This window comes from Sphingomonas larreae, from assembly GCF_051400595.1.
In the GTDB taxonomy this organism is placed as follows: domain Bacteria; phylum Pseudomonadota; class Alphaproteobacteria; order Sphingomonadales; family Sphingomonadaceae; genus Sphingomonas.
The window spans coordinates 109509-166548 of record NZ_JBLFFI010000005.1 but is presented as its reverse complement, the minus strand read 5'-3'; the positions used below and the strand labels follow the sequence as shown (position 1 = coordinate 166548).

Below are 57040 nucleotides of genomic sequence, written 5' to 3'. Positions count from 1 at the left end.
GTTCGGGTGATCGCTCCTGAAGTCTGAAGGGCAGGTTCGATGCAGATGGTTTCGCAGCAGGGCGCTTCGGCCCAGAGGTCGGCTTCGTGGCTGGCCGTGGGATCGCTGGCGGTGGGCGCGTTCGCGCTCGTCACCAGCGAGTTCCTTCCCGTAGGGCTGCTGCCCCAGATCGCGGAGGACCTGGGCGTGACCACCGGTCAGGCCGGACTGATGGTGACGATGCCCGGCTTCCTCGCCGCCGTGGCGGCGCCGCTCAGCATCGTCCTGGCGGGCAGCGTCGACCGACGCCGGGTACTGATCGGGCTTCTCGCCCTGCTTCTCGCCTCCAATCTGGTCGTCGCGACCGCAGGGGGTCTCCCGCAGTTGATCTTCGGACGCGTGCTGCTCGGCGTGGCGGTGGGTAGCTTCTGGACGATAGCCGGCTCGCTCGGACCTCGACTGAGGCCGGGGGCGGAGGGGATCAGGGCGAGCGCCCTGATCCTGTCCGGCGTGTCGATCGGCACCGTTGCGGGAGTTCCCGCCGGAGCGCTTCTCGGCAACCTGTTCGGATGGAGGGTGGCGTTCGAGGCGGGCGGGGCACTCGCCGCCGCCGCGATGCTTGCTGTCCTGATCAACCTCCCTTCGGTCGCTCCGGGAGCGCCGGGCAAACTTTCCGACTTTCCGACGATACTGCGCAGGCCGGCCTCCAGAATCGGGCTGTGCGCCGCCGTGCTCGTGTTCGTGGGTCAGTTCGCTGCCTATACGTACGTCGCGCCATTCCTGAAGGACCGGACGGGCATCGAGGGCACGCTGCTCAGCGCCGTGCTGCTCGCGAACGGAGCTGCGGGCTTCTTCGGCAACGTGATCGGTGGCTGGCTTGCGGCGCGCAGCCCGAGGGTCGCGGTCATCTGGATGGGCGTGATTCTGGGAGGATCGGTGCTCGCGCTAGCGCTCTTCGGTAGCTCGCCGGTCGCAGCCGCCGGCGCGGTCATCGTCTGGGGGTTCGGCTTCGGCCTGCTCCCGATCTCGATGCAGAGCTACCTCTTCGCGACTGCCGAGGACAGGGTCGAGGGAATGCAGGCGCTCTTCACCACTGTAGCCCAGGCCGCTATCGGAGCGGGAGCGCTCGTCGGCGGCGCATTGGTCGATCACGTGGGGATTGATGGCGCGCTCCTGGTCGGAGCGGTAGCGGCATTATCGACGGCGATGCTCATGGCATTGTGGCGGACCGGTTCGGGGCCGCAGCCGATCTGACGGGTGCTGCAGCTTCATGGACAGTAGATGCTCCGGCGGGGGGCGGGGCACCAAGATCGACCGTCGTCCACCGGCTTCTGCGGCAGATCAGCAACAGAAGTCGGGTCATCATCTGATCTGGGTGAGTTCCCACTGTGCGATGTCGCGGGGCATGAGCGTTCTATGCATCACGCGCCTGCGGGTGAAATACTGACGGCACGCGGCGGGGCGGCTTGCCCGCCCCGCCCGAACCGGCGAGGATCGCACGATTGAACTCACCCACCGCGTCGCAACGCTCGACGATCTTGACGCCATCCGCGTCGTCGTGCGCCGCGCGATCGAGCAGCTGCAGTCCGACTTCCTCACGCCCGAGCAGATCGCGGCCAGCCACCAGGTGATTGGCGTGGACACGCAGCTGCTGCGTGACGGCACCTACATCCTTCTCCTCGCGGGTGACCGGATAACCGGCTGCGGCGGGCGGAGCTACCGTCGGACGCTGTTCGGCGGCGACGCCAGCGTGTTCGCGCGCGAGCCGGGGGAGCTGGATCCATCGATCGATGCGGCGCGCATCCGGGCGATGTACACCGACCCTGATTTTATCCGTCGCGGCATCGGCCGACGCGTGCTGGAGCTGTGCGAGCGTGCAGCCTGCGATGCTGGGTTCCGGCGAACGGAGATGATGGCAACGATGGCGGGCGAGCCGCTTTACCGCTCGTGCGGCTATGTCCGGCTGGACGAGCCGATCGCGGCAGAGGCTGGCGACGCGGCCGTTCCACTCGTCAGGATGGGCAAGGCGCTCCACGGCTGACGCGAGAACTCTGGTCGCTCGCAGCCCCGCCACGGTCCCGCCGCTCACGTCCTCGAAGGTGCGTGGCCATAACGTCAACCGGTGGCAGAACCAGCTGGACGTTTCCGAATATGGCGGCGAGGTCGGTATCCTCTGCACGGATCAGTCAGAAGCCGCCTACGCCGCGTTCAGAACCTGAAGTTGGCGGCAGCGCCAGCCATGCGGATTACCCTCGCAGGCCCCGTCTCCCGGATGAACCCACCTGGCACGAAGGCGCTGAGCTGGGCCGAGAGGTTCAGTTCCGGCGTTGCCTGCCAGGCGATCCCGAACTCGGCCTGCTTGCCGATGAAGCGCGCTGACGCGTCCTGTCCGCTCCTCACGAGAAAACCCGGAATGTTGTAGATCCCGTCCCGGCGGCTCTCCCTCCAGTAGGCGACGCCGGTCAGCGACACCGCCACCGCTCGCATGGGATGAATCGCGACGGAGGGCCGCAGGTGGATCAGATTGCGGGGACCGACCGGAGTGAGAGCGCCGAAGTACTTGCCTCGCGGGAAGAGGGGATTGAGCGTCTGTAGCGAACCGTCGTCCGGATCGTGATCGCCCGATGCGACGTCTGTCGTAAGCGTCAGCTCCGGCATGAGGGGTGCATGCGGGAAGCGCCGGCCGATCTCGCCGCCGATGCCCCACGCGCGCACCGGCCTTCGGACAAACCTGCCGCGCTGGATCACTCCCTCGAGGTTCCAGAACCATGCTCCCGTGTCTCCGAACACGCGCGTGCCGAAGGTATGTGCGATTTCGCGGCCCGTGCCCTGGTCGAAGACGGCGCGGCGATCCCTGTAGCCGAGATAGAACAGGTCGAAGCCGACGCGGTGGCCATCGTCGAGCCACCGCGTTCCGTACGCCCCCCATGTCGCCCGCTGCCGCGACGTGTGGTCGTTGAAGTCGCCAGGGATAGTGTCGACGGGTCTGAGATAGAGCAACGTGAGCTGAGCCCGCCGCCCGGTCGCAGTCGTGCTCACCCCGTCGAACGGCAGCGGCACGCCAGGACCGTACCGGTCGTCGATGAAGCGTCCCGCACCCAGACTGACGAGGCGACGTCCTGCGGCGACCGACAGCCTCGTGTCGCCAGGCAGTTCCAGCGCGGCTTCCGCGAACGCCTGCGAGATGTCCGCGCCGGTCGTGTCGACGGGGCGCCTAGGCGCGTCGCCACCGGAAATTGCGGAGAGGATCGGCTGTGCGAAGACCCGGAAGCCGCCGAGGTGCAGGTCGGCGTACGGCATGAGCCGGTGCCAGACGTAGCCCTGGTCGGGCGCCGAGCCCCAGTTGGTGTTCTCGTATCCCTCGTAGCGGGAGCGGGCCTCGAGACCCGTGGTGAGATAGTCCGAGCCGGAGTTGTCCAAGGCAATGTACTTGGCCTTTTCAGTCCAGCGGCCGGTTCGGCGCTCCGGATCGGCGAGCACCGACCAGTCCTCGTCGTAGCGCTCCACGGTCAGCGTCGGCGGACGCGACGGATCCGTCGTCTGCGCGCACGCGGGCATGGCAGCAAGATGAAGTGCTGCCTGGCACAGCGCCGCTGGCGCGAGCCTCATGACAGGCGTAGTCCGCCTCGTTCGTCTGCCGGTAGTCATGCGCCGCCTCGGTCGTCAGTTGTGGATGGTACTGTCTCGCCTGGCTCCCAGACCATTATACGCGCGGCTGGGAGCGTGCCGGTCCGGCCGCGGCAGTCGGCCGGGAGGGCCGCGCAGCCGCATTCGGCTATACGCCGGGATAGTACGAGGAGCCGCGCGGCTGATTGGTCCTCGAGACGCTCCGACTAGATCCTTAGCGACAAGGATCAGGAGGGTGGCGATGCACGATGAAGGCTTTTCCAGACGCGAGATCGTCGCCGGCGGCGTCGCGGCGGCCGTTCTGTCGGCGGAGGCGGGTGTTGCCGGTGCAGTGCAGGCAGCTTCGCCCTCGGCCGACATCAGGCCGTTCAGGATCGAAGTGCCAGAGGCCGATCTCGAGGACCTGCGGCGTCGGCTCCGCCGCACGCGGTGGCCGGACAGGGAGGTGGTCGACGATCTCTCGCAAGGGGTGCCCCTCGCGCGCATGCGGGTCCTCGTGGACCATTGGCAGGACCGCTACGACTGGCGGAAGGTCGAACGTCGGATCAACTCGTATCCCCAGTTCATGACGAATATCGACGGCGTCGACATCCACTTCCTCCACATCCGCTCCAAGCACGCCGACGCGCTGCCGCTCGTCATGACGCATGGCTGGCCGGGCTCCATCGTCGAGATGCTGAAGGTCATCGGTCCGCTGACCGATCCAACCGCGTACGGAGGAAAGGCGTCGGACGCGTTCCATCTCGTCCTGCCGAGCATCCCCGGCTTCGGCTTCTCGGGCAAGCCGACGGAGAAGGGCTGGGGGCGCAAACGCATCGCGAGGGCCTGGGCGACCCTCATGAGCCGGCTGGGCTACGGGAGGTACGTGGCACAGGGCGGCGACTGGGGATCGATCATCTCCCAGACCATGGCCCAGCAGGCGCCAAGGGGATTGGTCGCAATCCACGTCAACATGCCGGCGACCAGGCCGAAGCAGCTCCCGGCGACGATGACCGCCGAGGAGACCGCCGCGGCAAGGCAGATCGACGCGTTCTTCGCGAGCGGCTCCGCCTACGCGCTGATGATGTTCACGCGGCCGCAGACGCTTGGCTACGCCCTCGCCGACTCGCCGGCTGGGCAGGCCGCGTGGATCTACGACAAGTTCATCGCATGGACCGACAGCGGCGGAGTGCCGGAACGCGTTCTCACCGCCGACGAGATGCTCGACGACATCATGTTCTACTGGCTCGCCGACCCGTCGGCGTCCTCGGGGCGGATGTACTTCGAGAATCCCGGGATCAGCTACGACCAGTTCGGCGGCATCGACATCCCTGTCGCGGTCAGCATCTTCCCGGCTGAGATCTACCAGGCGCCACGAAGCTGGTGCGAACAGGCGTTTCCGAAGCTGAGCTACTACAACCGCGTCGCCCGGGGCGGCCACTTCGCGGCGTTCGAGCAGCCGGAGATCTTCGTGCAAGAGGTCCGGGCCGGCTTCCGGCAGTTCCGTCGCGCCGCATGACGCCCGCCGCAGCATGCGTCAGCACACGTCCCGGCCAGACGGCGGGTTCACGGACGTCCCTATCCTCTCAGTCCGTCGAGCGTGACGTCCACGATCTCGTGCAGCGCCGGTCGCCCGGCGCCGCCGGCTGCCTGTACGGCAAGACCCTGGATCACGGTCGAGAGGAACCTCGCTACCTTCGCAGGCTCGCCCCTGACGCTGTCGTCCCCCTCGGACCTGCCTCGTGCCAGCCGTTCCTCGAGAACCGGCTCTATGGCGGCGCGGCGACTGGCGAGGTCGCTTCTAACGCCCTCGGCCTTGTCGCTGCAGGTGAGGGCTCCCTGCACGAAGAGGCAGCCGCTCGGGCGGGACGGGTCGGTGTCAGCGTCCGCCGTACCGCGCAGGAGGGTCTCGACCGCCTCGAAGGCCGTGGGCCGCTCCAGCGCCGTCGCGACGATCGTCGCTCCACGCCTGGCGTAGAGCGCTACGACCTCGTCGAAGAGCTCCTTCTTGCTCCCGAACGCGGCGTAGAAGCTCGGCGGCCTGATGCCCATGGCCTCGATCAGCTCGCCGAAGGCCGCGCCCTCGTAACCTTTCGCCATGAAAATCGGCAGCACCGCCGACACTGCTTCGTCGCGATCGAAGGATCTCGGTCGTCCCATCGCCATGTAGGCCTCCGCTTTTCTGTAGCCGAGGCTACATAAGCCTCTTGACAGGTTACGTCCACCCTCATATCTGTAGTCGGACCTACACAAGTCGAAAGGAAGCAGCATGACTCTCCCCCTCGCAGGCAAGACAGCCCTCGTCACCGGCGGCTCGCGCGGTATCGGCGCCGCCATCGTCGAGCGGCTCGCCCGTGACGGCGCGGACGTCGCCTTCAGCTATTCGAACTCGAGGGAGCGCGCCGACCAGATCGTCGCGAAGGTCGAAGCGCTCGGCCGCCGTGCGCTGGCGGTGCGCGCCGACCAGGCGATGCCCGCCGAGGTGACCGCCCTGGTGAAGAAGGTGCACGAGACGTTCGGCCGCCTCGACATCCTGGTGAACTCGGCCGGCGTGTTCGTGACCGGGCATGTCGCCGACGAGGCGGCGGACATCGCCGCATTCGACCGTCAGATCGACATCAACGTCAAGGGCGTGGTGACCGCAGTGCGTGCCGCCGCCCCGCTTCTCAGCGATGGCGGACGCATCGTCTCAATCGGCACGACCGGCGCCGACCGCATCGCCTTCCCGGGCGTCGGCGACTACATCGCCACCAAGGCGGCGGTGCAGGCCTACACGCGCGGCTGGTCGCGCGACCTGGGCGGCCGCAACATCACGGTGAACGTGGTGCAGCCCGGCGCGATCAACACCGAGATGAATCCCGAGGATGCCGGCCACGCGGACGCGCTGCGCGCCCTGACGTCGCTCGGCCGCTACGGGCAGCCCGAGGACATCGCGGCCGCGGTCGCCTTCCTCGTCGGACCGGACGCCGGCTACGTCACTGGCGCCACGCTCAACGTCGACGGCGGCCAGATCGCCTGATCCGGTCCGGGTCCCTGCCGCCTCGGCGGTCTTCAGAAAGGTATGGTAAGATGGCGACGGTCATTCGCATCAGGGAACACGGCGGTCCTGACGTTCTCCGCGTCGAGGAGCAGGTGGTCGGCAGTCCCGGCACCGGCACGGTGCGGCTGAAACAGGAGGCGATCGGCATCAACGCCGTGGACGCCCTCGTGCGCAGGGGGGCGTATCCGATGGGGCTGCCCGCCATCCCCGGGTTCGAGGCCGCGGGGACCGTCGAGGAGGTGGGCGCAAACGTGTCCAGCTTCTCGCCGGGTGACCGTGTCGCCTACTTCTTCGCCGAAGGCGGCTACGCCACGCAGAGCATCGTCGACGCGGCCTCGCTCGTGCGCCTGCCCGACGACATCACCACCGAGGTCGCCGGCACCTTCTTGGCCAAAGGGCTCACGGCATGGATGGGTTTGCGCGCCCTTCACCAGGTCACGGACGAGGATCACGTCTTGGTCCTGGGAGCCTCGGGAAGCGTGGGCTCGATCATCTCGCGATGGGCGCGCGCTCTCGGCGCGAACGTCATCGGCGTCGCCGGCTCGGCCGGCAAGCTCGACAGGGTGCGTGCCGGCGCCACTCACGGCGTCCTCGCTTCCGATCCGGACGCGCTGCGACAGATCAGGGACTACGCGCCGGACGGTGTCGACGTGGTCTACGACTTCGTCGGCAACGCCACCTTCGATCTCGCGTCCGGAAGCGTCAGGGACGGAGGGATCATCGCCGCGATCGGGCAGGCGTCAGGCGGTTCCGCCGCGTCGGCCGAGCTGTCGCGCAGGGGCGTCCAGATCCGCGGCGGCGGCATGCCGCAGTTCGTGCGCGGCCAGACCGTCCCGATCGCCACCGGCGAGCTCTGGGCCGCGTACCGGGCGGGTACGTTCGATGATCTCGAGGTCTCGCGATATCCGCTGGTCGAGATCGCCCGCGCCCACGCGGATCTGGCTGCCCGCCGGCTCGCCGGCATTCCCGTCGCCATTGCGTGACGCAGGTCGTGGCGGCGCTGCGACGCCGTCCCGGAAGGGAAGGAGCACGGACATGCGTCCGCTACTGATCACCGCGTCGCTGGCCCTCGCGACATTCGGCGTCCCGTCCGCCCGCGCGCAGGCGCCCGACCCGCCCACCGAGGCGTCGCCTGTCGCCGAGCTACCGGCTTTACGCACCACTATGCACGGGTGAACGGCGTCAGGCTGCACTACGTGTCTGGCGGCTCCGGTCCGATGGTCCTGTTCGTGCACGGCTGGCCATACAGCTGGTACGAGTGGAAGGACGTCATGCCGGCCTTTGCTAACGCCGGATACCGCGCCATCGCGATCGACATGCCGGGCTACGGCGACACCGACTGGCCGGAGAAGGGCTACGAGAAGAGGGCGATCGCCGAGGACATCCACCAGCTGCTGGATCAGCTCGGCGTGAGGCGTCTCGACCTCGTCGGCACAGACATCGGGGCGATGGTGTCGTACGCCTACGCAGCCGCATACCCGCAGAGCCTGCGCCGACTGGTGCTGTCGGAGTCGCTGCTGCCCGGCTTCGGGCTCGAGCGCAGCATGGATCCCGACGTGGCCGGCTTCTGGCACTTCGGCTTTCATCGTCAGTGGTCGACTGCTAGCGAGCTCATCTACCTGAACACGATCGCCTGGACATACGGCTCCGGCAATGCGGGGGTCACCGACGCCGACAAGGCGGTCTACATGCGTACCTTCGGAGCGCCGGGCGGCATGAAGGCGAGCTTCGGCGTCTACAGCACGCTCTACGACGACGGACGCTACAACCGGGAGCAGTTTCGACGCGACGGGCCGCTGCGCATGCCCGTACTTGTCCTCAACGGCGATCGCGGCATCCCGCAGGATCTTCTCCTGCCCGGCGTCAGGCAGGTCGCCGCGAACGTGACGGCAGGGTACATCAGGGACAGCGGGCACGCGATTTCGGAGAACCAGCCAGCCGAGACCGCATCGGCGATCCTGAGGTTCATAGGATCGCCGCCGCGGCGCTGACCGGGTCGCCTCGAACGGTCGGAGGCGTCACCATACCGGCGGATTAACTTCCCAGACCGTCGTAGGATGGAGGCTGCAGGGCGAGCGGAGCAGTCCAGGTCCACACCTTAGGGAGCAGGAAATGGACGACGTTGCGATCGCGCGCCGCACGAAAGGAAAGACACGCAGAGGCGCGCTCGGCATGGTGCTTCCGCGGTACGCGGCGGCGGCCGTTCCGGGTGTTCTCTCCTCGGCAAACGCCGATGCCGAGTCCTCCCCTGCTTACGGTGACGCGATCGTACCTTTCCGGGTGAGCGTACCGGCAGCGGCGGTGGCGGACCTGAAGGATCGGCTGCGATCGACGCGGCTCCCCGACCGCGGCACGACCGAGGGGTGGACGCAGGGAGTACCGATCGAGAGTGCGCGGCGGCTTATCGACCGCTGGTCGTACGGCTACGACTGGTACGATTTTGAGCGGCGCCTGAACGCGCTTCCTCAGTTCCGCACGACCATAGACGGGGTGGGCATCCACTTCATCCACGTGCGATCGCGCCACGTCGACGCGCTGCCGATCATCCTGACGCATGGCTGGCCGGGCTCGATCGTCGAGTTCATGAAGGTCGTCGGCCCACTGACCGATCCCACTGCCCACGGCGGAAGGCCGGAGGACGCCTTCCACGTCGTCGTTCCCTCGATGCCGGGGTTCGGCTGGTCGGACAAGCCGCGCACGACCGGCTGGAACGTCGATCGGACCGCGCGTGCATGGGGCGTGCTGATGAAGCGCCTCGGGTACCGGCGCTGGGTGGCACAAGGCGGAGACTGGGGATCCGGCGTGACGCATGCGCTTGGGCGCGAGAGGCCCGAGGGACTTGTCGCTGCTCACGTGAACTGGCCCTTCGTCTTCCCGGCCACGCCCCCGGAGCAGCCGACGGACGAGGAGAAGGCGGCCTTCGCGGCGGCCGGACGCTTCGTCGCCGACCAGTCCGGCTACTATCGGCAGCAGGCCACGCGGCCGCAGACGATAGCGTACGGTCTCGCCGACTCGCCGATCGGACAAGCCACGTGGATCTACGAGAAGTTCCAGGCCTGGACGGACAATGGAGGCTCGGCGGAGGACGCATTGTCGCTCGACGAGATGCTCGACAACATATCGCTCTACTGGTTCACCGACACGGCGGCGTCCTCGGCGCGCATCTACTGGGAGAACGCGACCCACACCTACGACGCCGGTCGTATCGAGCTGCCGATGGCGGCGACGGTCTTCCCGCACGAGATCTTTCGCGCGCCGAGGAAGTGGGCGGAGCAGCACTGGCCCAACCTGTTTTACTGGAACGAGGTCGATCGCGGCGGTCACTTCGCCGCGTTCGAGCAGCCGCAGCTCTTCACTCAGGAGATGCGTCGGGCGTTCGGTTCCGTGAGAGTTTCGACCTGATCTCGCGAAGAGTGCCGGTTCGCACGCGTCATACGGACGTATGCCAGGTCCACCTGCGCGGGCGATTACGCTCCTGCCACCCACCTGAGAACATCTCGGGGCGGGGCATGGTGCTCCGGAGCGGTGTCGGAGTGCAAGTCGTGGGTCCAGTGGAAATGAACCGTCGGTCTCTCATCTCGATGGCCGCAGCTGGCGCGGCGCTCGCCGCGCCCAGCGCGGCGCATGCAGCGGCGGCGGTCGGAGGCGGTGAGAGGTCCCAGCCTCCGTCGCCGCAGAACGCGGTGTGGAACCACGATCAGGTCGCGCTGCTCATCATCGACTATCAGCCGGAGATGTTGGCGGCGATCCGGTCGGAGACGCCGGCCGACATGATCCAGCTCAACACCATCTACATGCTGCGGATCGCCAAGGCGCTGAACATCCCGATCGTGCTCAGCTCGGTAGGCGTGGAACTCGGCGTGAACTCGCCCACGGCACCCGCCATCGCTGCCGAACTTCCGGGCGTGAAAGCGATCGACCGCGGCACCATGGACGCCTGGGAACACCCCGGCTTTTTGGCCGCAGTGAAGGCGACAGGCCGAAAGCGCCTGATCTTCGCCGCTCTCTTCACCGAGGTGTGCCTAGCCTTTCCGGCGGTCGACGCGATGAAAGAAGGATACGAGGTCATGTTCGTCGAGGACATGGTCGGTGGCCAGTCGCCGGTGTCTCACAAGGCCGCGATCTCGCGCATCACGCAGGCGGGCGCACTACCCAACTCGGTCCTCGGCCTCAGCGCCGAGCTGTTCCGCGACTGGGGATCGCTCGAGGCCCAGAAGGCCAAGCCGATCATCATTTGGTATCTGAACGAGCTGAAGAAGCTGCACCTGCGTTGACAGCTCCAGCTCCACCGCACCGTCCGTTCGCCTTCGCCGCGATGCGGCGCGGTGATGCCGGTGTGTCCGGGCTTTTTGCCAAGTCGCCAGGGAGCCCCGCAGCCCGGCAGCTTCCAGCAAAGGGCGCATAGACGTGTCGGACGCGAGGATTGCTTTTCCGCGCGACGAGCCCGGGCCGCTCAGTCATTCCGTCTTCCGCGCGCTCTGGATCGCAGGCGTGGCGTCGAACGTGGGCACGTGGATGCAAGATGCCGGTTCGGGCTGGCTCATGACCTCGCTCACGTCCAGCCCGCTTCTGGTGGCGCTTATACAGGTCGCGACGACGATGCCGATCTTCCTGTTCGCGCTCCCGGCGGGAGCGCTGGCGGACATCGTGGACCGGCGCAGGCTTCTCATCGCCTCCCAGATCCTGGCCGTGGGCGCGGCTGCATCGCTGGCACTCGTCACCGCGTTGGGACTGACGGGGGCTCTGTCGCTTCTCTGTGCGGCGTCGGTACTGGGGCTTGCGGCAGGTCTCAGCGGCCCTGCCTTCCAGGCCATCACGCCGGAGCTGGTGCCCGCCTCCGTCCTGCCCCGCGCGATCGCCCTCAACAGCGTGGGCGTGAACATCTCGCGTGCGGTCGGGCCGGCGCTCGGCGGACTGACCATCGCCGCGTTCGGTCCAGCCGCCGTGTTCGCCGCCAACGCGGTGCTCACGGCAAGCGTGGCCGTGGTCCTCTTCCGGTGGAGACGGGAAGCCGGCCGCTCCGCACTGCCTCCCGAGCGGTTCTCAGGAGCGGTCGTTGCGGGGCTACGCTACGCTCGAAGCGCGCCACTGCTCAGGGCGGTCCTCATCCGCACCTTCGCGACCTTCCTGTTCTCGAGCGCCCTCCTCGCGCTGCTTCCCTTGGTTGGGCGGATTAGCCTTGGCCTAGACGCGAGCCGGTACGGCCTCCTGCTCGGGGCCATGGGGCTGGGAGCCCTGCTCGTCGCCCTGACTCTCAGACGACGACTGGCCGCTGCAGCTCCCGACACGCTATTAGGGGTGGGCAGCATCGTTCTCGGCCTTGCCATGATGGGCGTCGCCCATTCGCGCGGGCTCGCGTTGGCCTGCTGCGCGATGGCGCTCGCCGGCGGAGCCTGGATCGTCATACTGACCACATTGAACGGGGCGGCGCAGAACGCGACCGCAGGCTGGGTCCGGGCGCGCTCGCTGGCCGTCTACCTAGTCTTCTTTCAGGGCGCGATGGCGCTCGGCGCACTTCTCTGGGGCTCCGTCGCATCGCATCTCGGCGTAGCCACGGCCATCACGATCGCAGCCGTGGGTCTCGTCACCACGATCCCGCTCCGCTTCACGCTGCCGATCTCTGAACATCCCGACCTGACTCCGGCGGCGGACTGGCATATGCCGCCCGTGAGAATCGACGCCGCGGCTGAACGTGGCCCGGTGATGATCACCATTGAATACATCATCGATCCTGCCAGGCTTTCTGAGTTCTGGGTGGCAGCGCGGCACCTGGAGCTGGCGCGACGCCGCGACGGTGCCTTCGAGTGGGGCGTGTTCGAGGACACGACTGCACCCGGAACGGTCGTGGAGATGTTCCTGGTGGCGAGCTGGACGGAGCACCTGCGACAGCACGAGCGGCGAACCCGCGACGACGTTCCGGTGCAGTCTGCGGTCATGGGCTTCCACGTCGGCGCCGAACCGCCGATCTTGCGCCACTTCGTGGCGCCGAGGTCCACGTAGACCGTGTCGGGTCCGCCTCCCCGATCAGGAACTCCGCCGGGACGTGCTCAGCCATCTGCCAGGCGGCGTGCCGACCATCTTCGAGAACGTCCGGGTGAAGTGGCTCTGGTCGGCGAAGCCCGCTCTCACGGCGACTTCGGCGATGGCGTGCTCGTCCGCGCGCAGGAGTCTCTTGGCGAGCTCGATCCTGCGGTCGAGCCTCCATGCGCTGGTTGTCCTGCCGGTCGCCTGCTTGAACGCGCGGGTGAAGGCGCTCGGCGAAAGATCGCATCGCCCGGCGATCTCCGCCAGGCTGACCGGATGTTCCAGGCTCTGCACGATCGCCTCCTGAGCGCGCCCGAGCTGGGCAGCGGACATGACAGGCCTCGCTGCCAGCTCGACGGAGCGCATGCCGCCGTACCGGACGGCAAGATGCGTCGCGAGGGCAAGAAGTAGATGGTCGTAGGTCAGATCGTCGACCTGTGCTTTGGGGGCTATCGACGCGGCTATGCTTCGGACAAGCCCGTCAACGAGCCCGTCGCGCCACTCCCAGGCCTTCGGAACCCGCAGGTTCTCGGGGATGGGTCCACCCGCGCGTTCCACGAGCGAGGAAAGGGCATGGCGAGGTATCGTGACGTTCATCGAAGCGAACGACGCGGGCAGGCGGGCGTTGCCGCCTGCCGCAAGGTCCAGGATCTGCATCGATCCGGCGGGCAGGTGCGGCAACTCGACGCGACCCTCGTCCGACCAGAACCGGTGCCGCTCCATCGGCGCCATCATGTAGACGAGCGAGAACCCGTCCTGAACGGGGATGCGCACGTCCGAGGGACCGTCTGTCGCTCCTCGCGAATGGCTGGCGACGATCCGGTCGAGGCCAAGCAGGCCGGAAGCCCTTTCGTCGCGGCTGAGGCCGGGCGTCGGAGCGCCCTTCCGTCGCCAGGGCGAGGGCACCTCGCCCTGTCTCGCCTGATCCTTGAGCTCACCTCTTCCCGACATGTTGACCCATGCACCCTGCCGAATGACTCACCATCGCCGATCCTGCGTTGCAGATCCATGGTATCGAAGGTTGGACTTCGTTAGTTCTGGCCACGAGACGCATGGAACCGCCTTCGGGGTCATCGGAGCGAAATCAGGATCTATCGATGCCGCTCAAACCGGAACTCGACGTGTTCGCCCGGCTGCCGCGTCGTCTCTCGACTGACATGTCCGGCTCGTCACTGACGGTCAGCCACACGTCGTCGGCACACTTCGATCCCGATGCGGTCCTGGGGGCCGCTTCCGAGGACGGCTTCGCTCTCGTGTATCGACTGTCGGACATGGCCGAGCACGACTTCTGGAACGACGACGGCTTCACCCGCGTGCCGCCGACGGCGCGCGGCACCCTCCAGATCGTCGACCTCCGCGGCGGTGCGAGAAGCAGGTTCGAGAGCACCTTCGACAATCTGCACGTCAGCATACCGCGAAGCGCACTAGCCGTCCTCGCCGACCAGATCGGCAGATCGCCGGCGCGATCGCTTGCCGTCCCTGAGCCGTGGGAGACCCGCGACCCGATCTTCGAGGCTCTCAGCGTCAGCCTGCTCCGCGCATTCGATGAGCCGGACCTGCTGGATCCGCTTGTGGCGGACCATCTGCTGCTCGCGCTGCTCGCGCATGTCGCCTCGACGTATGGCGGCATGGGAAGCCCGGCGGCGAGCATGCGCGGCTCTCTTGCTCCTTCTCAGGTCGAGCGAATCAAGGACCTGCTCTCGGCCGATCCGTTCGCCACCCCCGCCATCGCCGACGTCGCGCGGACGGTCGACATGTCTCCCAGCCATCTTTCGAGAGCGTTCAGGGCGGCGACCGGCCTCAGCCCGAGTGCCTGGCTGCAGCAGCATCGCATCCAGCGGGCGAAGGACATGCTTCGCGGCTCGAGCCTGCCTCTCGTCGATGTCGCGATCCGCAGTGGCTTCGCCGATCAGAGCCACTTCACGAGAACCTTCAGCCGCCTGGCAGGTACGTCGCCAGGAGCCTGGCGGCGTGCGCATCGGCGGAGCTAGACGACCATCGTGTGACGGCGCGTGCCGGGCCTGCACCTCTTAGCCAGGGAAGAGGCAAGCGCCACCGCGATGGGCGTCCGATACAAGAACTAAGGCCGCGCATCTGCAAAACCAGACAAAACGTCGCAAGGCCGATCAAGGCGGGAGTGGCGAAACGCGGTAAGCTCCTCCTTGTTCCGTGCAAAACCGAAGTGGCCTCAATGTTCCCGCGCCGTTCATCGTCTGACTGGAGGCCGTCATGGTGACTGCCGATGTGGCCGTCCGCAACCGGCTGCTTGCTACGCATCTCGACCAGCCGGAAGGGCCGGTGGCTCTCGTAAACGGCGACCTGCTGCTCGTCGAGATGGGCGAAGAGAGCGCCTGCGTCACGCGGCTGTCCCCGAAAGGGCGGACGATCGTGGCACGGCCGGGCGGAAGGCCGACCGGGCTCGCCATCGATGGGGATGGCTGGATCTGGGTAGCGGGCGGCGCAAACAACTCGCTGGTGCGCCTGTCACCCGAGGGGCGCACGACGCTCGTCGTGGAAGGGCATCGCGGCGAGCCGTTCCTGTTCCCGAACGATCTCGCGTTCGGGCCGGACGGCATGCTCTACATGACGGACTCCGGCATGAAGCCCAAGGATCTGATCCGCGGATTGACGATTCGATCCGACTTCTCGACCGCCAGCTACGACGGACGGGTCTTCCAGATCGACCCGCGCAGCGGCGAGGTGACGGCGCAGCTCGCCGAAGGCATCCGCTTCGCCAACGGCATCGCATTCGGACCTGACGACGCCCTCTACTACGCCGAGACGCTCACCGGCGTGATCCACCGGCAGGAGATCGGACGGCAGGCGACGCCCTTCGTGGAGCTGGACCGTCTGGGGCCGACCGACAGGTTCTGCGGACCCGACGGAATGGCGTTCTCGGCGTCGGGACGCCTCTACTGCGCCGTTTACGGCGAGCGACGGGTCGCCGTCGTAGACGAGCGCGGCTTCAACCTGCCGTCGATCCCGATTAACGGCGACAGGCCCACGAACGTCGCCTTCGTGTGCGGAGGAACCGACCTGCTCGTCACCGAAGTCGAGCACGGGACAGTCGAGGTCGTGCAGGCAGCCGAGCACGGCGCCGCTCTGTGGCAGCCGGAGGTGGACTCGTGATCCCGTACGAAGGCTCCGATTGCGCTGGGTCGGCGAGCCGAGACGAAAGCGGAGATGACCGGATGGATGGACGCCAGGTCCGCACCGATGTTTCCCGGACGTCAGCACTCGTCGAAGCGCCTCATGGCGTCAGCCGCCTAGACGACGAGAGCGTGCAGCTGACGGCGAACGCGGTGCCGGCGCTGATCTCCTTCTTCGACGCCGAGCACGTCTGCCGCTACGCCAACGATCATCATCTGACATGGTACGGACGCTCGCCCGAGAGCCTCGTCGGCGTCCACATGCGCGACTTCCTCGGCACCGAGGCCTATCTGGAGCGCATGCCGTTCCTGCGGCGGGTGGCCGAGGGACAGCAGGTCTCGTTCGAGGCCAAGGTCCCGCATCGTCTCGGCGGCTGGCGGGAAGCGGCGATCCGCTACGTGCCCAGGATGGGGCCGGAGGGCTTCGAGGGCTTCCACACGCTCGTCTTCGACCTGTCGCGCGAGCAGCACCGCTTCCACAGCGTGTTCGACGGCACTGCGGTCGCCTTCTGGGAGGTGGATCTCAGCGACATGCGGGCTATGCTGTCGGGGCTGTCGACCGAGCCGAAACAGCTGGCGCAGCTCGCGTCCACGGACCTCTCGATCGTGCGGCGGGCGCTCGACCTCACGCCGGTGCTGGATCTCAACGCCAAGGCAGGAGGCATGTTCGGCGTCGACCGCTCTTCCGCGATAGGAAGACCGCTGGGCGACTGGGTGCCGGATGCAGGTCTCGCCGCATGGAACCGCAACCTCATCGCGTACCTGAGCGGAGCCGAGAGCTTCGAGGCAGAGACAGTCATGCGCCGGCAGGACGGGAGCCTCATCGACGTCATGCTCAGCTGCGCCTTCCCAAAGCAGCCCGAAGAGCAGGTTATCGTCATCGTCGGCATCGTCGACATCAGCGCCAGGATCAGCAAGGAACAGGAGCTCGCTCGCGTCCAGGCTCATCTTGCGCATGCGGCCAGGGTCGCCACCCTTGGCGAACTCATGGCCTCCATAGCGCACGAGGTGAACCAGCCGTTGGCCGCCGTACTCGCCAACGGCAACGCCGCGGTGAGATGGCTTCGCCGGAACGAGCCTGACATCGCGGAGGCGCTTGCGGCGCTGTCCCGAATGATCAGCGAAGGCGCGCGTGCGTCCGAGGTCATCGCGCGCACGCGCCGAATGGCGACGAAGAGCGAGGAGACCCGAGCCCCTCTCTCGATCGAGGAAATGATCGACGACGCCGTGGACATCACGCGGCGGCAGGTCTCCTCTCTCGGCGCCTCGCTGGGCGTCCACTACGATCCGGATCTGCCGGAGATCGTCGGCGACCGGATCCAGCTGCAGCAGGTCGTCATCAACCTCATTGTCAACGCGGCGCAGGCGATGGCGGGGCAGGAGGGCCGGCGCAGCATCCACGTTCGCGTCACGCGCTCCATCGGCTGGCTGGTCGTGGACGTGTCGGACAGTGGTCCGGGACTCTCGGCCGACATGTGCGAGCGTGTCTTCGACGCCTTCTTCTCGACCAAGGCGGACGGCATGGGGATGGGGCTTTCGATCTCGAAGTCGATCGTGCGTGCGCACGGAGGGACAATCACCGTCCGTTCCGTTCCGGGCGACGGTACGCGCTTCAGGATCGAGCTTCCCGCCGGGCAGGGCGTCGACGATCCCGCCCGCCGCCCGGCTTGCGATCTTCGAACTGCTTGATCGGCTGCCGGAGTGCGCCTCCCGCGTGGAGGATCGTCAGAGGCGGCCAACCAGCTCCAGACATGAGGAAAAAGACATGCTTGCATTCGTTCTAGTCGTGGCGCTCGGCGCCGCGAACACGTCGTCATCCGGTTCGGCGCCGGGACGCAGCGGCGTCGGGAAGGCGGCCGACGCGCGCGAAAAGGTGATCTGCAGGGCTTCACCGAGACTGGTTCGCTGGTGAAGGGGTACCGCATCTGCAGGGCGAAGGCCGAGTGGGAGGCCGAACGCGCCACGACGCGGGCCAACATGACGGGTGGCGGCAACTCCTGTGGCGATCTGACCCGGTGCGGCAACTGAACCTGAAAGGGTAGCTGGCGAGAGGAGGCGGTGGCTGTGTCCCGTGGTCACCTGCTCGCGGATCCAGTCGCGTACGACAACATGGAAGACGGTAAGAACATGAAGAGGCTGACGATCACGGTGCTGCTGGTACTGGCCGGCTGCACGAAGCAGCAGGATGCACGGTCGGACCGCGAAGCCGATGCACGTCCTGCACCCGCCGCCGCGATGACGAAGGTGAAGGCGCACGATCCGGACGTGCGCGGAAAGCCGGAGGACGCTTCTGCCTACGTCGGGCGATGGAAAGGGGTTGAGGGCATGTATCTCCTGGTCTCGCGCCGGTCCGACGGCGTCGAGCTCGAGATGCAGTGGGATCTCGACAACAGGGGAACCTACCGCGGCATCGTGACGCCGGAGGGCATCGACTTCGAGCGGGGCGGCAAGACGCTGCGGCTCGTGCACGAGAGCGGCGCAGCGACCGAGCTGACCGGCCTTGCAGGCAAGAAGGACTGCCTCGTGGTGAAGGCCGGAGAGGGATACTGCCGCGACTAAGCCGGTCAGTCACGGCACCTCCGTCGCTCTCAACAGTTCTCGCGGAGACTTGCGGCCATCCCCTCGTATAGTGGCAGGTGGAAGCGAGTCAGGCCAGGAAGGTCAGGACCGGTGACCCGCCGGCGTCATTCTTGGAGCGCCGGTCATGCGGATCGAACCAATCTTGCAGCGGCAGGAGCGGGCTGGCGCCTGCCGGTATCCTCGCCGCCGACCGCCGCTCGCTCCGATCACGAAACAAACGGCGCAGGAGATCAGCGTCACGCTCGACCTGGCGACCAGTCATCTCATGCTTCTCTGGTGTGCCGTAGGCGACGACGAGACTGCCGCAGGGCACATCGCGCACGCGCTGGTCGGAGCTGATGCCGGCAGGCGTCTCGCGGCCTCGCTGATCGAGGGTCCGGATTGCCTCCGCCGCGGCGGCGAAGTGGTTGCCAGATCAGCGAACACGAGCGACGGACGTGGGATTGTCGAGTCCACAGGCCGAGAGTCTTCCGAGCTCAGCGGAACTGACCGGGCTGACCGCGGCCCAAGCGACATGTCGGCCGTTCGTGGAGGCTGCTGACATGGAGCAGATGCTCGCTCCGGCCGCTACGGCCGATCCCTCCGACCCGTACCTGCGATCGGATCAGACCTTCCCGCACCTGACGGCTGATCAGGTCGCCAGGATCGGCGGCTACGGAGCGGAGGAGGACGTGCCCGACTGTACCGTCCTCGCGTCGCCGGGCCAGCGCGGCGTGGACTTCATGGTCGTTTTGGAGGGCACGATCGGCATCTTCGGAGCGGAGCTTGCCGGCGAGGGAGCCCTGATCGTCCTTCACGACCGGTGGCAGTTCACGGGCGAGCTGGACCTGCTGAACGATCGCTCTATCCTCGTGAGCGCCCGCGCGATCGGTCCGACGCGCGTCGTCCGTCTCTCGAGATCGGCGTTCAAGCAGATGCTCGTCGGCGAGCCCGACGTCGCGGAGGTCGTCGTTCGCGCCTTCATCCTGCGGCGCGTGGGCGTGATCGCCCACCAGCAGAGCGGCCTGACGATCGTAGGCGCACCTGGCGACGGCGACACCCTGCGCATCCAGCGCTTCCTCACCAGAAACGGATATCCGGTCCGCGTGATCGATCCGGACACGTTCTCCGAGATCGCGGAGGCGACCGGCGGCGGCCCGATGGCTGGCGAGCTGCCGCTCGTGCTACGGCCCGGGCAGCCAGCTCTCGTCAATCCTGGCAACCGCGATCTGGCGGACGCGATCGGCCTCACCGAACGGCTGGAGCCCGACCACGTCCACGACGTGATCATCGTAGGCGCCGGACCCGGCGGGCTGGCAGCAGCCGTGTACGCCGCCTCTGAAGGTCTCGACACGCTCGTCATCGAAGGAATGGCGCCTGGGGGTCAGGCGGGCACCAGCAGCCACATCGAGAACTATCTCGGCTTCCCGACCGGCATCTCTGGACGTGCGCTCGCGGGGCGCGCGCACGTCCAGGCACAGAAGTTCGGCGCGCGGCTGGCCATCTCGCGGGAGGCGACGAGGCTTGACTGCACGGGCGCGGTCTACCGCATCGAGCTCGACGACGGCCGGGTCGTGCAGACGCGGTCGGTGGTTGTGGCGACGGGCGCCCGGTACCGGCGGCTCGAGGCCTCGGACTACGACCGCTTCGAGGGACGAGGTATCCACTATGCGGCCACCGCGATGGAGGCGGCGCTATGCCGTGACGAGGAGATCGTCGTCGTCGGGGGCGGGAACTCGGCCGGGCAGGCCGCCGTATTCCTCTCGCGCTACGCGTCCAGGGTCCACATGCTGGTACGCGGTCCCGATCTATCCGCGACCATGTCGGACTACCTGGTGCAGCGCATCCGCTCGTCCCATCGCATCGCCCTTCGGGTACATACCGAGGTGTCCGCCCTCGAAGGAGAGGGGCACCTGGCACGCGTCTCGTGGCGCGATCGCGGCACGGGCGAGCGCGGCACCGTCGCCGCGTCCAATCTCTTCGTCATGGTCGGCGCCGACCCGAACACCGCGTGGCTGGAGGGATGCGTGGATCTCGACGAGCGCGGCTTCGTGCATGCCGGCATGAGGACGACCGCCGCCGGAGCCAGCCCGTTCCTGACGTCCCTGAACGGCGTGTACGCCGTCGGCGACGTGCGCGCCGGATCGATCAAGCGGGTAGCCTCGTCGGTCGGCGAGGGATCCGTGGTGGTCTCCGCCATCCATCAGTACATCGCCTCCCTGCAGGAGAACCCGTGATGCCAGAATGCCGCCATGTTCCTTCCATCGTGACCGTGACGCCAAGCGCCAAGGGTTGCGAGGAGTGCCTGAAGACGGGGTCGTGGTGGCTTCATCTCAGGATCTGCCGGACGTGCGGGCACGTGGGCTGCTGCGACCAGTCGCCCAACAAGCATGCCACGGCACATTACCATGCGACGGCACATCCCATCATCGAGGGCTACGATCCGCCCGAGGGCTGGGGCTACTGCTACGTCGACGACGTCTTCCTCGACCTGGGAGACGATATCACGCCCCAGGACGGGCCGATCCCCCGCTTCTTTTAATGCGGACTTGAGCGCCAACCTCTGCGGCATGCAATCGTGCGTTCGCTGCGGAAGCTGCGCCATGCTAAGCGCTGTCCACGTGCACCGGGCAGCCGTCGCAATCGTGCCGCACGGTGGCGGGAGGATCGGCTGGATCAACCCCGGGTATAATATCGATTGCGTGGAAAGCTGTGCGAGAGGGGAGGGATGGGGTCGGCCCGGACCGACCGGATCTCAGGGGCGCCGAGCTTGACCGATCACCCGCTTGTATCGATCGTCGACGACGACGAGGGGATGCGTTCGTCCCTCGACGGATTGATGAGGAGCATGGGCTACCGTGTCGCGGTCTTCGAGAGCGCCGAGCGCTTCCTCGCGTCGGACGAGGCGCGCCACAGCCAGGTCATCGTCAGCGACGTGCAGATGCCCGGCGGCATGACGGGCATCGAACTGCTGTCGCAGGTGCGAAACTGGCCCAACGGCGTTCCCGTGATCCTCATATCCGCCTTCACCGCCGCGGAATCGAGGCTCGAGGCAGAGCATGCAGGCGCCTACTGCACCCTGCGCAAGCCCTTCAACGGCGACGATCTCGCGACGTGCGTGGAGCGTGCTCTCTCGCGCTGACTGCGCGCTCGTGCGGAGCGCGACTGACGGCTATCCGGATCGCCCTTGTGCTCTGCCAGATCCTGATCCGCCGCCGCGTCGTGCTCGGTCGGGCGCGCACGTGAGCCTGTGCGTCTGGCGTATCGTACGTCCGGCCCGACGGTCCGCTCCGTCGACCCGCGTCGAATCGGGCTCCGGCGAGGGGCACCCTATATCGACGTATGATCCTTTGTGCCCCGCGGACGATGTCGGCCTGCCGGCGGCAACGACAAAATTAGCGGCATCAGCAGCAGAGAGGATGCCTGTCGTGCCCCGCAATGGACTTTCGTCGCTTCTTCGTCCGGAGGACTCGGTTCTCGTCCTCATCGACCACCAGCCCTATCAGCTGGCCAAGATCGCGCTGGCTGCGGGCAGCCCTCCGGACATGTCAGAGGAACGGCTTGGCCATTTCCTCGCTACCGCCGCGGCGTATGGCTATTGGAACGGTGGCCCTGATGAGCAGGCGCTCCTCTGAATGCCAACGACCCACGGCCTCAAGTCGTAGGTCTGCGTCACGTGTCAGATTTGTGGGCATCGGTCTGATCGCGCGCGCTTGGCAACCGGCCGTGACGGACGCGGCTTAGCGAGGCTCCTTGCTTAACGCTTGTCTGCAATGGCAGGTTAGCGGTCGTTCGGCTCGGAATGGACGCCACAGAGGATCGACTGCCAACTGCGTCCGGACAGGTATCTTTGCCGCAGTAGTTGCGCCCCGAGAAGGACGAGTATCGCCATGACGACTGGATTGAAACCGAGGAAATAGCTCGCTGCGGCAGCAACTGCAGCAAGTGGTACGAAAGCAGCAAGCCAACGTAACCAACCGTGCCGAGCTTTCGTCCGCCCGACTCCAACCTGCTCTCGATCCGTCATCTAAACTCCGTCGCCCCGCACGCTATTCGTGGCGCTGAATCTCCGCAAGTGGCAGGAAAGCGGACGCTCACTCGACGTCGCTGTTCTCCCATACCAACCGGGCAGTATGTGGCTCGTAGCAGTAGGTCGGCTCTCCGCCCACGTCGTATGCGATGGCAGTGAACTTCACGCAGGACAGCGAAGGCGTATCCACCACTTGAATTTGATACCCCGACACTGCCTTTGCGACAATCCCACCGTTTCTTGGCGTCCATCGACGAATTGCGTCTTGCACCATGGGGGAGCCCCCGAACCGCTTGCGAGATTGATCGATCGCCGCCTGCGCGGTAGTGTGCGGCTGTTCCATTGTAACGCGATACTGCCTCATTAGCGCGAAGGCGTATCCGGCTGCCGCACAAGCCGCACCTCCCACGATTAGGCCAACGACACGGCTTGTGAGACGTAACTGCGGCATAAGCGGCATCGTGCAACCGACATCGAATGTTCGCAATTGGGCGTAAGCGGCCGTTCGCGGCGGCAGGTCTCGTCGAAAGGAGGTACACGTGATGGGCGCAGCTTCAAGGGGATCGGTGATGTCATGCGTGAGAGTTACTTGCGGTAAAGGCTGTGACTTTCGCGACAGTCGGACGGCTTTCCACGAGCGCAAGCGTCCCCAAGAACTCCTGTTGCTGATCAGCGGTACGCCATCCCTCGTTAGACAGTCGAGGCGCCCCGCGTCCATCACGCCAGGCATCATGTCGTACATCGAGCACCGCTCGCCCAGGATCGTCTTCGCAGGTTCGCCGCGGAGCGACCTACCGCTGAACTGCTCCTTCCTGGGTTGGAGCGCCCAAGGTGGCCGGGACCACCCAAGCCGACGCGTGCCGTCCTTCTCACGCGAATAGCTGATGGAGACCCCTGTCCGCAGGTTGTCGATCTTCACAAGCTGGAAGCCGTCCCCCTCCTCCTCGACGTACCGCCAGTTGCCGCTCCTGCGATACAGCGCGCTGTTTTGATCGTCTCCCTCGAGCTTGACCTCATAATCTTTCCGGTGATCAGACCCGGCCGTCTCCCGCATCAACGACGCCGTGTCGAGCGCCTCAAGCGGCGGTCGGACGTCCTCCGCCGTCACCACCGACTCGCGAAGACGCTCGGTTATGATGGTGTCGATGTTGGCCTGCTTGCGCCAGAGTTCGACACCTGCGGCGGTCGAGCAGCCCGACTGCACGAAGGTTTGCTGCTAGCTGGTAGGCCGGACTGCCTCCCACACTCGACACTTGCGGCCCAGATGCGTCTCGACCTTTCCGGTCTCGTGTCGCAGCTCGCTCAGCGGTGGCGCCGAGAGGGGATCGTCCATCGCCTGAACCCCGAGCAGCCGTCCATCGAGAGAGCGCACAGTCTCGAACACGAAGGGCTGGCCCGGACGGGTATACTGCTGCCGCAGCAGTGCGACCTGCGCGCTGCCTTCGCGAGTGCGCTGGTCGATCCTGATCACGCCATCTCTGATGTGGTGGGTCTCGGTCGCGACAGCGCCGGAGCGCGGGGGTGGTCGTCCGTTGTCCACGATCTGGCCAGCCCAGCTCGGACCTGCAGCCGCCACAGGCAGCAAGATCGCGATCGTCGCGCTGAGCCTTCGATGCCTCAATGAGAGCTCCTTTGCGATACTTCACGTGAAGCCGCGTACCGGCCCTGATCGGCCGGAATAACGGCTATCGATGAAGCGGGTGGCTTCGTCGATAGCCGTCGATGTCTCGCTTTTGCTGCTCGCCGCGCAGATCGACTATGCATTGGAGTGCGTCAACGACCCGAGGCGCAGCTCGAGATGGCGTCGCAGCGTGTCACGGCCGCTTCTGCAGCGTGTTCGCCCGAAAGGATCGGAAGAGCAGATCGAGCCTTGCGTCTCAGTTGGCGCTCGCCGCCGCGAGATCCCGGCGCGACGGCTCGGGTGCCGTCTGCCAGCCGCCCCCGAGGGCCTTGAAGAGGCTGATCTGGGCGTTGGCGACTGCAAGCTGGGACTGCGCCAGCTGCGCCCGCGCGTCGGCGCGGTCGCGTTCCGCCTGGATCAGCAAGAGGAAGCTCTCGGCCCCGTAGTCGAAGCGCAGCTTGGATAGGCGCGCCGCCTTCTCGCTCGAGTCCTCCGCTCGCGTCAGGACGGACGTGCGCTCGAGCGCGCCGGAGTAGCGAGCCAGCGCCTGCTCCGTCTCGCGCAGCGCGCCAAGGACGACGCCGTCGAAGCGGGCGAGCGACGCGTCGGCGCCAGCCCGCGCCTGCCTCACACGGGCGCGGGCCACCGTCTGGTTCGGAAAATTCCAGGAGATGAGGGGCCCGAGCGAGAACGAGAATCCTGACTTCTTGACGGCATTTCCGGGGGTCGTGCCTCCGAAGCCTAGGCTGCCGAGAAGTCGGATCGACGGGTAGAGGTCCGCTGTGGCGACGCCGATCCGGGCCGTGTTCGCAGCGAGCGTGCGCTCCGCCGCGCGGACGTCAGGACGGCGACCGAGCAGCGCCGCGCCGTCGCCGGACGGGAGGGGCTGTTGAAGGACCGGGGTGCGTGCGCAGCCGGCCGCCGCCTCGTCGATCTCGCCCGGAGTGCGTCCGGTAAGCGTCGCCAGCGCGTAGAGAGAGGCGCGCCGCTCGGCCTCGAACGTCGGGATCGTGGCCTCGACCTGTGCGAGCAGCACGTCCGCGCGGTCGACGTCCCGCTCCGTCCCGCGGCCACGCTGGAAGAGCGTACGGGTGAGGTCGAGCGTCTGCCTCTGAAGACGCGCCGAGTCGACGGCGACGTCACGCTGCGACGCGTTGCCGCACGCGAGCACGTAGGCGCGGGCGGTTTCGGCTGCCACGGACACGCGGACCGTATCCACCTGCGCCGCCGCCGCCTCGGTGTCGCCGCGTGCGGCCTCGATCGCGCGAGAGATGCCGCCGAACAGATCCACCTCGTACGAGGCGTCGAACCCGAACGAGTAGAAGTCGGTCTCGAACGCTCGTCCGCCGGTCGCTGCACCGGCACCCGCCGTCGCGACGTTGGCGCCCGGAGCCACCCGGTTGTAGGTGCCCGACGCTCCGACCGTGGCCTCCGGCAGTCGGGCTCCTTTCTGCTCCGAAAGCACCGCGCGCGCGAGCGCGAGGTTGGCGGCGGCGGTGCGCACGTCGGTATTGTGCGCCAGAGCGTCGGTTACGAGCCGATCCAGGTTCGCGTCCTGGTAGAGTTCCCACCACCTGTCCGGGAGAGGGGCGCCGGTCACGGCCGTCGTCCTGCCCAGCTCGACGAACGCGCCGGATGCCTGCGGCGGTGCGCCGGAGGGAAGCGGATTCCTGTAGTCGGGCCCGACGACGCAGCCGGCGAGCAGGAAGCCTGGGAGCAGCGCTAGCTTCTTCATGATGCGTTCGCCTCGGAGCTTTCAATTGCGGGGGTGGCCGTAGCGCGCCGGCGACTTAAGCGGGTGGCGATCCAGTCGCCTCCCTTGCGGCTGATGACGTAGAAGCTCGGCGTGAAGAGCAGACCGAAGGTGGTCACTCCGATCATGCCGAAGAACACGGCCACGCCGAGAGCGCGGCGCATCTCGGCGCCGGGACCGGTGCCGATCACCAGCGGCAGCACGCCGAGGATGAAGGCGATCGAGGTCATGACGATGGGTCGGAGGCGCTGCTCGGCCGCATGCTTGGCGGCCTCGTGCATCTCCATCCCGGCGTCCTCGTTCTGCTTGGAGAACTCGACGATGAGGATCGCGTTCTTCGCCGCCAGACCGATCAGCACGATCAATCCGATCTGCGTCAGGATGTTGTTGTCCATTCCCATGACGTTGATGCCGAGGATCGCCGCCAGGAGGCACATCGGCACGATCAGAACGACCGCGAAGGGTAGGACGACGCTCTCGTAGTTCGCTGCCAGCAGCAGGAAGACGAAGAGGACCGCGAGACCGAAGGCGATGATACCCGTGTTGCCGGCCTGCTGCTGCTGATACGCCAGCTCGGTCCACTCGAAGCTCATGCCCTTGGGCAGGTAGGCTTCTGCCAGGCGGGTCATCGTCTGAAGCGACTGTCCGCTCGAGAAGCCGGGCGCCGTGTCCCCCTGCAGTTCCGCCGACGGGTAAAGGTTGTAACGCACAACGCGATATGGCCCGCTGTCGTTCTTGAGCGTCAGCACCGCGTCGAGCGGGACCATCGCGCCGGAGGCGGAGCGGGTCTTGAGCCGTCCCACGTCTGATACGCTGTCACGGTAGGGGGCGTCTGCCTGTGCGGTCACCCGGAAGGTGCGACCGAGCAGGTTGAAGTCGTTGATGTAGGTCGACCCGAGATAGGTGCCCATCGTCGAGAAGACGTTCTCGACAGGCACGCCCAGCTGCTCCGCCCGTTCCCGATCCACGTCGGCGTACAGTCGCGGTGTGCCGGTGTTGAAGATGGTGAAGGTGCTCGCGAGCCCCTCGGTCCTGTTCGCCTGCGCCATCATGTTGAAGGTCGCGGCCTGCAGCGCCTGATAGCCCAGACCCGTCCTGTCCTCGATCATCATCTTCCAGCCACCGCCGGTACCGATGCCGCGCACGGGCGGCGGCGGGATCAGCAGAACGTTGCCGCCGCGGATCGCTGCCAGCTTCTGCCGGATCTCGGCGGCGACAGAGTTCGCGTCGGGACGCTCGCCGATCTTCCGGAGCGTGATGAACATCGTGGCGCCGTTCGGGGCGTTGGTGAGCGTGGCGCCGTCCAGGCCCGCGAAGGCCACTGTGTGCTCCGTGGCGGGATTGGCGAGGGCGATGCGGTTGACCTCTCCCATCACCTCGCTCGTGCGCTGCAGCGACGCCCCAGGCGGCAGCTGGATCGCGGCGATGAGGTAGCTCTGGTCCTGGCTTGGGATGAAGCCTGTGGGAGTCTCCGAGAAGCGCCAGCCCGCGAGACCGATGAGGCCGGCATAGACGATGCCGACGACCGCCAGGCTGCGGACCGCTCGGGCGGTGAACCGCCCGAAGCGACGCGCGAGCCGGTCGAAGCCCTGGTTGAAGCCGCGAGCGAAGCGTCCCGGCAGGCCTGCGACACCGGTCCTGGCGCCCCCTACGTTCTTGGGCTTCAGGATGATGGCAGCAAGCGCCGGCGAGAGGGTGAGCGAGACGATGGCCGACAGCACGGCCGCAGCCACGATCGTCAGTGCGAACTGCTGGTAGAACGCGCCCGAGATGCCCGGGATGAAGGACGTTGGGATGAACACGCCGCTGAGGACCAGCGCGATCGCGATGAGCGCTCCGCCGACCTCGTCCATAGTCTCGTGTGCCGCCTGACGCGGGGTCAGGCCTTTCTCCTCCATGAGGCGCTCGACGTTCTCCACGACGACGATCGCGTCGTCTACGACGATGCCAACCGCCAGGATGAGTCCGAAGAGCGAAAGGTTGTTGAGGCTGAAGCCGAACAGGGCCATCAGCGCGAGCGATCCGATCAGCGAGACGGGCACTGCCACCAGAGGGATGATCGCCGCGCGCCAGCTCTGCAGGAAGAGAATAACGACGAACGCCACGAGGAGGATCGCCTCGAAAAGCGTGTGATAGACCTCCTCGATCGACGCCGAGATGTACTCCGTGGGATTGTAGGGGATCGTGTAGGTCATTCCCGGCGGGAAGGTCTTTGCGATGTCGGCTATCTCGGCGCGGACGGCGTCGGCGGTCGTGAGCGCGTTGGAGCCGGGCAGCTGTGTGACCGCGAGCGCGATCATCGGCTTGCCGTCGAGCGCGGCGTTGATGCCGTACTCGCGTGCGCCGAGCTCGAGGCGGGCCACGTCGCGCAGCCGGGTGAGCCTGCCCTCGGCATCGCGCTTGACGATGATGTCGCCGAACTCCTGCGGCGACGAAAGGCGACCCTTCGTCTGGATGCCCAGCTGGAAGGCGGTGCCACCCTGGTTGAAGGGCGGCTGACCCACCGAGCCGACGGCCACCTGGGCGTTCTGCCCGCGAATGGCCGTGACGATCTCGTCCACCGTCAGGTTGCGGGAGGACGCGCGGTCCGGATCGATCCAGACGCGCATGTTGAACTCGCGGGCGCCGAATGCTCGGACGCCGCCGACGCCTTCGATGCGCTTCAGGCGATCGATGACCTGCGTGGTGGCGTAGTTGGAGACGTACTGCTGGCTCAGGCTGTTGTCTGGGGACGTCAGCGCGATGGCCATGAGGATGTCGGGCGAGTCCTTCTGGACGGTTACGCCGATCTGGCGGACCTGCTCGGGAAGCCGCGGCTCCGCGGTGGACACGCGGTTCTGGACGAGCACCTGCGCCTGATCGACGCTGACGCCCTGCTTGAACGTGATCGTGATCGCGAGATTGCCGTCGCCGGTGGACGATGACGACATGTAGATCATGCCCTCCACGCCGTTGATCGACTCCTCGAGCGGAGCTGCCACGGTCTCGGCGAGCGTCTCCGCGGTGGAGCCTGGATAGCTGGCGTTCACCACGACGGTCGGCGGCGCGATCTCAGGATACTGCGCCACGGGCAGGCTGGGATAGGCGACCAGGCCGAAGACCATGATGAGGATGGAAAGGACCGCCGCGAAGATCGGGCGCTCGATGAAGAAGTGCGGAAACTTCATGGGTCAGCTCACCGTGGCTTCGTTGGCGGGGGGAGCCGTCTCCGGCTGTGCGGTCGGCGACGTGTCCGCAGCCCGCGGCTTCAGCTGGATTTGCTGCGCATCCACGACGGCTCCCGGCTGGATCATCGTCATGCCCTCGACGACGACGCGCTCCCTGGGAGAGATGCCCGTGCGGATCACCCGCAGCCCCTGGACCAGCGGTCCGGTCTCGACTGGCTTGCTCTGCGCCTTGCCGTCGCCACCGACGACGTAGACGAGCTTGCGGGTCTGATCGGTCAGGATCGCCTCGTCGGGGACGAGCATCGCGCGGTAGTGTCCTGATCCCAGGAGCCGTGCGCGGCCGAAGAGGCCGGGGGTCAGGAAGCCGTCGGGATTGCGGACTACGGCATGCGCGCGGATAGTGCCCGAGTTGGTGTCGATCGTGTTGTCCACGAAGCTCATCGAGCCCTTCCAGCGGTACCCGGCCTCGTCGGCGAGCTGTATGTCCACTGGGTTGGCAGCCGTGCGCGACGAACCGCGCGTGCCCGCCTTCGCTTGTCGCATGTACTTCAGGTAGAGGCTCTCCGCGCCCTCGAACGAGAACCACATTGGGTCCGTCGAAACAACGCGGCTGAGCACCGTCTCGCCGGCGGTCGCATAGTTGCCAGCGCTGACCCGGCGGTCGGAGATGCGCCCGGCAGTGGGAGCCCGCACCGTCGCGAAGTCGAGGTTCAGACGCGCATTGCGCACGTTCGCCTCGGCGGCGGCGACGTCCGCGGCCGCAGTTCCGACGGTCGCCTGCTTCTGCTCGAACTCCTCGCGCGAAATGGCGCTGGCCCCAAGAAGGCTGTTTGCCCTGGTGAACTCGCTCCGGGCGTTGACGAGCGACGCGCGGGCACGCGCGACCTGCGCCTGCGCCTGCGCGAGTGCTGCGGCGTAGGGCCGCGGATCGATGACGAACACCGCCTCGCCCTTGCGGACGGTCTGGCCATCGGCGAACAGCACACGGTCGATCGTGCCCGACACGCGAGGCCGGAGTTCGACGTCCTCGATCGCCTGAAAGCGACCGACGTACTCGTCCCAGTCTACGACGTCGCGCTGCAGAGGCACCGCGACCGTCACGTGCGGCTTGGCCGGGGGCGGAGGCGGGGGAGCGCTCGAGCATGCCGCAAGGCTGGCGAGTACAGCCGCCGACGGCAGAGCGAAAAGGGGGAAGTGAAGCCGACGTATCATGGCGGTTTGCGCTTTCCATCTGGAAGTGCCGGATTGTTTCCACAGATCGCGCGTGGGCATCAGTATACCTGCGTATGTGGAAGACGTTGCTGGTTTATCGAAATGCAAGATAGAAGACGGGCGAGGCGCCTTGTGGCACTTTCTACGAACTTCCAAAATATTTCGCGGCCTGCACTTGGATGAGTTCTGCAGCGCGCCTGACAAACGGCGGAACGTTGCCGAAACGCTTCCCGCACAGACCTGTGGCAGCCTGCCCTCATCATCGACGAAGAGATCGTGCTGCAGCGGATGCATGGATCGCAGAACCGGTGAGGCCGCGCGATTGAACGCATGTGCCGAACTGCTCATCCCTGCGTATGACGCCGTAGGCGGCGCTGGAGACGTGGTCTTCGCCCGAGGGTGCGCACGACGCGAGCGTTGCTCACGGCCTCTGCGTTGTCGGACCAGTCAGCGGCGCAGAGCGGCGGCTACTGACCGCTCGGACGAGAACTCTCGCGTTCCACCTTCCGCTGATCGGCGCAGAACCGGTTCATCAAATGCGGAAGGCGCTACCCAAGACCTTGCGTGAACGATCAAGGAGCAGGGATGCCGCCCGATCTGGTGGAACGCTGATCGTCCTCGAGCCGGACCTTGCCTCTGAACACCCAGTAGGCGAAGCCGACGTACGCGAGGATGATGGGCAGGATGCAGACCAGCACGCCGGCCACGATGGCCTGAGTGCGCGGAGCGGACCCGGCTGCACGAAGCGGCAATACGCCGGGGATCGCGTCCGGCCACATGCTGACGCCCAGCCCGATCAGCGCGGTGACCACGAGTGCGCAGGCGTAGAGGAAGGGGCGAGAGTCACGCGTGTTCCACAGGCTGCGCCACGTGGCCAGCCACGCGGCGAAGGCGAGGACGGGAAGGGGCGCCAGCCACAGCACGCCGGGCCAAGTGAACCACCTGGTCCAGATGCTCGGCACCGCGACGGGCGTCCAGCCGCTGACGAGCAGCACCGCCGCCCCAGTCGCGAGCAGCGCGGGGCGCGCGATCTCCCTTGCGAACACCTGCGTCGGTCCCTCGGTCCGCCAGACCAGCCAGCAGGCTCCCAGCAGCGCATACCCCGCGACGACGCCGAGGCCGACCGCGACGGGGAACAGCCCGAGCCAGTCGAACGGACCGCCCGCGAACCGCTCGTCCGACACCGCGATCCTGCCGCTCACCAGCGCCGCCAGGATCGCTCCTTGGCAGAAGGCCGCGGTCACGGATCCCGCGGTGAACGCCGCCGACCATGCGAGCCTGCTCCGGCCGCTCTGCGAGCGGAACTCGAACGCCACGCCGCGGAGAACGAGCCCGAGAAGCATGAGAGCGAGCGGCACGTAGAAGGCTGGAAGAAGCACCGCGAAGGCGACAGGAAATCCAGCTAGGAGGACCATCCCGCCGAGCACGAGCCATGTCTCGTTGCCGTCCCAGATGGGCGCGAGCGACGCGATCATCATGTCCCGGTTCTCCGACTTCGGCGCGAACGGGAAGAGGATGCCCACTCCGAGATCGAAGCCGTCGAGCACGACGTACAGGCCGACCGCGAAGGCTGCGACGGCTGCGTAGAAGAGGGTGTAGTCTAGCGTCGGCATCGGAGCACCGCCCTCGTCGTGACTGGAGGGATCATGCGGCGAGCCCGCGTGCGGCCGCCGGTCGGGTGACGGGCGGCAGGGGCGCCGAGGTCCCGGGGCCGCGCCATGCGAGGCGCCCGGCGAACCAGAGGAAACCCACCAGAAGAAGATTGTACAGGACCAGAGCGATGGCCAGCGATCCCGCGACCGCCCCGCCCGCGATCGGCGACACCGCGTCGACGGTGCGGAGCTGTCCGTAGATGACGTACGGCTGCCGTCCAACCTCGGTGACGGTCCACCCTGCGAGCGTGGCCACGAAGCCCAGGGGCGTCGCCGCCATGCACGCGAGCAGGAACCACCTGCGGTCGTACAGCGCGCCGCGCCAGCGCAGCCATAGCCCGGTCCATGCGACCGCCAGCAGGATCATTCCGCAGCCCACCATGATGCGGAAGGCGAAGAAGACGGGCAGGACGGGGGGACGCTCGCTCCGCGGAAAGTCCTTCAGCCCCTTCACCTCACCGTCGAGTTCGTGCGTGAGGATCAGAGATCCGACGAGGGGGATCTCGATTGCTCCGGCTGTGCGCTCGTTCTTCTCGTCGGGCCAGCCGATCGCCGTGATCGGCACGCGCCTGGCAGTCTCCCACCTAGCTTCGATCGCAGCTATCTTGGCCGGCTGGTGCTCGCGCGTGTTGAGCCCGTGCTGGTCGCCAATCATGATCTGCATCGGCACCAGTACGGCCAGCAGCCCGAGCGAGATCGAGAAGGCCGTACGGGCCGGCCCCTGCTCATCGCTGCGACCGCGCCAGATCCAGAACGCCGACACGCCCGTGACGACGAAGGCGCCGGTGACGAAGCTCGCCATGACCATGTGCGCGAAGCGGTACGGCATGGACGGATTGAAGACGACGCCCCAGAAGTCCGTCGCCACGAAGCGGCCGGGACCCTCGCTGGCGAACGCGACGGGCGTCTGCATCCAGCTGTTGGCCGCGATGATCCAGAAGGCGGAGATGACGGTCCCGGTGGCGACGATGACGCAAGCGGCGAGATGGACGCGCTCTCCCACGCGCTCCTGACCGAAGAGCATGATCCCGATGAAACCCGCCTCAAGGAAGAAGGCGGTCACGACCTCCAGGACGAAGAGTGGGCTGAGCACGTCCGCGGTGGCACGAGCGTAGCCCGACCAGTTCAGGCCCAGCTGATACGAGATCACGACGCCGGTGACGACGCCCATGCCGAAGGCCAGGGCGAAGATGCGGATCCAGAACCGCATGAGCTGCCGGTAGACCGGCTTGCGGGTCCTGAGCCAGGTGGCGTTCAGAAGGACGATGAACCAGGCGAGCCCGATGGTGAAGGCCGGCCATAGGATGTGGTAGCCGATCGTGAACGCGAACTGCAGCCGCGAGAGGATGAAGGTGTCCATGGCCGTCAGGCCTCCGTCGGCTGGGCGGGGCGCTCGAACACGCCGGGCCGCGCAACACTCGACGCCGCTCTCCGTACCCGGACCGGCACCGACTTGTAGGAGGGCGTAAGGCTCGCCGGATCGTGATGACCGAGCGCGATGAGCGCCTGGCACTCGGGGTAGTATGCGCCGCACGAGCCCTCGGGCAGATCGTAGCGCACAGCGGTGAGCCCCGCCACGACCCGGACGCCCTCGCCGTCGTCGAACGCGGTCTCGACATCGACCGAGTCGCCGTCGGCGAGGCCTAGCCGATCGAGGTCGCGTTCGCCGACGAACAGCACGTCGCGCCGGCCGAATACGCCGCGGTACCGGTCGTCCATCCCGTAGACGGTCGTGTTGTACTGGTCGTGACTGCGCATGGATGCCAACCGGAGAACGGCGGGATCCGACGACACCATGTCCTCCTCGAGTCCGGGAAAGATCATGAAGTTCGCCTTGCCCGTCGCTGTCTTCCAAACGCGCTCGGCGGCGGCATTGGGCAGACGGAACCCGCCCGGTTTTCTCACGCGCTCGTTGAACGCCTGGAAGTCGGGGAAGACCGCCTCGATCCGGTCGCGGATGACGGCGTAGTCCGCGATCATGGCGTCCCAGTCGATGCCTCCGCCACCCTCGAGCGCGGTTTTGGCGATGCCGGCGACGATGGCCGGCTCGGAACGCAGGTCTGGCGAGGGCGGGTTGAGGAAGCCGCGCGAGCCGTGGACCATCGACATCGAGTCCTCGACCGTGACCGTCTGCGGACCCGACGCCTGCACGTCGAGGTCGGTGCGGCCGAGACACGGCAGGATGTAGGTGGCGGATCGCGCCGTGAGCAGGTGCGTGCGGTTGAGCTTGGTGGCGATATGCACGGCGAGGTCCACCGACCGGAACGCCTGATGGCAGGCCTGCGGGTCCGGCGCGGCGACTGCCAGGTTGCCGCCGAGACATATGACCGCCTTCGATCGTCCGTCGCGCATCGCCGCGATGCTCTCTACGACCGAGTGGCCGGCGCGGCGCGGCGGATCGAAGCCGAAGGCCGTTCCGAGGCGGTCAAGGAACTCCGGCGAGGGCCGCTCGGTGATCCCGACCGTGCGGTCGCCTTGAACGTTCGAGTGACCCCGCAGCGGGCAGACGCCGGCCCCCGGCCGACCAATGTTGCCCCTGAGCAGCAGCAGGTTGGTGATCTGCTGCACGTTCGCCGTGCCGGTACGATGCTGCGTGATGCCCATGCCGTAGCAGACGATCGCCCGCTCGGCCGCGGCGTACTCCCGAGCGACACCCTCGAGCTGCCCGCGCGTCAGCCCGCTTGCCTTCTCGATGGCGTCCCACGTGCTCGTACGCAGGTCGTCGCGTAGGGCTTCGAACCCCGCCGTGTGTCCGGCGATGAAGGCGTGGTCGAGGACGGCCGGCAGGCCTGCGGCGACGGCCGCCTCGTCCATCTCCACCAGCGACTTGCAGATGCCCTTCAGCGCGGCCGCGTCGCCGCCGATCCGCACTTGGAGGTAGGAGCTGGCGATCGGCACCGAGGTCATGGTCGCCATCTCGACCGGCGCCTGCGGTGCCTCGAAGCGCTCGAGCGCGCGTTCGCGGAACGGATTCACGACGACGATGCGCGCTCCGCGCTTCGAGGCGTCGTGAAGCGAGGTCATCATCCGCGGATGATTGGTCCCCGGATTGTGGCCGATGGAAAGGATGAAATCGGCTTCGTCGAAGTCATCGAGGGTCACCGTACCCTTGCCGACACCGATCGCCTGCGGAAGGCCGACACTGGTCGGCTCGTGGCACATGTTCGAGCAGTCGGGAAAGTTGTTCGTGCCGTACCGGCGGACGAAGAGCTGGTACAGGAAGGCGGCCTCGTTGGAGGCGCGACCGGAAGTGTAGAACTCGGCCTGATCCGCTTGGTCGAGCCGCCGCAGATGCTGGCCGATGTCCTCGAAGGCGTCTTCCCAGGTCACCGGCACGAACCTGTCGGACGCCTGATCGTAGCGCAGCGGCTGCGTCAGGCGGCCCTGCATCTCCAGCCAGTGGTCGGTCTTCTCCCAGAGGTCCGAGATGGTGTTTTCGGCGAAGACTTCGCTGCCCGCCCGGCGAGCGGTCGACTCCCAGGATATCGCCTTGGCGCCGTTCTCGCAGAACTCGAACGAGGAGGTGTGCTTCGGGTCAGGCCACGCGCACCCGGGGCAGTCGAACCCGGTCGGCTGGTTGGCGTGCAGGAGCGTGGCGGGCCCGGCAATGGAGAGCTGCTGCCTCTTCAGCGTGGTCGCGACCGCCTTAAGCGCGCCCCAGCCCCCGGCCGGTTCGTCGTAGGCGCGGATGCCGTCCGGACGCTTCTCAGTCATGAGGCAAGGCCCGTGTCGCGTACGAGTTCGTGTTCTGCATCAGGCACCTGTCTGGACGACCGACTGATCCGGTATGCAGCAGACCGATGCCTCGCACAGTCATACGCGTGGATGATGGATCGAAGTCCAGGCGGAGAGCACCCGCCACCCGAGTTGCAGCGTCGATGCGGGAACTCGGAGAAATCCGTCTATCGCGGCGCGAATGCTTGAAGGACCCTACCTCCGAAGCCGACATCTTCGGTTGGCGCGGAATGCGCTTGCGCCAAGCGGATGCAAGATTCTAAGCAATGGGAGTTCGACTGGTGCTACTTGTCTTCATCGTCGTCGCGTTCGCGTACCGGTTCTGGATGCTCGGCGTGTCCATACGCAACGAGAAGGCGCTCAAGGCCGCCGGCGCGGTTGAGCACGGGAGCGCGAACTCCCGGCTGCTCGCTGGCGCGCACGTCCTCTTCTACCTGGCCGCGTCGGCGGAGGGACTCGTCAGATCGATGCCGTTCGACGCTGTTTCGGCCGTCGGACTTGCCCTCTATCTGTTCGGAGCCGTCATGCTGCTTGTCGTCTCGAGGCTTCTCGGGCGGTTCTGGACCGTCAAGCTGATCATCGCACGGGATCATCGCCTGGTCGTGCACCCGCTCTTCCGGCGGGTGCGCCATCCCAACTACTACCTCAACATCCTCCCTGAACTGATCGGGTTCGCTGTGACGCTCCACGCCTTCGTGGCCCTGGTCGTCGGCCTCGCCGTCTACCTGGTCCCGCTCGTCGTACGGATCCGTGAGGAGGAGCAGGTCATGAAGACCACGTTCGCCGCCTACTGAGGGAGAAAGCTGGGTTCGCGCGCTACGGCCCAGGCGGCAGGAAGCCGACCCGCACGACGCGGGCGACCACTCACTTTGCAAAAGCCGCCCGCGGGCGTGCCGTGGATCTGAAAGGATCAGCATGTCAGTCGAAGTCACCCCCGTCGTCGGCAAGGCCGACAGGAAGATCTTTCTGGACCTGCCATGGTCGATCTATCGCAACGATCCGAATTGGGTGGCGCCGCTCAGGGGAGAGGCGCGCGACCTCATCACGCCGGGCGGCAACCCGTTCTTCTCGCATGCCGATGCTCAGTACTTCCTCGCGCGACGCGACGGGCAAGTCGTCGGCCGGATCTCGGCCCATATAGATCATCTCGCCCTGACCATGCCGCCCGAACAGGGCATGGGGCCGGGAACCGGCTTCTTCGGCCTCTTCGAGGCGACAGACGAGGAGAGCTCGCTCGCGCTCATCGCCGCCGCCGAGGACTGGCTTCGCGGCAAGGGCATGACCCGCGTCCTGGGGCCTGTGTCTCTTTCGATCTGGGAGGAGCCCGGGCTGCTGATCGAGGGACACGACCATCCGCCGACCGTGATGATGGGGCACGACAGCGCCGCCTATCGACCGTGGATTGAGGCCGCAGGTTACGAACCGGTCAAGCAGCTCAAGACCTGGGACCTGGACATCACCCGCAGCTTCTCGCCGCTGCTGCAGCGGGTGATCGACTCGGGTCACCGGAACCCGCGAATCCGGATCAGGCAGGTCGACAAGTCGCGCTTCGAGGACGAGGCGGCTATCATCATGGCCATCCTCAACGACGCGTGGGGCCGCAACTGGGGCTTCGTGCCTATCACCGACGAGGAGGTCGAGTTCACGGGCAAGAAGCTGAAGCCGATCGTGTTCGAGGATCTCATCCTGATCGCCGAGGTCGACGAGGAGCCGGTGGCCTTTATGATGACGCTTCCCGATCTCAACGAGGCGCTCAAGCCGCTTAGGGGCTCGCTTCTGCCGTTCGGCTGGGCGCGGCTACTGCTGTGGCTGAGACGGCCCAAGGTCCGCACGATGCGCGTGCCGCTCATGGGCGTCGTCCGACGACTGCAGTCGTCTCGGATGGCAAGCCAGCTTGCCTTCATGATGATCGATCAGATCCGCCAGTCCTCCGTCAGGAACTACGGCGCGACGCGCGGAGAGATCGGCTGGATTCTTGACGACAATCAAGGAATGAACGCCATTGCCGAGGCGATCGGCAGCAAGGTTAACAAGGTTTATCAGGTCTACGGTAAGTCACTCGAGGAGGGATAATCCTCGGCGCTGAGGGCAGACGGTGGACTAAACCATTCTTTTGCGACGCGGAGCGAGGTGCTAGTCAGGGGTTGATAGCGATTTGGCTGCTTTCGGGCAGACGCCCGGGAAGTCGGACGTTTGCTTTGGAGGCATGCAAGGGGGCTTGAAAGCCGGCTTATTCGACCCTCGTTTTATAAACGCGGGCGCAGTTCTCGCTTGCCTGTACTTCAGGCTTCGTCCTTGGCAAGGCATAGCAACCTCCGGAACTCAGCTACCGCTGGCAGCGTGCTCTGATCCATGCGTCCTGCAAGCTCCACAGATCGAGGCGCCCAGAGATTAGCGTGGAGGCGCATCGGAAGGTGTGGGATCGGTGTTGGGTCCCAGCTACGACGCTCGTGAACCGGTACGCCGTCAACCAACCACGTGATGCGACCCGGAGACCATTCGATAGCATAGGCATGGAAATCAGCCGAAGCGTCAAAGCCAAGGTGGATCCGGCATGGTAAGCCACGGTAGCCGAAACCGAATGCGGCACCCTCGTCGCCGGGATTGAAATAAACGTTGGCCAGCATGGAGCACGGTTCGTTGCCCGTTGAGGTGTGGAGGCGCCCGCGATCGAGCTGCTGGGCCTGGACGGCAGGCACGGCTTCGCACAGCTGAAGGGGCGGACCCGGATCGTGTCGCTTTGGGCGGAACGGTGCCTTCCGTGCCTAGTGGAGGCGAAGAACCTAGCTGCGCTGCGCTCGCGATTTGGCGGACCGGGGTTCGACATCCTTGCGGTCCTGACGGCGGGTCGTTCCAATCCGACGCCCCAGCAGGCCGTTGCGCGGCTCAGGCAGGTCGGCGCGGGCGGGCTTCCGACATGGGTCGAGCCGAGGAACGGCCGCCAGGTCGGTCTCGCGCTTGCGGTGGAGGAGCCGCCTCACATCTCGATTCCTTGCAACCTGGTCATCGACAGCAGCGGTCGCGTGAGAGGACGAAGCATAGGAAATGGGGTATCTCCGGGGCCGAAGGGGCGGAGCCACTGGGCCACCCCGGCCGCGGCAGCCTTCGTGGCTGCGCTCCGCGACGGCGCGCTCGACCACGTCTGATCGCCCCTGACGGCTGAGACGCGCGCCGTCGGCGGCGCCAGCAGCGCCGGATCGCTCCGCCGGCGTGGCCGACGTCATCGGCAGGCTCCATACGGCTCCGGCGACCGGCGACCGACGATCGGCGATCGGAAGCGTCGACGGTCGCACGGGCCTTGGGCCTCAGGCCGCGGAGTGCGTCTCCACCGGAGCCGCGGCCGGGTAGTCGTTGTACCCGCTCTCACCCTGCGTAAACCACGTGTCCGGGTCGTCGGCCGAGAGCGGGATGCCCTCCGCGATGCGACGCGGCAGATCGGGGTTCGAGATGAAGGGGCGGCCGAAGGCCACCGTGTCGCCGATCCCTTGCGCAAGCTCGGCCTCGGCCCGCGCGGCGTCGAAGTCGGAGTTGAGGATGAGAGGCCCCTTAAAGTGGGGCTTCAGCGCGCTTGCCAGCGGGTCGATGTCGCCCTTGCCGAAGGATCCGTCCAACGGAGGCTCACGCAGCTCCAGATGGGCGATCCCGATGGCCGACATCGTTTCTAGCGCTTGGGCGAACAGCGGAAGGGGATCGCTGTCGGCGACTCCCTGCGTCTCCCCGTTCGGCGACAGCCGCACGCCGGTGCGGTCGGCGCCGATCGCGTCGGCGACTACCTGAGTCGCCTCCTTGAGCACGCGGATCCTGTTCTCGATCGAACCGCCGTAGTCGTCGTCGCGGTGGTTGGCGTTGTCGCGAAGGAACTGGTCGATGAGATAGCCATTCGCGGCGTGGATCTGCGCGCCGTCGAAGCCGGCCTCGATAGCGTTTAGAGCGCCGCGGCGGAAGTCGCCCAGGATCTCCTGTATTTCGTGCGGATGCAGATGACGCGCCTGCTCGTATGGCTGTCGGCCGTCATAGGTATGCGCGTGGCTCGGTGCGGTGGTCGCGGAGGCCGACACGGGCCGCTCCCCGTTGTTGAAGCTCGAGTGCACCACCCGGCCCATGTGCCACAGCTGCACGATGATGCGACCGCCCTGCTCATGCACGGCATCCGTGACGCGACGCCAGCCAGCGATCTGCTCGGGCGTCCACAGGCCGGTGGCATACGGCCAGCCGAGCCCCTGCTGGCTGATGCCGACGGCTTCCGAGATGATCAGGCCGGCCGAGGCGCGATCGGCATAGTACCTCTCCATCTTGGGCGTGGGCACGTGCTCTCGCGTTCCGCGCGCGCGTGTCATCGGCGCCATCAGAATGCGGTTCGGCAGTCTCAGCGCTCCGAGATCAATGGGATCGAACAGGTTGGGCATCTTGGTTCTCCGTAGAAGAAGGAGCATCCGCGGCGAGCTGGGCCGCGGGCGCTGTTGCGGCAGTTCAGACCAGGCGGGAGCCGCCGTCGACGTTGAGCACCGCACCGTTCATCCAGCCGTTGGCCATCAGGAAGACGACGGCCGCACCGGCCTCCTCCGCCGTCCCCATGCGATGCAGCGGCAGCGTGTTCTTCAGCCGCTCCACATACGCTTCGCGTCCGTCGCCTAGCGTCTTGGCGAGCAGAGGCGTGTCAATCGGGCCCGGAGAGAGGGTGTTGATCCGGCGCGGGGCCAGCTCGAGCACCAGGCCACGGGCAAGCGCCTCCATCGCAGCCGACGCGGCTGCGAGCACGGCCGTCCCGAATCCGTTCGGCCGGTCGGCGAGCGCGCCGGAGATGAGCGTCACCGTGCCGTTGGGGGCGAGCCGGCCACCAAGCGCCTGTATGGCGGTGATCGACGCCCAGATCCGCTCGTCGAAGGCACGACGCAGATGGGACACGTCGGTCTCCAGCACCTTGCCGGCCACGAACGAGCCGGCGAGCAGAACGAGGTGGTCGACGTGCGGGACGTCCATGAGCGCCGCCGAGAACTCCTCCGCGTTCGTCACGTCGGCTGCGCCGTAGCCGGCGAAGCCGTGCTCCGCCGCCACCTCGCCTGCGCGCTCGCGATCGTGCCCGAACACGATCACGTTGGCGCCCGCGTCCTTCGCCTGCACTGCGGCAGCGAGGCCGATGCCGGAGGTGCCCCCGACGATGAGGACCGTCTTGCCCGCCAGACTGGTCTCGATGAAGGAAGGGCGAGAGACGTTGGTGGTCATTTGTGCCTCCGTTCGAGCGCCACCACGGCGCCGTTGAGCTTCAGGTATCCCACCGACGCGGCATTGATAATCAGCCTGAATGGCGCTTCAATGCGGTCATGATGGAACAGATCGGTATCGAGAGAATGACGGGCCTGACCGCGTTCGCGCGCGCGGCCTCGTTGGGAAGCTACTCGGCGGCGGCGCGATCGCTGTCCCTGTCGCCGTCGGCGGTCAGCAAGAGCGTAATGCGGCTCGAGAGCCGGCTTGGACTGACGCTCTTCACCCGCACGACAAGGTCCCTCGTGCTGACGCCCGAGGGGCGCGACCTGCACGAGCGCGCGCTTCGGCTGCTGCGCGAGGCGGAGGAGATCGAGCAGGTCGCGATCGCGGCAAGAGCGGAGCCGTCCGGCACCCTCAAGATCGCCGCGCCGCTTCCGATCGGTGTACACGTCCTCGCGCCGGCTCTGACGCGTTTCCGCTCGCTTCATCCCGGGGTGACGGTGGATCTCCGGCTGGGCGACCAGGTCATCGACATCGTCGACGAGGGCGTCGACGTCGCCATCAGGGTAGGCGATCTTCCAGACTCCCGGCTGATCTCCAGGAGCCTTGCACCGCATCGCCTCTGCGCGTTCGCTGCACCATCCTACCTCGAAGCGAGGGGCAGACCCGCCATCCCCGAAGAATTGGACGGGCACGACTGCGTCAACTTCCGCTACCAGAGCACTGGACAGGTGCTTCGCTGGCCTTTCAGGGTAGGCGACAGGACCGTGGAGATCGTTCCCCGGGCGAACATCGTGGTCGACGTCAGCGACGCGGTGATCGCCGCAGTGGCCGCAGGAGCAGGGATCGGCATGTCGCCGACCTACATGGCCGCGCCCTACGTGCTGCGCGGCGAGATCGTCCCGGTCCTGGCGAAGCACGCAGTCGATCTCTTCGACGTGACGGCGCTCTGGCCGCAGAGTCGCCGCGCAAGTCCCAACGTCCGAGCCTTCCTCGCCTTCATCGAGGAGCTGTTCCGAAATCCCACGCCCTGGGACGCAGCCGTGCAGGATGCAGCGGCAGTCTAGGGAAGTCTCAGCAGGCGGATGCATCGGCCGCTTTCGGAGGCGTCGAAGCCTGCGTCCTCATCGTCGAGGGCAGCGGTCCGGTGTCGTGCCGGGCTTCGCCCGAAGGGTCCGCCCGGGCGGCGGCGAGGTAGCCGCCGACGACGAAGACGAGCCCGCCGAGCACGTTTGCTACGGTGACGATCGTCAGGTTCCGCGCCGCTCCGGCCAAGCCGATGCTCGGATCGGAGACGAGAACACCGAGCGTCAGCGCGGTCATGTTCGCCACCGAATGCTCGAAGCCCGACGCCACGAAGGCCATCAGTATCCAGCCAAGCACGATGCATTTCGCGGCGTCGCCGTGGACGCGGACCGCCGTCCAGATTGCCAGACAGACCAGCCAGTTGCACAACACGCCCCGTGCGAGAAGCGCGAGCGCGTCGCTGTCTACCTTGTGAGCGACGTAGACGTGTAGCTGCTCGGCGGAACCGGCGAAGATCGCGCCGCCGCCACCCGCCTTGAAGAGGAGCGACAGGATCAGAGCTCCGGCCGCGTTGCCGACCCATACGACGATGAGAAGGCTTAGCGCGCTGCGGATGCTTACGCTGCCTCGGGCAAGACCGAAGCCGAGATACATGGCGTAGCCTGTGAAGAGTTCGGCACCGGCGAAGATCGTCAGGATCAGACCGACGCCGAACACGGCACCCATGGCGAGTGGGCGGGCTCCGGCGGGAAGGCCTGCCGCCACGCTTAGCGCAAGGATCATGGCGATGCCGATGTAGGCGCCGGCGAACATGGCTCCTACGAGAAAGCCGAAGGGCGATCGGCCAAGCCCCTCAGCCTTCTCGCGGGCCACCTCCGCGAAGTGGCTGATGGTCGGCTCGTACATGCGTCTCGGCTCCCGTTGACGGACGCAGGATGCGAGAAGAGTACGTCGTGGGCGATCAGACGGACGGGAGTGCCGTCCCATACTCGCGTATGCGCATGTCCGATCCCAAGCCGACTACCCGATGGTTGCGGCAGGCTACTCCGAGCCGCGACGCTTCAAGTAGCGCTATTGTCAGTTGAGAGCCGCGCAGAGGAAGTTTGTCGCCTCGTCGCAGCGAAGATTCCCTGCAGGACTCCCGAGCCAATGATGCGGAAACGGCCGAAGCATGTGCACGGCTCCTTTCACCCCGGCGAGCGGCTCGAGCGAAGAGAATTCGATTCTTCCTTGTCGTTCACGAGTCGTCCGGCAAGACTGATCAGCGCTAATAGGGTGTCCGTGCGATGCGCCGTCATATTGGCGTCGGCCTCGCAAGCGCTTTGCAGGCGATTGGAGGACGATCCCCATCGATATTAGACGATCTGTACGCCCCGCACCCGCTGGCGGCCCGCAATCCGATCGATCGCCTGGCGGATCTTTGGAGAGCCTCGTATGAGCCATACGGACGTATCATGGCTCCAAGAAGTCTCATCAGACATGACTTCCTGGAAACAGCGACCGTGCGTAGGAGCATTGGACGATGACCGACCAATTTCGACCGAGTAGAGATCGCGACGTCGGCTTGTCGGAGCGCGGCGACGCTGGCGGTGACAGGACTCTATCGGACCGCCTGGCGGCTGATCCGGAGAACGTCGATGCACGGCTGGATGAGGCACTCGACGAGACGATGGACGCGTCGGATCCGATCCAGCTGACGGACGGCGGGAGCTCCGGACGGTAGCGCCGGTGAGGCCCGTCGGACCGCTTATCGCTAAGCGCTGAGGCCGACGCGATCAGGCGACCTTTCAATGGCTGATCGCCGGCGGCAGCGATCTTCGGAACGGCCGAGAACCGTGTTCTCAGCAGATCATCGGAGCGTTGGAACGATCGCCGGCGGTCGAGTGCGGCAAAAGTGTACTTGGCGGATCGGTTCCTCCCGCTGCGTTAGGCTAAGCTGACGGGACCGAGCCAGCTCCAGCTACCATCGCCGCCAATAGTCGCGGCGCGCGTGTCCTCTTGGATGACAGGTGTGGATCTCGCTCTTCCGACAGGGATCAGCCTCATCTTCGATTAGGTCGCGACCATGTCTGCGCAAAGGTTCGCCGTACATACCCGCTCGTGGCACTTTGCCCCGGGTAAAGTGCCACGAGCGGGCAATCGACAGTTGAAGTCGAAAGGGGATTCACCTTCCGGCGCTACTGTGCTCTCTGATCACGACATGTTCCAACCCGACCTCTTCTCAGTCGAACCTGCTACCAAGCGCGAGGAGGCGCAGGCTCGTGCCCGACCGCTGGACCTCGCTGGCGTCATCGAGCGGCTCACGGCGACGTGCGAGCGCCCGCGCTACAGCTTCATGGTTCTCAATCTGATAGCCCAGGCCAGCACTCGCACAGGGTCGGCCGGGCCGTACGTCTTCGAAGGCGGGCAGAGAGTGTCCATACGTGACTGGCTGTGCGATGCGCTGGTACCCGTTGCGCAGCGCGATCCCAGAAGGATCGGCCTCGCGGACAAGGTCAGGTCCGAACTCCTGAAGGGCAGCGCCCTTCCTGCGGAGACCGACGCCGCCGCGAAGCTGATCGACGATCAGGTCCGACGGAGAGTGATGCAGTCTGGACGCACGAACGTGAGCCGAGCGGTCTCCGAGCTCGTCCGAGCCGGCTTCGTACGGCGGCACTACGAAGGGTATAAGGTCGATCACCAAAATCGCGGCGGCCGGCGCGTCGCCGTGTACACGCTTACCGAGGAGGTACGTGGTGCTCTCAAGCTTTCGCGATGAAGCGACCGGCCGTTCGCGCCGACGCACTCGCTGATCATAGGCCGGCGACGAGCTCCATCGCCACCCGGCTCGACTACGCTTCTACCGGATGGCTACGACCTTTACTCCGGCCGCATCGGCCACCTTCTTCCAGTTCTGATCGCTGGTCCAGGCCGGCAGACCGTCGCGTTGCGCCAGCGCGAGGCAGAACCGGTCGCCGAGGCTGAGTCCGGCCTCCGCCGTCAGGCGGCGCAATCGACCCGCCAGAGTCGCGAGCGTGCGATCGGCTGAGACCACGACCAACGGCAGCGGCTGAAGCATGGCGTCGACCTCGCCGGTCGGCATGCCCGCATGAACGAAGTGGCTGACGACCTCCGCGTAGTTGACGCTGCTGATCCGCGCTCCCGCGATCGCGCCGGCGACCTTGACCGCTCCCTTCTCGCCCTTGACCATGGCGATCAGCGCGGAGGCGTCGAGAACCACCTCAGTCATTCGCCGCTATCCTCGCGGCGCCGGGCGAGGAACGCCTCCACGCTCGCCTCGGGGTTGCCGCCGGTGAACTGCCTGGCAAGCGCCTGCGCGCGAGCCACTGCCTGGGCAGCGGTGCGCAGCACCACGCCGTCCTCCGTCTCGTCGAGGTAGACCGCGCCGCCGGAAGTGAGTCCAAGCCGCTTTCGGATGTCGGCGGGTAGACTCATTCGTCCGTTCGGCGTGATGTTGACTTGCACGGTCATGCGGGCACTCCGACGCCTGATGGGCTCGCGCCAGCAGATAGTCTCGGAGGCGCAGACGATCAACGCCCAACGCCGCAAGGTACAGCAGCGTGCCTGTGACACGCCCTCTCCCCTTTGTCACGGCGCTAGCGGCCACTTTCCATAACCTCGCATTATGGAAAGAGCTAAGACGCGCTAAAGAGTGGTAGTCAGGGTATACCCTGCCTGACAAAGGTGCTTTTGGCTGATTAGCGAACCCATTGCACATGTCACATTGGGGCTACCCAGATCAGACATCGATCTAGCGGCGCGCTATGAGGACGCGGGACGGGCAGGGGAGATGAGACGGTTGCGACCTAACCGCTTGTACCGATTGCTCGTGCGGTCGTGAGCAACCGGTGATCGCAAGCGATCTTTGCAAGAAGGGTGCGACTGCACCCGATCGCGTTCATAGATCCGCGCCAGCTGCGTCCGTCGCTCAGTAACGAGGAGAAGGCGGCGTTGCGGGCGTTGTTCGATCGTGCCTTTGTATCGGCCGGCCGCCTTCAAAGCGCTGCTGGCCCCGTTTCGCGCGCATCTGGCAACCGGTTAATGCAACGATAAGGATCTATGGTTAGGTGCGGCCGCCCATGACGGAGTTACCCATTGCGTATCGATGAGCTCGAGACGACGCCGACCGATGCACCGGCGCTTGTTATACCGGACGCGCTCCTGAGCAGCGTGCGGCGCCATCAAGCGCATCTCGCCGCGCTGATCGAGAGCTTGCGAGCAGCGGGTGTTGACGAAGCGACGGTTGAAGCCAGCATTCGCGGACTGGTTGATAGTTATGCCGCGGAACTTACCTCGGCAGTAAGGCAAGTGCTTAAGGGGGATGTCCGTGACTGACCCGCTTCTCCATGACGATGACGCCAGGCTCGCTGCACTGCGCCGTCTCAACGTTCTTGACACGCCGATCGAGCAGCCGTTCGAGAAGATCGTGACGCTCGTCAGAACAGTTCTGGCGGTGCCCATCGCGACGGTCACACTCGTTGATCGTGATCGGCAGTGGTTCAAGGCGAAGCTTGGCGTCGACGCAAGCGAGACGGCTCGCTCCGTCTCCTTTTGTACTCACACGATCCAGCAGCGCGATCCGTTGATTGTCGAAGACGCGGAAGCTGATCCGCGCTTTGCCGGCAGTCCCCTTGTGGCTGGGCCGCCATACATCCGCAGCTATGCCGGCGTACCGTTGCGCACGCCCGACGGTTACAACGTAGGGTCGCTCTGCGCTATGGACACTCGCCCCCGACGGTTCAGTCCGGCTGATATCGGCATCCTGTCCAATTTCGCCAACATCGTCTGCGACGAGCTTGAGCTCAGGCTCATCGCGCAGAGCGATTACCTGACCGGAGCGCTAACCCGCCGCGGGTTTGTTGAACAGGTCGAGCTCGAAATAGCTCGGTACGCCAGGTACCAACGACCGGGCTCGCTCATCATGCTCGACCTCGACCACTTCAAGGCGATCAACGATGAGCATGGCCACGCTACGGGAGACAAGGTTCTCCGGCACGTTGCCGAGGTGATCAAGGCTACGGTGCGGCCGAGCGATGTTATGGGGCGGCTCGGCGGAGAGGAGTTCGGCATCCTGCTGCCCGAGGCTGGACCAGAAGATGCCTTTATCGCAGCGGAGCGCATCCGACGCGCGATCGAAGCGCATCCGCCAACTCTGTCTGACCTGGCGCTTCTCCCGGTCACGGCGAGTTTGGGTATAGCGCCTTTGAGCCAGGCCATCACCTCGTTCAACGACTGGCTAAAGGCAGCTGATATCATGCTATACGCAGCGAAGCAGGCGGGCAGAAACGCTATTCGACCCTGCTGAGGGCGACAGGTGGCAACCGGCTGTTCTTCGCAGAGACGGTTCGACCCTCGTCGCTGCCCTTCATCGGCGAGCTGAGAGATAGCCGGCGCGAATGGTTTGGGCAGGTGGGCCAGAGGTGCACCTGCCGACCAGCTTAGCGGCCGGCGCTCACTGCCTTTACGGCGGCTGCTCAGGTCATCGATGCCTATCCTTGATCCAGATCGCGCATATATTCGGGCGTAAACAGCGCCTTGCCCATAATTTGGTAAGCAGATTCCCGTACCGATTGATGCATGGAGAGCGGGGCGAGAGAGGATCGGCTGACGTCTTTGGCGGCCAGCATCGAATGCATTATCGAGTCTACGATGGCTCTCCTACAGTCAGCGGGAGCGCCGTCGGACCTGTCCGCGCTCGCCTGCCTGCGATGGCAGCTCACGAAGGCGTTCTGCAACTACCGCTGGTTCCTCAAAGCCGCTTTGGGTTCCGCGGAGGGAGCATCAAAGCCTTCGCAATCTCGTCTTATCACGGAAGTGGACGAGCTCCACGCAGAGATACGAGATCACGTCGCGCGGTGGAGCGCCGGTGATAATGGGTCACGGTGGAACGAGTACCGAGCTGCAGCTACTTCGGTGCTGAAAAAGACCGGCATCGTCGTTCGGAGAACCAATGCTGAGAGGCAGCTTCTCAGCCGGCGGTGAGTAAAAAAACCATCTTCGATCGCGGCAGTTGCCGCTCAGCACATGAGGGCGGAGGTTTTCCGCCGTTGTCGGTGCCATCGGACTAGTACGGGGGACGTATGAAGAACCTGTCGCTGTTGAACAAGCTTTTGGTAGCTTTCGGCTGCTGCATGCTGATCGTGCTGGGTCTGAGCGCAGTCGCGCTCTCCAAACTGTCGACCATGAACGATGACGTCAGCGCGTTCGCAGACAATCGGCTGCCGAAGGCCGTCGCGCTCGGGCAGCTGGAGGGCAAGTTTGCCGCTTATCGTACGTCGATGTACCGGCATATCGCTGCATCGCCGGACAATCTTCGGGAAGCGGATGAGGCGGTAGATCAGGCACGGCAGGCTACCATCAAGGCAAGTCAGGAGCTTGGTGCTCTTGTAACCGCGCCCGAGGCGAAGGCGGCTGTTTCGCGCATCGATACGATCCTGCCGGCGATCACCGGACGTGACGATCGCGTGATCGAAATGTCGCGCGGCGGAGACGACATGGGAGCGTCGCAGGCCCTTCTCGGCGTACGGAGCGATAGCAATAAGCTCGCCCACGAAATCGCGGCTCTTCGGACCCTCTTCCAGGCGCAGGAGGCGGACGCGAAGAGCGCTGCGGCAGCGAATTTCGCAAGCTCCAAGCTCGTCATCGCAGCGGCAGTCGGTATAGCGCTAGCCGTGATCCTCCTGACCTTGTTCCTCATGGTGAAGCTGGTGTCGCGGCCCCTCCGTGACCTGAACATCGCCATCGCCCAGATGGCGGGCGGCAAGCTCGATGTCACGCTTGGCAAGGATGACCGGCGCGATGAGGTGGGCAAGCTCGCGTCGTCTGTTACCCTTCTGCGCGATCAGCTGATCGCCGCGGAGCGTGCCAAGCAGGAGCAGACCGCGCTGATCGTTGAGAGTGTCGGCAGCGGCCTCTCGGCGCTCGCGCAAGGTGACCTCACCACCCGAATCGAGGCCGACCTGACGGGTCCCTTCGCGAAGCTGAAGGGCGACTTCAACGCCGCTATGGAGGCGGTCTCGGGAACGCTGCAGGCGGTTAATGCGAGCGCCGCCGGGATCACCAACGGAGCCGGTGATATCCGCCAGGCGTCCGACGACCTTTCCCGCCGCACCGAGCAGCAGGCTGCGAGCCTCGAAGAGACGGCCGCGGCGATGCATCAGATTACCACCACCGTTCGGGAGACCGCCGACAACGCGACGCGCGCGAACGGCGTCGTTCTGGAGGCTCGCGCGGACGCGGTGCAGTCGGCGGACGTGGTGCAGCGAGCCGTGGCTGCCATGACCGACATCGAACGGTCATCAGGCGAGATCAGCGACATCATCGCCGTGATCGACGGGATCGCCTTCCAGACCAACCTGCTCGCACTGAATGCCGGCGTCGAAGCCGCGCGTGCGGGTGACGCGGGCAAGGGCTTCGCGGTGGTTGCGAGCGAGGTTCGAGCCCTTGCTCAGCGCTCTGCTGAGGCGGCGAAGGACGTCAAAGCCAAGATCACGGCATCAACCGACCAGGTTGACGTCGGCGTGGCCCTGGTTGGGCAGACTGGCGAGGCCTTGACCCGCATTTCGGGCAGGATCGGCGAGATCAGCACGCTCGTGTCCGATATCGCCTCTGCCGCGGAGCAGCAGTCGATTGGCCTGCAGCAGGTTAACACGGCAGTCTCCGAGATGGACGGCGTGACCCAGCAGAATGCCGCGATGGTGGAAGAAGCCACAGCCGCGGCGCGAAGCCTCGCCGAAGAGACGGAGAACATGTCGCGACAGGTCGCCCGCTTCCGGCTATCGGCTGAGGTGATGGAGCGTCGTCCTGCCTCTCCTGTTCACCAGCTTCAGGACCGAGCGGCGCAGGCAGGTGCTCGGATTGCTGCTAGCGCCCGCGCGAACCGGAGCAACGCGGCCGTCGCTGTGGCTCAGGATGACTGGTCGAGCTTTTGAGGGCACGCGCTATGGCGAACCAAGGTCACCTGACTCGGAGTGAGGCTGAGCTGAAAGAGGCGCGTGTGCGCAGCGCTCAGGACGCCGCGTCATGGGCCTGCTTACAATACGATGTGCTCGAGTTGCGTAGCTATGCGGAGGCTTTGCAAGCCATCGTCGATCATGTTGTGGAGCATGGGTTGCCAGATCGGCGTTGATGCGCTGACTTCGTGCAGGGCGTTGAAGCGTATTTTGCGAGGGCGCTCGCGTCCTCGCCTCTCTCGCCCTTATCCTGCGGAGGCAGGAAGGTCATACTAGCCGCGCAAAGGGCAGGTGATTGCGCTGGCGAGCCGGGGATTGCTTCGTTGCCGTGAGACCCTCTTAGAGCGCCGTTAGCGAATTGCTGGCGTGGCTGAAAGCTCGGAAGAACAAGCGACGGACGGCTAAAATGATCCGCTGGTTTCAAGGCGACGCGCCGATCAGGAAGAAGTTTTCGACGCTGTTCTGCCTCTATGTCGCACTCGGAGCCGTGCCGGTAGCTACCACTGCTGCGGCAGCGATGAAGCCGGAGCAGGCAGCCACTCTCACGTTGATGGCCGTTGTCGCGCTCGTGCTGATCGGCGCTCTTACCCTGTGCGCTCGCAAGCTGATTTGCGATCCCTACGTGTCCACCTTGGTGCGAATGGAGCGTCTCGCCCAAGGCGATTTTGCGACGCCCATCGACTTCGGCTATTTCCAGGACTGCGTTGGTCGGATGGCCCGGGCAATGGGCATCTTTCGGCGCAACGGTGAGGCACTCGCAGCCGCCTCGGGAAGCCAGATCCAGGTCGTGAAGGCGCTGGGCGAAGGGCTCGCGCGCCTCGCCGCGAACGATCTGAGCCATCGCATCGTCACGCCGTTCGCGTCGGTCTATGAGCAACTGCGGATCGACTTCAACCGCGCCATGGGCGCGTGGAAGCGACCGTTGCTTTGGTGGCTGGAACCAGCGCGGGCATCAACCATGGCGCCGCCGATATCCGGCAGGCCCCGGACGACCTATCGCTGCGCATCGAGCAACAGGCCGCTAGTCTCGAGGAAACGGCGGCCGCAATGGTGCAAATCACCACCACGGTACGAGACACCGCGCAGAGGGCTGTCAAGCCGATGCGGCGGCGAGCCAGGCGCGCGAGGAGGCGCAGCGATCAAGCGGGGTGGTCGGCCGCGCCATCGAGGCGATGAGCGGAATTGAGCGGGCATCGGCAGAGATTGGTGAGATCATCAGCGTCATCGACGGCATCGCCTTCCAGACGAATCTTTTGGCGCTTAACGCCGGGGTGGAGGCTGCGCGCGCCGGCGAAGCCGGCAAAGGCTTCGCAGTCGTGGCAAGCGAGGTGCGCGCCCTTGCATTGCGCACGGCTGAAGCGGCGAAGGACGTCAAAAATAAAATCAACGCTTCAGGCCAGCAGGTGGAGTCAGGCGTGCGGTTGGTGAGCGAGACGGGCGAGGCGCTCGAGCGCATCTTGGCGCGGGTCGCAGAGGTGAGCTCGCGCGTTGCCACGATTGCTGCCTCGGCAAAGCAGCAGGCGGTTGGGCTGGAACAGGTCAATACGGCGGTGTCTGAGATGGACAGCGTCACACAGCGGAATGCCGCCATGGTGGAGCAGGCTACTGCGGCCGCGCGAGACCTCGCGGGAGAGGCCTCGCACCTCGCCGCGCACGTCTCACGCTTCCAGTTGAGCGGCCAGGCCGGACGCGTGCGGGGAACCGGTCAGGCCTGTGCCGCATGACGACGCCTCCCCGTCATCTCATCTGCTAATTGCCCGTTCATTCGACGTCAGTGACAAAGAAGGCGTCGGAACGCCTAAATCGATAGGCTGAGCTCAAGCAGGCATCATCAATTGACACTCCTCGGCTTGATGCCGAGCGAGGCAGCTCCCGAACAGATTGCACCCAAGCGATAGGGCTTCTTAAAAAACAGCGAGCCCTCTACTAGGTTTTCCGGCTTTTCCGAGTAGCCCGTCGCGTATATAACAGCAACACCAGGGATCTTCTTCCTCGCATAGGACGCTACCTGCCAACCGTCGTTATTTCCAGGCATGCGGATGTCCGTAAAAATTAAATCGAATTGTTCGCCGTTCATCAGACGAGCTATCGCCTCGTCGCCGTTGCTAGCAGCTACAATGGTAAAGCCGTAGTCCTCCAGCTCTTGTGCCGCTATTGCCCGCACTAGCGGCTCGTCTTCGACAAGGAGAACTTTCGGAGCAAGTGGATCAAAAGGCGACATTGCTTTAACTTTCTGGGTTGGTTGCGGGAAACTGTATGCACACGGTTGTCCCGCTGCCCAGTTCAGTCGTAATCGTAACATCTCCGAGTGACTGCCTCGCAAATCCGTAGACCTGGCTTAATCCGAGACCGGTACCTTTCCCGGGTTCTTTCATTGTAAAGAATGGCTCAAATGCTCTATCCGCCACCTCCGAAGGCATTCCCTCGCCGTCGTCGGTGACAGACAAGAGCACCAAGCGGCGATGGTCATGCCACGTTTTGATTGTGATGTGGCCGCCCGGAGAGACGGCGTCTCGTGCGTTCACAACAAGGTTCAGAATTGCGTTCTGGGCCTGGTTGAGGTCTATCGAGACAAAGGGCAGATTAGGCTCAAGGTCGTACTGAACGGTAGCCTTTTCTCCGATTGTCCGCTCTACGAGATTACTCGTGTCAAGAACGATGCTGTTGAGATCACATGCCGTGTTCTGCAGAGGCTGCTTCCGTGCAAAGGATAGTAGCTGATCCACAAGCTTTGACGCTTGCTCTGCGCCCTCCAACGCCGACGTAATTGCGATCTTCGCACGAGGAGCGTCACCGAGCAGCCGCTCAGCGCGATCTAGGTTGGCGATGACCACGGTGAGGAGATTGTTGAAGTCGTGAGCTACGCCGCTCGTTAGCTGGCCGACCGCCTCCATCTTCTGAGATTGTCGAAGCATGTCCTGGGCAAACTGCCGTTCCTCACTCGCCCGCTGCAGATCGACGTAAGCTCGATCTCTTTGCTCGACGAGAGAGTTCAGCTCCGCATTCGCAGCGCTAAGTTGGGCCGGGGAGGGAAGAGCTAGGGCGCGCGGGAGAAGAGGCCACAACGCAGTCGCGGTTATGACTGAAACCACGGCCGTTATGACCTTGATAAGCCCTTCGATGCCGTAGGCTGGTATCCACAGGGTCAGGATCGAAAAGAAGTGCGTCGTACCGCATGCCATAATGAAGGCTGCGAACATCCATATCACCCAGCTGAATTGGACATCGGAGCGGTGCGTGAGAAAGCGCGCAATCACAATTGGGATAGAGAAGTAAGATAATCCGATCAGGACATCTGAAACAGCGTGTGTCCAGATCAGGGCGGGATCCCAGAGGAGGCAGTAGCCATGAGGTGGGAGGCCTCGCTCCGCCAGCATCTGTTGAAAAAGCTCAAGCATTCCCGGTTCTCCCCTCGGCCGTCTAGCTCAGTGAATGGCCTATGTTATTGCTCGAAATCAAAGCTCCGCGTTGTGCCTCGGCTGATTTCACGGCTGCTTCGATCACCGCCGCAAAAGCGAGCAGTTTGCCAATTTGATATCCGAACTGGCTGTAATCCGGATCGAACTGTTTGAAACCGAGATCAAAAACAATCAGCGTTCGCTACAACAGGGTTCGGTGCCAACGCCTATTCCTCCGCTCCTTCAACTCAAACGGGAAGATGACTCAAAAATCCGGCTCACTTGCGAGCTGAGGCCGGCTTACCGTGATCTCGCGTTTACGTTCGCGTGCGAAGCCATGATCGAGGCGCCGGAGGCCATAGCTGCTGCCCTCGAGACCCTGGCCGCCACAAGCGGAACCTATTGATCTTCTTTCGTTCTCACTAGAACGTGAACATCAGCATGAGGTGTCACGACGCTCACTAGGAACCTGTTGGAGCCTCTGCTGGCGCGGCCTATGGCAGGCGTTGCGCTTAGGACACTGCGGCCAAAACGCTGAGGGCATACCGGAGCAACGCAGGGACGTGAGAGGCAACCGCTCTTGAACTCGATCGAACGCCGCCTGAACGCCATCGTCGACAACACGATGATGGCTATCTTCCTGATGGATGAGCAGCAGCGCTGCGTCTTCATGAACCATGCTGCGGAGGAGCTAACAGGGTATCGCCTTGCAGAAGCGCTGCACCGGCCGCTGCACGACCTGGTGCATCATCAGCGCCCCGACGGCAGCCCGTATCCGGCCGAAGAATGTCCGATAGACCGGGTCTTCCCTGCGCAGTACCGAACCCAAGGCGAGGAGGTCCTCGTCCACAAGGATGGCCATTTCTTCCCGGTAGCCTTCACGGCCTCACCGATCGCTGGCGATGATGGACAGCCTGTCGGCACGATCATCGAAGTACGCGACCTTACACAAGAGGTGGCGCGCCAGGCAGCGCTGACCGAAAGTGAAAGTCGTTTCCGCAACCTGGCGGACCATTCGCCGGTCATGATGTGGGTGACAGATCCCACTGGCTATTGCACCTATCTCAACCGTAAATGGTACGAGTTCACCGGCCAGACCGCCGAGGAGGCGGAGGGTTACGGTTGGCTGGAGGCCACGCACCCGGATGACCGCCAACGAGCCGAGGAAGCCTTCGTCGCGGCCAACGCCAATCAGGCGTCCTTTCGGGTGGAGTACCGCCTGCGTAGTGCGTCAGGTGCGTATCGTTGGGCGATCGATGCTGCAAGCCCGCGCTTCAGCGACGACGGCGAGTATCTGGGCTATGTCGGCTCCGTCATCGACATCGACGAGCGGCGCGAGGCAGAGGAGAGGCTGACGCTGAGCGAGGAGCAGCTGCGGCTTGCTACCGGCGTCGCAGAAGTAGGCCTGTGGGATGTCGACCAGGCCAGCGGAACGATGTTCTGGCCGCCGCGGGTCAAGGCAATGTTCGGCATCTCGCCGGATGTGCCGGTCACGCTGGACGACTTCTATAATGGTGTCCACCCAGATGATCGTGAAAAGACCCGGCTCGCCTACGAGTCCGCGAGCGACCCCGATCGACGCGCGCTGTACAATGTTGAGTACCGGACGGTCGGGAAAGAGGATGGCATCATCCGCTGGGTCGCGGCAAAGGGGCGCGGCTTATTCGACGCGCAGGGCACGTGCTTCCGGGTGATCGGCACCGCGATCGACATCACCGCGCGGAAGGCTGACGAGATCCGGCTCCAGCAGCTCAACGAGCGCCTGGAGCAGGAGGTCACAACACAAACCTCCGAGCGCAACCGGGTTTGGGAGATGAGCCGGGACCTGCTCGCGGTCATGGGCTTTGACGGCTTTCTGAAGGCGATCAACCCAGCGTGGGAGACGACGCTCGGCCGCGACACCGCGACGCTGCTCGGTCTCTCCTTTCGCGAGCAGGTTCACCCTGACGACCACGAGGCGGTGATAAAGGCGGTCGCCAAGCTTCTGCGCGGTGAGACGATCGAGCGCTTCGAGGACCGGCTGGCGCATGCGGACGGCTCATGGCGCTGGATCTCTTGGACGCTCGTGCCCGAGGGCGAGGTCTTCTACGCCGTCGGGCGAGATGTCACCCACGAGAAAGAGGCCGCCGAGGAGCTCGCGCGCGCCCAGGACGCGCTGCGTCAGAGCCAGAAGATGGAAGCCATGGGTCAGCTGACGGGCGGAGTAGCTCACGACTTCAACAACCTGCTCACGCCAATCGTTGGATCCCTGGACCTTCTCCAACGCAAGCGCGTAGGGGGAGAACGCGAGCAGCGACTCATCGCCGGTGCAATTCAGGCCGCGGATCGGGCAACGACGTTGGTGCAACGCCTCCTTGCCTTCGCCAGGCGTCAGCCACTTAAGACCGTAGCAGTAGATATCGCCAGGCTCGTGGAGGGCATGGCTGATCTTCTCGCGACGACGACCGGTCCACAAACTCGCGTGATTGTCGATGTGGCAGACAACTTGCCGCCCGCTCAAGCAGATCCTAGCCAGCTCGAGATGGCGATCCTCAACCTTGGTGTGAACGCACGCGACGCGATGCCGCATGGTGGCACGCTGAGGATCAGCGCAACACGCGAAAGCGTCCGCACGACCGACGGCACGCTAAAGCGTGGCCACTATGTGCGACTTTCCGTCGCCGACACCGGGGCGGGGATGGATGAAGCGACGCTCTCGCGGGCGGTCGAACCCTTCTTCTCGACCAAAGGGATTGGCAAAGGCACCGGTCTCGGCCTCTCTATGGTGCACGGCCTGGCGGCTCAGCTTGGTGGCGTGCTGACCATCCAGAGCCGGGAGGGTGCCGGCACGACAGTTGAGCTCTGGCTACCGGTCAGCGCGCTCGTTCCAATCGCCGATGTTGAGCTTACCTCCGCCTCGGCAGACCAGACAGCTCGTGGCCTCGCACTACTCGTCGACGACGAGGGCGTGGTGCGGGCCAGCACGGCGGACATGCTCGAGGAACTCGGGTACAAGGTGCGCGAGGCCGCCTCAGCAGAAGACGCTTTGGCGCTCGTCGGGGACGGGCTGTACCCTGACCTGCTTGTAACCGACCACCTGATGCCGGGCATGACCGGGGTGGAGCTGGCTTCAGCGCTGCGCGAGACGTTCCCCGGCCTGCCGATCCTTATCGTCTCAGGTTACGCAGACGTAGAAGGCCTCGCCACCGACCTGCCGCGCCTCGTTAAGCCATTCAGAAGCGCCGAGCTTGCATCCAGCATCGCACGTCTCGCACCTCCGAGAACCTGACTTCCACTCGCTCATCGCCGCGCGTACCGCGCGATGAGCAAAGGGAGCCGCGAGCTGTCAGCTGGGAAAGTGGATCAACTTGATTTAATCCCGGCATTGCATGCCCACCGCGTGCCCGCAACGGACAGCGGCGGCCTTGGCCGCTCTCCTATCTCACGTTGAGGATGCCAAAGCCTGCATTCGCTATGTTCGCCACTGAATGGAGGACGTGCGATGGTCCTGAGGGTCGATTCCGATCGCGAGAAGGTTTGGCTTGAAGGCGCTACCTTCTTGGTGCCGCTTACAAAGAGGGAGGCTGCGGCCCTTGCAGCCAGGCTGATGCGAGCGTCGCGAGCGGTATTGCGCGTCGAGCGCTTGCCCGCCAACGATGCAGAATGAGGTGGTCACGTGCTAAGTGGATCGGCTGAACGTCCTTCGGAGCTACTAGCGATGCCTCGGCGGACCGCAGCAAGGCTACGGCGCGCTCTCAACCCTCTCGCCTGATAGGCGCAACTCTTTTGGGGCTTGCAGGAGAAGCAAAGCGCTGTTTTCAGGCTGTTTTAAGATTGCTAAGGTAGCTAAGCCGGCATGGAGATGCGCAGGATCTGCTCCGGTTGCCGCGATGGCGTTGACTTCGACGTACCGTTCACGATGGCCTACCAGCCGATCGTCGACGTGGAGCTCG

At 65.5% G+C, this 57040-nt stretch carries 51 protein-coding genes (2 of these 51 only partly in view); 30 read left to right on the top strand and 21 right to left on the bottom strand.

Annotated elements, in window-relative coordinates; all coding sequences use genetic code 11:
• The 3 genes from ACMGDM_RS17185 to ACMGDM_RS17175 form a co-directional block, all read left to right on the top strand.
• A protein-coding gene (locus ACMGDM_RS17185) for an NADPH-dependent F420 reductase (protein ID WP_436805351.1) crosses the window boundary here: on the top strand, nucleotides 1-10 show its 3' end. Its footprint begins 587 nt before the window's first position; only the last 10 of its 597 coding nucleotides appear in the window; its start codon lies beyond the left edge, outside the window; it ends in the stop codon at nucleotides 8-10.
• Nucleotides 11-39: 29 nt separating this feature from the next.
• Nucleotides 40-1233, top strand: a complete 1194-nt coding sequence (locus tag ACMGDM_RS17180; RefSeq protein WP_436805350.1) for an MFS transporter — start codon at nucleotides 40-42, stop codon at nucleotides 1231-1233.
• 304 nt (nucleotides 1234-1537) lie between these two features.
• Entirely contained in the window at nucleotides 1538-2020 is a 483-nt protein-coding gene (locus ACMGDM_RS17175) for a GNAT family N-acetyltransferase (RefSeq protein WP_436805349.1), read from the top strand.
• Between the two features lie 167 nt (nucleotides 2021-2187).
• Here the strand turns inward: ACMGDM_RS17175 and ACMGDM_RS17170 are convergent, their stop codons facing one another.
• Nucleotides 2188-3588, bottom strand: coding sequence for an alginate export family protein (locus ACMGDM_RS17170; protein ID WP_436805348.1), 1401 nt, complete (start codon nucleotides 3586-3588; stop codon nucleotides 2188-2190).
• 259 nt (nucleotides 3589-3847) lie between these two features.
• Here ACMGDM_RS17170 and ACMGDM_RS17165 point away from each other — a divergent pair, with 259 nt between their 5' ends.
• Entirely contained in the window at nucleotides 3848-5104 is a 1257-nt protein-coding gene (locus ACMGDM_RS17165) for an epoxide hydrolase family protein (RefSeq protein WP_436805347.1), read from the top strand.
• Between the two features lie 59 nt (nucleotides 5105-5163).
• Here the strand turns inward: ACMGDM_RS17165 and ACMGDM_RS17160 are convergent, their stop codons facing one another.
• Nucleotides 5164-5856, bottom strand: coding sequence for a TetR/AcrR family transcriptional regulator (locus ACMGDM_RS17160; protein WP_436805346.1), 693 nt, complete (start codon nucleotides 5854-5856; stop codon nucleotides 5164-5166).
• Between ACMGDM_RS17160 and ACMGDM_RS17155 the strand changes: the two genes are divergently transcribed.
• The 6 genes from ACMGDM_RS17155 to ACMGDM_RS17130 all read left to right on the top strand — a co-directional run bounded on the left by ACMGDM_RS17155 (nucleotide 5855) and on the right by ACMGDM_RS17130 (nucleotide 12625).
• Nucleotides 5855-6604, top strand: a complete 750-nt coding sequence (locus ACMGDM_RS17155) for an SDR family oxidoreductase (RefSeq protein ID WP_436805345.1) — start codon at nucleotides 5855-5857, stop codon at nucleotides 6602-6604. The genes ACMGDM_RS17160 and ACMGDM_RS17155 overlap by 2 nt on opposite strands.
• A 50-nt stretch (nucleotides 6605-6654) precedes the next feature.
• On the top strand, nucleotides 6655-7608 hold the full coding sequence (locus ACMGDM_RS17150; protein ID WP_436805344.1) for an alcohol dehydrogenase catalytic domain-containing protein: 954 nt from the start codon (nucleotides 6655-6657) through the stop codon (nucleotides 7606-7608).
• 234 nt (nucleotides 7609-7842) lie between these two features.
• Nucleotides 7843-8616 carry an alpha/beta fold hydrolase gene (locus tag ACMGDM_RS17145; protein WP_436805343.1) on the top strand — a complete coding sequence of 258 codons (774 nt, stop codon included), beginning with the start codon at nucleotides 7843-7845 and terminating at the stop codon, nucleotides 8614-8616.
• Between the two features lie 181 nt (nucleotides 8617-8797).
• A complete protein-coding gene (locus tag ACMGDM_RS17140) occupies nucleotides 8798-10027 on the top strand; it encodes an epoxide hydrolase family protein (protein ID WP_436805342.1) in 1230 nt (409 codons plus the stop codon).
• Nucleotides 10028-10206: 179 nt separating this feature from the next.
• Nucleotides 10207-10899, top strand: a complete 693-nt coding sequence (locus ACMGDM_RS17135) for an isochorismatase family protein (RefSeq protein ID WP_436805341.1) — start codon at nucleotides 10207-10209, stop codon at nucleotides 10897-10899.
• Nucleotides 10900-11032: 133 nt separating this feature from the next.
• Entirely contained in the window at nucleotides 11033-12625 is a 1593-nt protein-coding gene (locus tag ACMGDM_RS17130) for an MFS transporter (protein ID WP_436805340.1), read from the top strand.
• Between the two features lie 24 nt (nucleotides 12626-12649).
• Here the strand turns inward: ACMGDM_RS17130 and ACMGDM_RS17125 are convergent, their stop codons facing one another.
• Nucleotides 12650-13600 (bottom strand): helix-turn-helix domain-containing protein, encoded by a 951-nt coding sequence (locus ACMGDM_RS17125; protein ID WP_436805339.1) that lies wholly within the window; start codon nucleotides 13598-13600, stop codon nucleotides 12650-12652.
• 146 nt (nucleotides 13601-13746) lie between these two features.
• Here ACMGDM_RS17125 and ACMGDM_RS17120 point away from each other — a divergent pair, with 146 nt between their 5' ends.
• The 4 genes from ACMGDM_RS17120 (at nucleotide 13747) to ACMGDM_RS17105 (ending at nucleotide 18357) form a co-directional block, all read left to right on the top strand.
• A complete protein-coding gene (locus ACMGDM_RS17120; RefSeq protein WP_436805338.1) occupies nucleotides 13747-14640 on the top strand; it encodes a helix-turn-helix transcriptional regulator in 894 nt (297 codons plus the stop codon).
• 238 nt (nucleotides 14641-14878) lie between these two features.
• A complete protein-coding gene (locus ACMGDM_RS17115; RefSeq protein WP_436805337.1) occupies nucleotides 14879-15778 on the top strand; it encodes an SMP-30/gluconolactonase/LRE family protein in 900 nt (299 codons plus the stop codon).
• Nucleotides 15775-17487: an ATP-binding protein gene (locus ACMGDM_RS17110; RefSeq protein WP_436805336.1), complete on the top strand. Its 1713-nt coding sequence runs from the start codon at nucleotides 15775-15777 to the stop codon at nucleotides 17485-17487. The genes ACMGDM_RS17115 and ACMGDM_RS17110 overlap by 4 nt, the downstream gene beginning before the upstream one ends.
• Nucleotides 17488-17862: 375 nt before the next feature.
• On the top strand, nucleotides 17863-18357 hold the full coding sequence (locus tag ACMGDM_RS17105) for a hypothetical protein (protein WP_436805335.1): 495 nt from the start codon (nucleotides 17863-17865) through the stop codon (nucleotides 18355-18357).
• 88 nt (nucleotides 18358-18445) lie between these two features.
• On the opposite strand, the gene ACMGDM_RS17100 is transcribed toward ACMGDM_RS17105, so the two are convergent.
• A complete protein-coding gene (locus tag ACMGDM_RS17100) occupies nucleotides 18446-18700 on the bottom strand; it encodes a hypothetical protein (RefSeq protein ID WP_436805334.1) in 255 nt (84 codons plus the stop codon).
• Between the two features lie 220 nt (nucleotides 18701-18920).
• On the opposite strand from ACMGDM_RS17100, the gene ACMGDM_RS17095 reads away from it, so the two are divergent.
• The 4 genes from ACMGDM_RS17095 (at nucleotide 18921) to ACMGDM_RS17080 (ending at nucleotide 21992) form a co-directional block, all read left to right on the top strand.
• A complete protein-coding gene (locus ACMGDM_RS17095) occupies nucleotides 18921-20594 on the top strand; it encodes an FAD-dependent oxidoreductase (RefSeq protein ID WP_436805333.1) in 1674 nt (557 codons plus the stop codon).
• Nucleotides 20594-20899 (top strand): UBP-type zinc finger domain-containing protein, encoded by a 306-nt coding sequence (locus tag ACMGDM_RS17090; protein WP_436805332.1) that lies wholly within the window; start codon nucleotides 20594-20596, stop codon nucleotides 20897-20899. Before ACMGDM_RS17095 ends, ACMGDM_RS17090 begins: the two co-directional genes overlap by 1 nt.
• A gap of 228 nt (nucleotides 20900-21127) precedes the next feature.
• Nucleotides 21128-21499: a response regulator transcription factor gene (locus ACMGDM_RS17085; RefSeq protein WP_436805331.1), complete on the top strand. Its 372-nt coding sequence runs from the start codon at nucleotides 21128-21130 to the stop codon at nucleotides 21497-21499.
• A 286-nt stretch (nucleotides 21500-21785) separates the two neighbouring features.
• Entirely contained in the window at nucleotides 21786-21992 is a 207-nt protein-coding gene (locus ACMGDM_RS17080) for a hypothetical protein (protein ID WP_436805330.1), read from the top strand.
• Between the two features lie 459 nt (nucleotides 21993-22451).
• Here the strand turns inward: ACMGDM_RS17080 and ACMGDM_RS17075 are convergent, their stop codons facing one another.
• The 8 genes from ACMGDM_RS17075 to ACMGDM_RS17040 all read right to left on the bottom strand — a co-directional run bounded on the left by ACMGDM_RS17075 (nucleotide 22452) and on the right by ACMGDM_RS17040 (nucleotide 35506).
• Nucleotides 22452-23591: a hypothetical protein gene (locus ACMGDM_RS17075; RefSeq protein WP_436805329.1), complete on the bottom strand. Its 1140-nt coding sequence runs from the start codon at nucleotides 23589-23591 to the stop codon at nucleotides 22452-22454.
• Nucleotides 23592-23603: 12 nt separating this feature from the next.
• Nucleotides 23604-23858: a hypothetical protein gene (locus tag ACMGDM_RS17070; protein ID WP_436805328.1), complete on the bottom strand. Its 255-nt coding sequence runs from the start codon at nucleotides 23856-23858 to the stop codon at nucleotides 23604-23606.
• A gap of 406 nt (nucleotides 23859-24264) precedes the next feature.
• On the bottom strand, nucleotides 24265-25743 hold the full coding sequence (locus ACMGDM_RS17065) for an efflux transporter outer membrane subunit (RefSeq protein ID WP_436805327.1): 1479 nt from the start codon (nucleotides 25741-25743) through the stop codon (nucleotides 24265-24267).
• Nucleotides 25740-28928, bottom strand: coding sequence for an efflux RND transporter permease subunit (locus ACMGDM_RS17060; protein WP_436805326.1), 3189 nt, complete (start codon nucleotides 28926-28928; stop codon nucleotides 25740-25742). The genes ACMGDM_RS17065 and ACMGDM_RS17060 overlap by 4 nt, the downstream gene beginning before the upstream one ends.
• Nucleotides 28929-28931: 3 nt before the next feature.
• Nucleotides 28932-30029, bottom strand: coding sequence for an efflux RND transporter periplasmic adaptor subunit (locus tag ACMGDM_RS17055; protein ID WP_436805325.1), 1098 nt, complete (start codon nucleotides 30027-30029; stop codon nucleotides 28932-28934).
• 683 nt (nucleotides 30030-30712) lie between these two features.
• Nucleotides 30713-31753, bottom strand: a complete 1041-nt coding sequence (cydB, locus tag ACMGDM_RS17050; RefSeq protein ID WP_436805324.1) for a cytochrome d ubiquinol oxidase subunit II — start codon at nucleotides 31751-31753, stop codon at nucleotides 30713-30715.
• A gap of 31 nt (nucleotides 31754-31784) precedes the next feature.
• Entirely contained in the window at nucleotides 31785-33152 is a 1368-nt protein-coding gene (locus tag ACMGDM_RS17045; RefSeq protein WP_436805323.1) for a cytochrome ubiquinol oxidase subunit I, read from the bottom strand.
• Nucleotides 33153-33157: 5 nt separating this feature from the next.
• Nucleotides 33158-35506 carry an FdhF/YdeP family oxidoreductase gene (locus ACMGDM_RS17040; protein WP_436805322.1) on the bottom strand — a complete coding sequence of 783 codons (2349 nt, stop codon included), beginning with the start codon at nucleotides 35504-35506 and terminating at the stop codon, nucleotides 33158-33160.
• Between the two features lie 302 nt (nucleotides 35507-35808).
• Between ACMGDM_RS17040 and ACMGDM_RS17035 the strand changes: the two genes are divergently transcribed.
• Together ACMGDM_RS17035 and ACMGDM_RS17030 are read left to right on the top strand one after the other, a co-directional pair.
• Entirely contained in the window at nucleotides 35809-36321 is a 513-nt protein-coding gene (locus tag ACMGDM_RS17035; RefSeq protein WP_436805321.1) for an isoprenylcysteine carboxylmethyltransferase family protein, read from the top strand.
• A 121-nt stretch (nucleotides 36322-36442) separates the two neighbouring features.
• Nucleotides 36443-37600, top strand: coding sequence for a GNAT family protein (locus ACMGDM_RS17030; RefSeq protein ID WP_436805320.1), 1158 nt, complete (start codon nucleotides 36443-36445; stop codon nucleotides 37598-37600).
• 209 nt (nucleotides 37601-37809) lie between these two features.
• Here ACMGDM_RS17030 and ACMGDM_RS17025 read toward each other — a convergent pair whose 3' ends face one another.
• The 3 genes from ACMGDM_RS17025 to ACMGDM_RS17015 all read right to left on the bottom strand — a co-directional run bounded on the left by ACMGDM_RS17025 (nucleotide 37810) and on the right by ACMGDM_RS17015 (nucleotide 40750).
• Nucleotides 37810-38154: a family 16 glycosylhydrolase gene (locus ACMGDM_RS17025; RefSeq protein WP_436805319.1), complete on the bottom strand. Its 345-nt coding sequence runs from the start codon at nucleotides 38152-38154 to the stop codon at nucleotides 37810-37812.
• 678 nt (nucleotides 38155-38832) lie between these two features.
• Complete coding sequence (locus ACMGDM_RS17020) at nucleotides 38833-39933, bottom strand: alkene reductase (RefSeq protein WP_436805318.1); 1101 nt, start codon at nucleotides 39931-39933, stop codon at nucleotides 38833-38835.
• A 64-nt stretch (nucleotides 39934-39997) separates the two neighbouring features.
• Nucleotides 39998-40750, bottom strand: a complete 753-nt coding sequence (locus ACMGDM_RS17015; RefSeq protein ID WP_436805317.1) for an SDR family oxidoreductase — start codon at nucleotides 40748-40750, stop codon at nucleotides 39998-40000.
• A 2-nt stretch (nucleotides 40751-40752) separates the two neighbouring features.
• On the opposite strand from ACMGDM_RS17015, the gene ACMGDM_RS17010 reads away from it, so the two are divergent.
• The gene (locus ACMGDM_RS17010) at nucleotides 40753-41799 is read left to right on the top strand and encodes a LysR family transcriptional regulator (RefSeq protein WP_436805316.1); all 1047 of its coding nucleotides are present in this window, start codon (nucleotides 40753-40755) and stop codon (nucleotides 41797-41799) included.
• A 7-nt stretch (nucleotides 41800-41806) separates the two neighbouring features.
• Here the strand turns inward: ACMGDM_RS17010 and ACMGDM_RS17005 are convergent, their stop codons facing one another.
• Complete coding sequence (locus ACMGDM_RS17005) at nucleotides 41807-42664, bottom strand: formate/nitrite transporter family protein (protein WP_436805315.1); 858 nt, start codon at nucleotides 42662-42664, stop codon at nucleotides 41807-41809.
• Nucleotides 42665-43280: 616 nt separating this feature from the next.
• On the opposite strand from ACMGDM_RS17005, the gene ACMGDM_RS17000 reads away from it, so the two are divergent.
• Both ACMGDM_RS17000 and ACMGDM_RS16995 read left to right on the top strand, forming a co-directional pair.
• Nucleotides 43281-43481, top strand: a complete 201-nt coding sequence (locus ACMGDM_RS17000; RefSeq protein WP_436805314.1) for a hypothetical protein — start codon at nucleotides 43281-43283, stop codon at nucleotides 43479-43481.
• A 477-nt stretch (nucleotides 43482-43958) separates the two neighbouring features.
• Nucleotides 43959-44516, top strand: a complete 558-nt coding sequence (locus tag ACMGDM_RS16995; RefSeq protein ID WP_436805313.1) for a hypothetical protein — start codon at nucleotides 43959-43961, stop codon at nucleotides 44514-44516.
• A gap of 81 nt (nucleotides 44517-44597) precedes the next feature.
• Here ACMGDM_RS16995 and ACMGDM_RS16990 read toward each other — a convergent pair whose 3' ends face one another.
• Nucleotides 44598-44987 carry a type II toxin-antitoxin system VapC family toxin gene (locus ACMGDM_RS16990; RefSeq protein WP_436805312.1) on the bottom strand — a complete coding sequence of 130 codons (390 nt, stop codon included), beginning with the start codon at nucleotides 44985-44987 and terminating at the stop codon, nucleotides 44598-44600.
• Nucleotides 44984-45229 (bottom strand): AbrB/MazE/SpoVT family DNA-binding domain-containing protein, encoded by a 246-nt coding sequence (locus ACMGDM_RS16985; protein WP_436805311.1) that lies wholly within the window; start codon nucleotides 45227-45229, stop codon nucleotides 44984-44986. The genes ACMGDM_RS16990 and ACMGDM_RS16985 overlap by 4 nt, the downstream gene beginning before the upstream one ends.
• A 624-nt stretch (nucleotides 45230-45853) precedes the next feature.
• Between ACMGDM_RS16985 and ACMGDM_RS16980 the strand changes: the two genes are divergently transcribed.
• Both ACMGDM_RS16980 and ACMGDM_RS16975 read left to right on the top strand, forming a co-directional pair.
• The gene (locus tag ACMGDM_RS16980; RefSeq protein WP_436805310.1) at nucleotides 45854-46093 is read left to right on the top strand and encodes a hypothetical protein; all 240 of its coding nucleotides are present in this window, start codon (nucleotides 45854-45856) and stop codon (nucleotides 46091-46093) included.
• A complete protein-coding gene (locus ACMGDM_RS16975) occupies nucleotides 46086-47063 on the top strand; it encodes a GGDEF domain-containing protein (RefSeq protein WP_436805309.1) in 978 nt (325 codons plus the stop codon). The genes ACMGDM_RS16980 and ACMGDM_RS16975 overlap by 8 nt, the downstream gene beginning before the upstream one ends.
• A 184-nt stretch (nucleotides 47064-47247) precedes the next feature.
• Here ACMGDM_RS16975 and ACMGDM_RS16970 read toward each other — a convergent pair whose 3' ends face one another.
• The gene (locus ACMGDM_RS16970; protein ID WP_436805308.1) at nucleotides 47248-47385 is read right to left on the bottom strand and encodes a hypothetical protein; all 138 of its coding nucleotides are present in this window, start codon (nucleotides 47383-47385) and stop codon (nucleotides 47248-47250) included.
• A 453-nt stretch (nucleotides 47386-47838) separates the two neighbouring features.
• On the opposite strand from ACMGDM_RS16970, the gene ACMGDM_RS16965 reads away from it, so the two are divergent.
• The 3 genes from ACMGDM_RS16965 (at nucleotide 47839) to ACMGDM_RS16955 (ending at nucleotide 51434) form a co-directional block, all read left to right on the top strand.
• Entirely contained in the window at nucleotides 47839-49689 is a 1851-nt protein-coding gene (locus ACMGDM_RS16965; RefSeq protein WP_436805307.1) for a methyl-accepting chemotaxis protein, read from the top strand.
• A 427-nt stretch (nucleotides 49690-50116) separates the two neighbouring features.
• Complete coding sequence (locus ACMGDM_RS16960) at nucleotides 50117-50896, top strand: hypothetical protein (RefSeq protein WP_436805306.1); 780 nt, start codon at nucleotides 50117-50119, stop codon at nucleotides 50894-50896.
• Complete coding sequence (locus ACMGDM_RS16955; RefSeq protein ID WP_436805305.1) at nucleotides 50859-51434, top strand: methyl-accepting chemotaxis protein; 576 nt, start codon at nucleotides 50859-50861, stop codon at nucleotides 51432-51434. Before ACMGDM_RS16960 ends, ACMGDM_RS16955 begins: the two co-directional genes overlap by 38 nt.
• Before the next feature lie 107 nt (nucleotides 51435-51541).
• On the opposite strand, the gene ACMGDM_RS16950 is transcribed toward ACMGDM_RS16955, so the two are convergent.
• Both ACMGDM_RS16950 and ACMGDM_RS16945 read right to left on the bottom strand, forming a co-directional pair.
• Nucleotides 51542-51931 carry a response regulator gene (locus tag ACMGDM_RS16950; protein WP_436805304.1) on the bottom strand — a complete coding sequence of 130 codons (390 nt, stop codon included), beginning with the start codon at nucleotides 51929-51931 and terminating at the stop codon, nucleotides 51542-51544.
• Between the two features lie 4 nt (nucleotides 51932-51935).
• On the bottom strand, nucleotides 51936-53108 hold the full coding sequence (locus ACMGDM_RS16945; protein ID WP_436805303.1) for an ATP-binding protein: 1173 nt from the start codon (nucleotides 53106-53108) through the stop codon (nucleotides 51936-51938).
• 580 nt (nucleotides 53109-53688) lie between these two features.
• Here ACMGDM_RS16945 and ACMGDM_RS16940 point away from each other — a divergent pair.
• Both ACMGDM_RS16940 and ACMGDM_RS16935 read left to right on the top strand, forming a co-directional pair.
• Nucleotides 53689-56376, top strand: a complete 2688-nt coding sequence (locus ACMGDM_RS16940; protein ID WP_436805302.1) for a hybrid sensor histidine kinase/response regulator — start codon at nucleotides 53689-53691, stop codon at nucleotides 56374-56376.
• A 567-nt stretch (nucleotides 56377-56943) separates the two neighbouring features.
• On the top strand, nucleotides 56944-57040 hold the start of the coding sequence (locus ACMGDM_RS16935; protein WP_496047873.1) for an EAL domain-containing protein. 656 nt of this gene lie beyond the right edge of the window; the window shows 97 of its 753 coding nt (coding positions 1-97); its start codon is at nucleotides 56944-56946; its stop codon lies beyond the right edge, outside the window.

Bases quoted from the DNA above. Each gene is read 5' to 3' on its own strand.
- ACMGDM_RS17180 (WP_436805350.1), top strand. From the start codon at position 40: ATGCAGATGGTTTCGCAGCAGGGCGCTTCGGCCCAGAGGTCGGCTTCG.
- ACMGDM_RS17170 (WP_436805348.1), bottom strand. From the start codon at position 3,588: ATGAGGCTCGCGCCAGCGGCGCTGTGCCAGGCAGCACTTCATCTTGCT.
- ACMGDM_RS17165 (WP_436805347.1), top strand. From the start codon at position 3,848: ATGCACGATGAAGGCTTTTCCAGACGCGAGATCGTCGCCGGCGGCGTC.
- ACMGDM_RS17155 (WP_436805345.1), top strand. From the start codon at position 5,855: ATGACTCTCCCCCTCGCAGGCAAGACAGCCCTCGTCACCGGCGGCTCG.
- ACMGDM_RS17160 (WP_436805346.1), bottom strand. From the start codon at position 5,856: ATGCTGCTTCCTTTCGACTTGTGTAGGTCCGACTACAGATATGAGGGT.
- ACMGDM_RS17150 (WP_436805344.1), top strand. From the start codon at position 6,655: ATGGCGACGGTCATTCGCATCAGGGAACACGGCGGTCCTGACGTTCTC.
- ACMGDM_RS17145 (WP_436805343.1), top strand. From the start codon at position 7,843: ATGGTCCTGTTCGTGCACGGCTGGCCATACAGCTGGTACGAGTGGAAG.
- ACMGDM_RS17140 (WP_436805342.1), top strand. From the start codon at position 8,798: ATGGTGCTTCCGCGGTACGCGGCGGCGGCCGTTCCGGGTGTTCTCTCC.
- ACMGDM_RS17135 (WP_436805341.1), top strand. From the start codon at position 10,207: ATGGCCGCAGCTGGCGCGGCGCTCGCCGCGCCCAGCGCGGCGCATGCA.
- ACMGDM_RS17125 (WP_436805339.1), bottom strand. From the start codon at position 13,600: ATGTCGGGAAGAGGTGAGCTCAAGGATCAGGCGAGACAGGGCGAGGTG.
- ACMGDM_RS17120 (WP_436805338.1), top strand. From the start codon at position 13,747: ATGCCGCTCAAACCGGAACTCGACGTGTTCGCCCGGCTGCCGCGTCGT.
- ACMGDM_RS17115 (WP_436805337.1), top strand. From the start codon at position 14,879: ATGGTGACTGCCGATGTGGCCGTCCGCAACCGGCTGCTTGCTACGCAT.
- ACMGDM_RS17095 (WP_436805333.1), top strand. From the start codon at position 18,921: ATGGAGCAGATGCTCGCTCCGGCCGCTACGGCCGATCCCTCCGACCCG.
- ACMGDM_RS17090 (WP_436805332.1), top strand. From the start codon at position 20,594: ATGCCAGAATGCCGCCATGTTCCTTCCATCGTGACCGTGACGCCAAGC.
- ACMGDM_RS17065 (WP_436805327.1), bottom strand. From the start codon at position 25,743: ATGAAGAAGCTAGCGCTGCTCCCAGGCTTCCTGCTCGCCGGCTGCGTC.
- ACMGDM_RS17060 (WP_436805326.1), bottom strand. From the start codon at position 28,928: ATGAAGTTTCCGCACTTCTTCATCGAGCGCCCGATCTTCGCGGCGGTC.
- cydB (WP_436805324.1), bottom strand. From the start codon at position 31,753: ATGCCGACGCTAGACTACACCCTCTTCTACGCAGCCGTCGCAGCCTTC.
- ACMGDM_RS17045 (WP_436805323.1), bottom strand. From the start codon at position 33,152: ATGGACACCTTCATCCTCTCGCGGCTGCAGTTCGCGTTCACGATCGGC.
- ACMGDM_RS17040 (WP_436805322.1), bottom strand. From the start codon at position 35,506: ATGACTGAGAAGCGTCCGGACGGCATCCGCGCCTACGACGAACCGGCC.
- ACMGDM_RS17030 (WP_436805320.1), top strand. From the start codon at position 36,443: ATGTCAGTCGAAGTCACCCCCGTCGTCGGCAAGGCCGACAGGAAGATC.
- ACMGDM_RS17025 (WP_436805319.1), bottom strand. From the start codon at position 38,154: ATGCTGGCCAACGTTTATTTCAATCCCGGCGACGAGGGTGCCGCATTC.
- ACMGDM_RS17020 (WP_436805318.1), bottom strand. From the start codon at position 39,933: ATGCCCAACCTGTTCGATCCCATTGATCTCGGAGCGCTGAGACTGCCG.
- ACMGDM_RS17015 (WP_436805317.1), bottom strand. From the start codon at position 40,750: ATGACCACCAACGTCTCTCGCCCTTCCTTCATCGAGACCAGTCTGGCG.
- ACMGDM_RS17005 (WP_436805315.1), bottom strand. From the start codon at position 42,664: ATGTACGAGCCGACCATCAGCCACTTCGCGGAGGTGGCCCGCGAGAAG.
- ACMGDM_RS17000 (WP_436805314.1), top strand. From the start codon at position 43,281: ATGACCGACCAATTTCGACCGAGTAGAGATCGCGACGTCGGCTTGTCG.
- ACMGDM_RS16995 (WP_436805313.1), top strand. From the start codon at position 43,959: ATGTTCCAACCCGACCTCTTCTCAGTCGAACCTGCTACCAAGCGCGAG.
- ACMGDM_RS16990 (WP_436805312.1), bottom strand. From the start codon at position 44,987: ATGACTGAGGTGGTTCTCGACGCCTCCGCGCTGATCGCCATGGTCAAG.
- ACMGDM_RS16985 (WP_436805311.1), bottom strand. From the start codon at position 45,229: ATGACCGTGCAAGTCAACATCACGCCGAACGGACGAATGAGTCTACCC.
- ACMGDM_RS16970 (WP_436805308.1), bottom strand. From the start codon at position 47,385: ATGCTGGCCGCCAAAGACGTCAGCCGATCCTCTCTCGCCCCGCTCTCC.
- ACMGDM_RS16965 (WP_436805307.1), top strand. From the start codon at position 47,839: ATGAAGAACCTGTCGCTGTTGAACAAGCTTTTGGTAGCTTTCGGCTGC.
- ACMGDM_RS16960 (WP_436805306.1), top strand. From the start codon at position 50,117: ATGATCCGCTGGTTTCAAGGCGACGCGCCGATCAGGAAGAAGTTTTCG.
- ACMGDM_RS16950 (WP_436805304.1), bottom strand. From the start codon at position 51,931: ATGTCGCCTTTTGATCCACTTGCTCCGAAAGTTCTCCTTGTCGAAGAC.
- ACMGDM_RS16945 (WP_436805303.1), bottom strand. From the start codon at position 53,108: ATGCTTGAGCTTTTTCAACAGATGCTGGCGGAGCGAGGCCTCCCACCT.